General features: G+C 46.5%; 54 protein-coding genes (1 of these 54 running past the window's edge). 29 read left to right on the forward strand and 25 right to left on the reverse strand.

Annotated elements, in window-relative coordinates:
• From QUB04_RS16365 to QUB04_RS16385, 5 genes are all read right to left on the reverse strand, one after another.
• A partial coding sequence (locus QUB04_RS16365; RefSeq protein ID WP_333285856.1) for a transposase occupies positions 1-609 on the reverse strand: 609 nt, incomplete at its 3' end.
• A gap of 176 nt (positions 610-785) precedes the next feature.
• Entirely contained in the window at positions 786-1,298 is a 513-nt protein-coding gene (locus QUB04_RS16370) for a hypothetical protein (RefSeq protein ID WP_242723034.1), read from the reverse strand.
• Positions 1,299-1,414: 116 nt separating this feature from the next.
• A complete protein-coding gene (locus tag QUB04_RS16375; protein WP_333141525.1) occupies positions 1,415-1,858 on the reverse strand; it encodes a hypothetical protein in 444 nt (147 codons plus the stop codon).
• A 77-nt stretch (positions 1,859-1,935) separates the two neighbouring features.
• Positions 1,936-2,118 carry a CsbD family protein gene (locus QUB04_RS16380; RefSeq protein WP_333285858.1) on the reverse strand — a complete coding sequence of 61 codons (183 nt, stop codon included), beginning with the start codon at positions 2,116-2,118 and terminating at the stop codon, positions 1,936-1,938.
• Between the two features lie 381 nt (positions 2,119-2,499).
• Positions 2,500-2,706, reverse strand: a complete 207-nt coding sequence (locus QUB04_RS16385) for a hypothetical protein (RefSeq protein ID WP_333285860.1) — start codon at positions 2,704-2,706, stop codon at positions 2,500-2,502.
• A 208-nt stretch (positions 2,707-2,914) separates the two neighbouring features.
• On the opposite strand from QUB04_RS16385, the gene QUB04_RS16390 reads away from it, so the two are divergent.
• The 3 genes from QUB04_RS16390 to urtA all read left to right on the forward strand — a co-directional run bounded on the left by QUB04_RS16390 (position 2,915) and on the right by urtA (position 7,694).
• On the forward strand, positions 2,915-3,103 hold the full coding sequence (locus QUB04_RS16390; protein ID WP_333285862.1) for a hypothetical protein: 189 nt from the start codon (positions 2,915-2,917) through the stop codon (positions 3,101-3,103).
• 245 nt (positions 3,104-3,348) lie between these two features.
• Positions 3,349-4,614 (forward strand): transposase, encoded by a 1,266-nt coding sequence (locus QUB04_RS16395; RefSeq protein WP_333285864.1) that lies wholly within the window; start codon positions 3,349-3,351, stop codon positions 4,612-4,614.
• A gap of 155 nt (positions 4,615-4,769) precedes the next feature.
• Positions 4,770-7,694 carry an urea ABC transporter substrate-binding protein gene (gene urtA / locus QUB04_RS16400; protein WP_333285866.1) on the forward strand — a complete coding sequence of 975 codons (2,925 nt, stop codon included), beginning with the start codon at positions 4,770-4,772 and terminating at the stop codon, positions 7,692-7,694.
• Between the two features lie 352 nt (positions 7,695-8,046).
• On the opposite strand, the gene QUB04_RS16405 is transcribed toward urtA, so the two are convergent.
• Positions 8,047-8,523, reverse strand: a complete 477-nt coding sequence (locus QUB04_RS16405; RefSeq protein WP_333285868.1) for a hypothetical protein — start codon at positions 8,521-8,523, stop codon at positions 8,047-8,049.
• A 180-nt stretch (positions 8,524-8,703) separates the two neighbouring features.
• On the opposite strand from QUB04_RS16405, the gene uvrB reads away from it, so the two are divergent.
• From uvrB to QUB04_RS16425, 4 genes are read left to right on the forward strand one after another with little or no spacing between them, the layout of a single operon-like run.
• Positions 8,704-10,716 (forward strand): excinuclease ABC subunit UvrB, encoded by a 2,013-nt coding sequence (gene uvrB / locus QUB04_RS16410; protein WP_333285869.1) that lies wholly within the window; start codon positions 8,704-8,706, stop codon positions 10,714-10,716.
• Between the two features lie 16 nt (positions 10,717-10,732).
• Positions 10,733-10,966 carry a DUF433 domain-containing protein gene (locus QUB04_RS16415; RefSeq protein WP_424405108.1) on the forward strand — a complete coding sequence of 78 codons (234 nt, stop codon included), beginning with the start codon at positions 10,733-10,735 and terminating at the stop codon, positions 10,964-10,966.
• Complete coding sequence (locus tag QUB04_RS16420) at positions 10,963-11,325, forward strand: DUF5615 family PIN-like protein (protein ID WP_333141537.1); 363 nt, start codon at positions 10,963-10,965, stop codon at positions 11,323-11,325. The genes QUB04_RS16415 and QUB04_RS16420 overlap by 4 nt, the downstream gene beginning before the upstream one ends.
• Before the next feature lie 56 nt (positions 11,326-11,381).
• Complete coding sequence (locus QUB04_RS16425; RefSeq protein WP_333285872.1) at positions 11,382-11,642, forward strand: DUF4926 domain-containing protein; 261 nt, start codon at positions 11,382-11,384, stop codon at positions 11,640-11,642.
• A 214-nt stretch (positions 11,643-11,856) separates the two neighbouring features.
• Here the strand turns inward: QUB04_RS16425 and QUB04_RS16430 are convergent, their stop codons facing one another.
• From QUB04_RS16430 to QUB04_RS16440, 3 genes are all read right to left on the reverse strand, one after another.
• Positions 11,857-12,234, reverse strand: a complete 378-nt coding sequence (locus QUB04_RS16430) for a type II toxin-antitoxin system PemK/MazF family toxin (RefSeq protein ID WP_333214479.1) — start codon at positions 12,232-12,234, stop codon at positions 11,857-11,859.
• Positions 12,218-12,898, reverse strand: coding sequence for a DUF433 domain-containing protein (locus tag QUB04_RS16435; RefSeq protein ID WP_333285875.1), 681 nt, complete (start codon positions 12,896-12,898; stop codon positions 12,218-12,220). The genes QUB04_RS16430 and QUB04_RS16435 overlap by 17 nt, the downstream gene beginning before the upstream one ends.
• 87 nt (positions 12,899-12,985) lie before the next feature.
• Entirely contained in the window at positions 12,986-13,294 is a 309-nt protein-coding gene (locus tag QUB04_RS16440; protein WP_333285877.1) for a hypothetical protein, read from the reverse strand.
• A 523-nt stretch (positions 13,295-13,817) separates the two neighbouring features.
• Between QUB04_RS16440 and QUB04_RS16445 the strand changes: the two genes are divergently transcribed.
• A complete protein-coding gene (locus QUB04_RS16445; RefSeq protein WP_333285879.1) occupies positions 13,818-14,144 on the forward strand; it encodes a hypothetical protein in 327 nt (108 codons plus the stop codon).
• 122 nt (positions 14,145-14,266) lie between these two features.
• Here QUB04_RS16445 and QUB04_RS16450 read toward each other — a convergent pair whose 3' ends face one another.
• Together QUB04_RS16450 and QUB04_RS16455 are read right to left on the reverse strand one after the other, a co-directional pair.
• The gene (locus QUB04_RS16450; protein WP_333285881.1) at positions 14,267-14,788 is read right to left on the reverse strand and encodes a hypothetical protein; all 522 of its coding nucleotides are present in this window, start codon (positions 14,786-14,788) and stop codon (positions 14,267-14,269) included.
• 314 nt (positions 14,789-15,102) lie between these two features.
• Positions 15,103-17,799 (reverse strand): FHA domain-containing protein, encoded by a 2,697-nt coding sequence (locus QUB04_RS16455; RefSeq protein ID WP_333285883.1) that lies wholly within the window; start codon positions 17,797-17,799, stop codon positions 15,103-15,105.
• A gap of 188 nt (positions 17,800-17,987) precedes the next feature.
• Between QUB04_RS16455 and QUB04_RS16460 the strand changes: the two genes are divergently transcribed.
• The 3 genes from QUB04_RS16460 (at position 17,988) to QUB04_RS16470 (ending at position 22,642) form a co-directional block, all read left to right on the forward strand.
• Positions 17,988-20,348: an iron uptake porin gene (locus QUB04_RS16460; protein WP_333285885.1), complete on the forward strand. Its 2,361-nt coding sequence runs from the start codon at positions 17,988-17,990 to the stop codon at positions 20,346-20,348.
• 47 nt (positions 20,349-20,395) lie between these two features.
• On the forward strand, positions 20,396-21,142 hold the full coding sequence (locus tag QUB04_RS16465; RefSeq protein ID WP_333285887.1) for a hypothetical protein: 747 nt from the start codon (positions 20,396-20,398) through the stop codon (positions 21,140-21,142).
• Between the two features lie 216 nt (positions 21,143-21,358).
• Positions 21,359-22,642, forward strand: coding sequence for a serine protease (locus QUB04_RS16470; protein ID WP_333285889.1), 1,284 nt, complete (start codon positions 21,359-21,361; stop codon positions 22,640-22,642).
• Between the two features lie 75 nt (positions 22,643-22,717).
• On the opposite strand, the gene QUB04_RS16475 is transcribed toward QUB04_RS16470, so the two are convergent.
• Complete coding sequence (locus tag QUB04_RS16475) at positions 22,718-23,872, reverse strand: COP23 domain-containing protein (protein ID WP_333285891.1); 1,155 nt, start codon at positions 23,870-23,872, stop codon at positions 22,718-22,720.
• Between the two features lie 251 nt (positions 23,873-24,123).
• On the opposite strand from QUB04_RS16475, the gene QUB04_RS16480 reads away from it, so the two are divergent.
• The gene (locus QUB04_RS16480) at positions 24,124-26,331 is read left to right on the forward strand and encodes a tetratricopeptide repeat protein (RefSeq protein ID WP_333285892.1); all 2,208 of its coding nucleotides are present in this window, start codon (positions 24,124-24,126) and stop codon (positions 26,329-26,331) included.
• A gap of 345 nt (positions 26,332-26,676) precedes the next feature.
• Here QUB04_RS16480 and QUB04_RS16485 read toward each other — a convergent pair whose 3' ends face one another.
• From QUB04_RS16485 to QUB04_RS16495, 3 genes are all read right to left on the reverse strand, one after another.
• Positions 26,677-27,579: a serine protease gene (locus QUB04_RS16485; RefSeq protein WP_333285894.1), complete on the reverse strand. Its 903-nt coding sequence runs from the start codon at positions 27,577-27,579 to the stop codon at positions 26,677-26,679.
• A 20-nt stretch (positions 27,580-27,599) separates the two neighbouring features.
• Complete coding sequence (locus QUB04_RS16490) at positions 27,600-28,226, reverse strand: COP23 domain-containing protein (RefSeq protein ID WP_333285897.1); 627 nt, start codon at positions 28,224-28,226, stop codon at positions 27,600-27,602.
• Positions 28,227-28,687: 461 nt separating this feature from the next.
• Positions 28,688-29,725: an NADP(H)-dependent aldo-keto reductase gene (locus QUB04_RS16495; RefSeq protein ID WP_333285899.1), complete on the reverse strand. Its 1,038-nt coding sequence runs from the start codon at positions 29,723-29,725 to the stop codon at positions 28,688-28,690.
• A gap of 197 nt (positions 29,726-29,922) precedes the next feature.
• On the opposite strand from QUB04_RS16495, the gene QUB04_RS16500 reads away from it, so the two are divergent.
• From QUB04_RS16500 to QUB04_RS16520, 5 genes are all read left to right on the forward strand, one after another.
• On the forward strand, positions 29,923-31,083 hold the full coding sequence (locus QUB04_RS16500; RefSeq protein WP_333285901.1) for a DegT/DnrJ/EryC1/StrS family aminotransferase: 1,161 nt from the start codon (positions 29,923-29,925) through the stop codon (positions 31,081-31,083).
• 149 nt (positions 31,084-31,232) lie between these two features.
• Positions 31,233-32,108, forward strand: coding sequence for a cyanoexosortase B (crtB, locus tag QUB04_RS16505; RefSeq protein ID WP_333285998.1), 876 nt, complete (start codon positions 31,233-31,235; stop codon positions 32,106-32,108).
• Between the two features lie 8 nt (positions 32,109-32,116).
• Positions 32,117-32,827, forward strand: coding sequence for a cyanoexosortase B system-associated protein (locus QUB04_RS16510; protein ID WP_333285904.1), 711 nt, complete (start codon positions 32,117-32,119; stop codon positions 32,825-32,827).
• Positions 32,828-32,955: 128 nt separating this feature from the next.
• Positions 32,956-34,533: a polysaccharide biosynthesis/export family protein gene (locus QUB04_RS16515; protein WP_333285906.1), complete on the forward strand. Its 1,578-nt coding sequence runs from the start codon at positions 32,956-32,958 to the stop codon at positions 34,531-34,533.
• Between the two features lie 180 nt (positions 34,534-34,713).
• Complete coding sequence (locus QUB04_RS16520; protein WP_333285908.1) at positions 34,714-36,993, forward strand: AAA family ATPase; 2,280 nt, start codon at positions 34,714-34,716, stop codon at positions 36,991-36,993.
• Between the two features lie 470 nt (positions 36,994-37,463).
• On the opposite strand, the gene QUB04_RS16525 is transcribed toward QUB04_RS16520, so the two are convergent.
• Positions 37,464-37,754 carry a hypothetical protein gene (locus QUB04_RS16525; protein WP_333285910.1) on the reverse strand — a complete coding sequence of 97 codons (291 nt, stop codon included), beginning with the start codon at positions 37,752-37,754 and terminating at the stop codon, positions 37,464-37,466.
• Positions 37,755-38,187: 433 nt separating this feature from the next.
• Between QUB04_RS16525 and lpdA the strand changes: the two genes are divergently transcribed.
• Positions 38,188-39,624 (forward strand): dihydrolipoyl dehydrogenase, encoded by a 1,437-nt coding sequence (gene lpdA, locus QUB04_RS16530; protein WP_333285912.1) that lies wholly within the window; start codon positions 38,188-38,190, stop codon positions 39,622-39,624.
• Positions 39,625-39,773: 149 nt separating this feature from the next.
• Positions 39,774-39,908 carry a hypothetical protein gene (locus tag QUB04_RS16535; protein ID WP_333285914.1) on the forward strand — a complete coding sequence of 45 codons (135 nt, stop codon included), beginning with the start codon at positions 39,774-39,776 and terminating at the stop codon, positions 39,906-39,908.
• Positions 39,909-39,976: 68 nt separating this feature from the next.
• Here the strand turns inward: QUB04_RS16535 and QUB04_RS16540 are convergent, their stop codons facing one another.
• Together QUB04_RS16540 and QUB04_RS16545 are read right to left on the reverse strand one after the other, a co-directional pair.
• Entirely contained in the window at positions 39,977-40,417 is a 441-nt protein-coding gene (locus QUB04_RS16540; RefSeq protein WP_333285916.1) for a hypothetical protein, read from the reverse strand.
• Between the two features lie 213 nt (positions 40,418-40,630).
• Positions 40,631-41,032: a type II secretion system protein gene (locus tag QUB04_RS16545; RefSeq protein WP_333285918.1), complete on the reverse strand. Its 402-nt coding sequence runs from the start codon at positions 41,030-41,032 to the stop codon at positions 40,631-40,633.
• A 680-nt stretch (positions 41,033-41,712) separates the two neighbouring features.
• On the opposite strand from QUB04_RS16545, the gene QUB04_RS16550 reads away from it, so the two are divergent.
• Both QUB04_RS16550 and QUB04_RS16555 read left to right on the forward strand, forming a co-directional pair.
• The gene (locus QUB04_RS16550) at positions 41,713-43,215 is read left to right on the forward strand and encodes an NB-ARC domain-containing protein (protein ID WP_333285920.1); all 1,503 of its coding nucleotides are present in this window, start codon (positions 41,713-41,715) and stop codon (positions 43,213-43,215) included.
• A 28-nt stretch (positions 43,216-43,243) separates the two neighbouring features.
• Entirely contained in the window at positions 43,244-43,507 is a 264-nt protein-coding gene (locus tag QUB04_RS16555; protein ID WP_333285922.1) for a type II toxin-antitoxin system Phd/YefM family antitoxin, read from the forward strand.
• On the opposite strand, the gene QUB04_RS16560 is transcribed toward QUB04_RS16555, so the two are convergent.
• Together QUB04_RS16560 and QUB04_RS16565 are read right to left on the reverse strand one after the other, a co-directional pair.
• Positions 43,504-43,896, reverse strand: coding sequence for a XisI protein (locus QUB04_RS16560; RefSeq protein ID WP_333141586.1), 393 nt, complete (start codon positions 43,894-43,896; stop codon positions 43,504-43,506). The two genes, QUB04_RS16555 and QUB04_RS16560, sit on opposite strands and share 4 nt — an antisense overlap.
• Positions 43,881-44,300, reverse strand: coding sequence for an element excision factor XisH family protein (locus tag QUB04_RS16565; protein WP_333141588.1), 420 nt, complete (start codon positions 44,298-44,300; stop codon positions 43,881-43,883). Before QUB04_RS16565 ends, QUB04_RS16560 begins: the two co-directional genes overlap by 16 nt.
• Before the next feature lie 85 nt (positions 44,301-44,385).
• Here QUB04_RS16565 and trpC point away from each other — a divergent pair, with 85 nt between their 5' ends.
• From trpC to QUB04_RS16585, 4 genes are all read left to right on the forward strand, one after another.
• Complete coding sequence (gene trpC / locus QUB04_RS16570) at positions 44,386-45,285, forward strand: indole-3-glycerol phosphate synthase TrpC (RefSeq protein ID WP_333286000.1); 900 nt, start codon at positions 44,386-44,388, stop codon at positions 45,283-45,285.
• 349 nt (positions 45,286-45,634) lie between these two features.
• Positions 45,635-45,880 (forward strand): DUF5340 domain-containing protein, encoded by a 246-nt coding sequence (locus tag QUB04_RS16575; protein ID WP_041623669.1) that lies wholly within the window; start codon positions 45,635-45,637, stop codon positions 45,878-45,880.
• A gap of 137 nt (positions 45,881-46,017) precedes the next feature.
• Positions 46,018-47,286, forward strand: coding sequence for a transposase (locus QUB04_RS16580; protein WP_333285924.1), 1,269 nt, complete (start codon positions 46,018-46,020; stop codon positions 47,284-47,286).
• Between the two features lie 65 nt (positions 47,287-47,351).
• Positions 47,352-48,509 carry an alanine--glyoxylate aminotransferase family protein gene (locus QUB04_RS16585; protein WP_333285926.1) on the forward strand — a complete coding sequence of 386 codons (1,158 nt, stop codon included), beginning with the start codon at positions 47,352-47,354 and terminating at the stop codon, positions 48,507-48,509.
• Between the two features lie 62 nt (positions 48,510-48,571).
• Here QUB04_RS16585 and QUB04_RS16590 read toward each other — a convergent pair whose 3' ends face one another.
• From QUB04_RS16590 to nblR, 4 genes are all read right to left on the reverse strand, one after another.
• Positions 48,572-48,784, reverse strand: coding sequence for a DUF2949 domain-containing protein (locus QUB04_RS16590; RefSeq protein ID WP_333141594.1), 213 nt, complete (start codon positions 48,782-48,784; stop codon positions 48,572-48,574).
• Positions 48,785-48,899: 115 nt separating this feature from the next.
• Positions 48,900-49,112 (reverse strand): hypothetical protein, encoded by a 213-nt coding sequence (locus QUB04_RS16595; protein ID WP_333285929.1) that lies wholly within the window; start codon positions 49,110-49,112, stop codon positions 48,900-48,902.
• 493 nt (positions 49,113-49,605) lie between these two features.
• Positions 49,606-50,121 (reverse strand): DUF192 domain-containing protein, encoded by a 516-nt coding sequence (locus tag QUB04_RS16600; RefSeq protein WP_333285931.1) that lies wholly within the window; start codon positions 50,119-50,121, stop codon positions 49,606-49,608.
• Positions 50,122-50,263: 142 nt separating this feature from the next.
• Positions 50,264-50,959: a response regulator transcription factor NblR gene (gene nblR / locus QUB04_RS16605; protein ID WP_333285933.1), complete on the reverse strand. Its 696-nt coding sequence runs from the start codon at positions 50,957-50,959 to the stop codon at positions 50,264-50,266.
• 394 nt (positions 50,960-51,353) lie between these two features.
• On the opposite strand from nblR, the gene rbsK reads away from it, so the two are divergent.
• Positions 51,354-52,274, forward strand: a complete 921-nt coding sequence (gene rbsK, locus QUB04_RS16610; RefSeq protein ID WP_333285936.1) for a ribokinase — start codon at positions 51,354-51,356, stop codon at positions 52,272-52,274.
• A 469-nt stretch (positions 52,275-52,743) separates the two neighbouring features.
• Here the strand turns inward: rbsK and QUB04_RS16615 are convergent, their stop codons facing one another.
• Positions 52,744-54,021, reverse strand: a complete 1,278-nt coding sequence (locus tag QUB04_RS16615) for a ribulose bisphosphate carboxylase small subunit (protein ID WP_333285938.1) — start codon at positions 54,019-54,021, stop codon at positions 52,744-52,746.
• Positions 54,022-54,149: 128 nt separating this feature from the next.
• Between QUB04_RS16615 and QUB04_RS16620 the strand changes: the two genes are divergently transcribed.
• The 3 genes from QUB04_RS16620 to QUB04_RS16630 all read left to right on the forward strand — a co-directional run.
• Entirely contained in the window at positions 54,150-55,421 is a 1,272-nt protein-coding gene (locus QUB04_RS16620; RefSeq protein WP_333285940.1) for an aspartate aminotransferase family protein, read from the forward strand.
• Positions 55,422-56,248: 827 nt separating this feature from the next.
• Entirely contained in the window at positions 56,249-57,619 is a 1,371-nt protein-coding gene (locus QUB04_RS16625; protein ID WP_333285942.1) for an RNA-guided endonuclease TnpB family protein, read from the forward strand.
• A 40-nt stretch (positions 57,620-57,659) separates the two neighbouring features.
• On the forward strand, positions 57,660-57,671 hold the 5' portion of the coding sequence (locus tag QUB04_RS16630; protein WP_333285944.1) for a CHAT domain-containing tetratricopeptide repeat protein. 3,645 nt of this gene lie beyond the right edge of the window; the window shows 12 of its 3,657 coding nt (coding positions 1-12); it begins with the start codon at positions 57,660-57,662; the stop codon falls past the right edge of the window.

Genomic DNA, 57,671 nt, shown 5'->3' on the forward strand with positions numbered 1-57,671 from the left:
TCCCACATCTACCCCAATGGGATGACCATGTGGCATTGGATTGGGAACGCTAACATCACATTGAATATTGATGGAGGTGTACCAAATATCTGCTTTGTTGATTATTCGGACTTGCTTTACTACAAACCCCTGTGGGATTGGGCGATGCAGTTTAATTGGAATTAACCCCAATTTTGGTAAGGCAATATGTGCTCCAGTCACAGGATTATCCTTGAACTGGGGAAACAACAAAGACTTAAATTGCCCAAACTTCTTGAATCGAGGGAACCCATGCCCAACTTTTTGAAACCCATCGAGGGCTCTGTGCAATTGTTTTAGTGCCTGTTGTAACACTTGACTTGGTACTTCGCTCAAACGGGGAAATACCTTTTTAGCGCCAGGCAGCGCGTTAAGTTGTTTTACTTCGCTGGGGAAAGGAGCATTCGCAGCTATGATGTACTCATGGCTTATAGAGCATCTGTCAACCAGGCATTTCCGACTATTGCACCAATCCTTGATTTCTCGCAGCCCGTAGTTATAGGCGACGCGACAAATGTCCATCCACTCAAAAAGCGACTGTTCTTGAGCGATGTTTGGATAGATTCGATAGCGGTAATTCAAGGTTAGCATTCCAGTATTTTAACACATTTAGTGGTGAATGTGTCTCTGGTAAATATAAAGCCGTCCTACAAGGACGGGGTTTTCAACCCAATTTTTCGATAAAATATAAAAGGACGATCGCCCAGGCGATCGTCCTTTTATTTGCTGCACGTATTATCCGCTTTTAAGCTTGTCTGAATCCAAGATTATTTGCGGTTGTTGAGCCATTTAGCCGCAACTATTCCCAAAATACCAGCAACAACTGGATTTCCCAAAAACTTCATCAAACTAGGCTGTTCGGCCAGCACTTCTTGGAAAATATCCGGGTGATTGTGATAGGTGAACGAGGCCAACTTGGTAACATCGTCAGCATTCATGCGGCTGGCGTGGTGGGTAGAAAGTCCTAGCTGCTTTTCCAATTGGCGATCGTCCAATCCTCTCTTGCCCAAATGCTTGAAGAATTCGCGGGCTACATCGTCGCGTTCATTTGGCTTAATTTGGGCGATCGCCTTTTGCAATTCTGGTTCCAACTGAGCCGGCGGGAGCGAGTCGTGATTCAGGGAACGCCCGAATAATTGTTTGCGCTGAGCCGGCGAAGTTCTCTGAGCAAAATCGTCAAAGTTTTCGTAATCTTCACCCGTTGTCTCCGGCATCATTTCTCGATCGCCCTGGGCTAAATCGTTCATGATTTGACGCTTGTAATTATCGCTGCTACTCATGGTAACTCTCTTCCAATCTACACAACATTTCAGTCTTAAATTGAGATTGTTTCGCCTTCAAAAAACTGCGGAATATTAAACCGCCACGCGGCTATCATTTAAGCTTGCTAACTCGGTCAAGACTTGTATTCAATCTGATTTGATTGCTGGTCGTACTTAGCAGTCAAAATCAACTTTTTGTCAGGAGCGTAAACCAAAACACTTACATCCTGATTTGGGAAATTGCGGTGAAAACCTTGTGCTAAAGATTTCGCCAAATCTTTCACTTCTGTCGGGCGGACTTGCGGGGTAATTACAACTCCCAATTTGTTATTGTCGCGCACGTAAGCATCCTGAACCAAGCCCTGAGCCGTCTTTGTTACCCATTGACCAAAATCTTGACCTGCGGCGGTATTGCCCCGTTCTAGCTGCGCGTAATAACCCTGACTGCCACCAATTGCTACAGGTACATCAGTCGGTTTTTGGGCTGAAACGCTGGGCGCGCAGGCAGTAGTAACTGCCAGCATTAATACCAAAAGTACGCCCGCAATTATTTTGCGACTCTGCTGTAATAAACTCACCTTTTTTCCTCCGTTCAGAAAACATTTGGCATAATTGAAAGGGTCAGGTTGCTCGACCCTCTCAATTAGTATTAGGCTTAGTCTAGTTTCTTTTTGAGCTCATCTTTTACATCTTCGATGGCGTGACCAGCTTCAGCTTTTGCCTGCTTGGCTTTGCCTTCTGCTTTATCCTTCGGGTCGCCAGTAACATTGCCTAGGACTTCTTGAGCTTTGCCTGCGATGTTGTTGCCAGTTGCCTTTGCTCTATCTTCAGTGCTCATGGGTTTCTCCCTATCTGTATCTCAGACATTTTTTACTTTATAAACTCATCATAGGTAACTAGGAGCTGCGTTGCACTCTACCTCTAGGAAGAAAGAATGAAGAAAAAATGAAGAGGGAACATGGAAGATGGAAAAATAATTTTTCAATTTTAGACTGACTGCCACTTTTATACTTACTTACCGGCTTTTTTTACCGTTTCTGCAGGCTGCAATCAAGTATTTTTGTCAAAAAAAACTGCTGGAGGGTCGCCCGTGCGTCCCCGACTATTTTTTTAAACCCAAAAGAATTTATAATTTTAAATTTTTATTTAATACTGCCTTAAAAAGGCGGGTGTGGGCAAGACCGCATCTTACCCACACCCGAAAAAAAACCTATTAGTTTTAATTTACCTTGTGATGACATTCTTCATCTATTTTGTGCTGAAGTTCTTCTTTCAACTGTTCGACAGCGCGCATAGTTTGAGCATTTTCTTGTTTTTGCTGACCGAGGGCTTTTTCTGTTTCCTCGCCGAGCAATGCTTCCTTTGATTTTGGTAGCGTTACTTGATTTTCGCTGCCAGTGTGGGTCGCCTTTTCTTCAATATTCATTTGTCTTGACCCTATTGTTTGCAAAATTTCTTTTTAACCAGGCTAGTTACAAGTTAACCTTATATTTATAATAACGCCAATGACGAAGCCTTCCCTCTCCCTGAAGATAGATAGGGGCTGGGGAAGAGTTTTTAGTTTTAAAGTTAAGAGAAATTAGGGAGACTTCCATCTGCCGGAAGAAAGATATAGGAAGGGGAAAAGTGCGTGAGTGCGTGAAATTCTTGATGACTCGCAAGGCTATCCCGTGAATGAGTTGGGGAGAGGGGAGGGCGGGGGAGAGCGGGGGAGGGGGAGAATTTTGCTGTGGCGCGATCGCATTAAGTGTCGAATGTTGCTGGATGAGGCTCTTTGGACATCGGTAAAAGATGAAGAGAGAAATGGGAGGCAATTTAGCTAGCCAGACGGGAATCCCCACACGCTTGTCGCTTCGATTAGTGTGGGATGAAAGTCGCGTTTCGCTGTGGATTCCACCGTCAACCAATTCAAAACTATGTTTTGAGCGGTGGGCGGGTGGATGACGAGACAAACAAACTCTTTATTTAATGGGTCTATTTTCTCCTTTGTACTTGACAGTAAATAACGCATTCTGGTACAGTAACACTAATTGATGCGTACCGACTGCGATCCAATATTTGCCAATTAATGAGAACGGCTTACCAGTACAAACTACGTCCAACAAAACAGCAAGTCATTGAGCTAGACAGATGGCTATCCATGCTGTCTGCCCAATACAATTACCTGTTGGCTGATAGATTTAATTGGTACGAACAAAATCGCTCTCCTGTTAACGCCTGCCATCTCGTCTGTTACCTACCTGAACTGCGAGACAATCCCGATTATTGCTCGCAAAAGAAAACGTTACCTCAACTCAAGAAAACACATCCTTGGTATAGCGAAATATATTCGCAAGTCCTTCAGGATGTAGTTAAGCGAGTTAAGACAACATTTGACCGTTTCCTAAAAGGTGATAGCAGCGGAAAACGCAGCGGTAAACCTCGATTCAAAGCTCGCAGTCGCTATCGCACCTTTACTTATCCGCAAATGAAAGAGGGATGCTTGCATGGCAACTTGATTAACTTGCCGATGTTTGGGAAAGTTAAAGTTGTCTTGCACCGTCCTATCCCTGACGGGTTCAAAATCAAAACCGCATCTGTCACCAACAAAGCTGATGGTTATTACCTTACGCTCTCCCTAGAAGACAAGACAGTTCCAGAGATAAAGCCAGACTTTAATCCTCGCTCGATAACAGGTATTGACGTGGGATTGAAGGAGTTTTTGACAACATCTGAAGGCGAAACAGTCGCCCCGCCCCAATATTACCGTAAAGAACAAAAATGCTTGCGAACTATTCAAAAGCGAGTGTCACGTCGCAAAAAGGGGAGCAATAGCAGGCTTAAAGCTATTAAGCAACTGGGCAGACAACACAAGAAGGTGGCAGATAAAAGAAAAGATTTCCACTTCAAGACAGCTAATTGGCTGCTGTCAAAATATGACGTAATCGCACACGAGGATTTAAACATCAAAGGTCTAGCTCGTACAAGGTTGGCTAAATCTGTGTTGGACGCTGGGTGGTCAAGTTTTCTGTCGATACTGACAAACAAAGCCGAAAACGCGGGTTTGTTGGTTGTCCCAGTAAGTGCCCATAATACTTCACAAGATTGTTCTAATTGCGGCGAGAAAGTACCAAAAAAGCTGCATATTCGTTGGCATGACTGTCCTCACTGTGGGTGCAGTCTAGACCGTGACCATAATGCCGCAGTTAATATCAAAAATAGATCGGTGGGGCAACCCGTTCTTAAAGCTCAGTTAATGTCCTATGCAATAGCAGGAGTCACCCAGATGCCTACACCAATGGTGACAGCTTGTGTTGGTGTAGGAGTTGTCACTGCAGACTTAAGTCAGATGTAGAGCAGTTTGACGGTTAAAATCAACAGGGTGCAGCAATTCCCAAGTTTGGTGGCGATCGGCTTAAATAATCTGCTAAACAAGAGTTAGCCTCAAGGCTAACTTCCAGCAGGATCGAACTAAAATTTCTCTTATTAGTAAAAATTATCTAAAACCCTATGGGAGCAAGGAGCAGTAACCCCCTCGAAGCAGCCGGCCCGACTCGTGAGCCGATCAAAATAGGCGTGTTGCATTCGCTGACGGGCACGATGTCCATCAGCGAAATTTCAGTTAAAGATGCGACGCTGTTGGCTGTTGAGGAAATTAATGCGGCGGGAGGGGTGCTCGGACGCCCCTTGGAAGCGGTTATAGAAGATGGAGGCAGCGATTTGCAGACTTTTGCTCAAAAAGCTAAGCAATTGCTCCTAGAAGCGCAGGTGGCGGTGGTATTTGGCTGTTGGACTTCGGCGAGCCGCAAAGCTGTACAGCCGGCTTTCGAGCACGGCAGCGGGTTGCTGTTCTATCCGGTGCAGTATGAAGGGCTAGAACAGTGTCCGAATATTTTCTACACTGGTGCTGCCCCGAACCAACAGATTGTGCCTGGGGTGAATTACTTGCTGGCACAGGGGAAGCGGAAAATTTTCCTGTTGGGTTCGGATTATATCTTTCCCCGCACGGCAAATCGGATTGTGAAAGCTCAACTGGCGGCACTGGGGGGAGAGTTGGCGGGGGAAGTTTATCTGCCGCTGGGTTCGAGGGAAGTGGGCGAGGCGATCGCACATATCTTAGCAGTGAAACCCGATGCTATTCTCAACACTCTCAACGGCGATAGCAATGTGGCTTTTTTCCAAAAGTTGCGGGAAGTTGGCTTGAAACCCGATGATTTGCCGGTGATGTCGGTCAGCGTAGCAGAAGAGGAAGTGCGGGCGATCGGGCCGTCCAATATTGCCGGACATTTGGTGGTTTGGAACTATTTTCAAACGGTGGATACACCGGAAAATCGTAAATTTGTTAAGGCTTATAAAGCCCGATACGGGGAAAATCGAGTCACGGATGACCCGATCGAAGCTGCTTATTTGGGCGTTTACCTGTGGAAGCAAGCAGTAGAAAAAGCGGGTTCGACAAATGTGGTTAAAGTCAGGGCGGCTGCTAAAAATATTGAGTTTGCAGCGCCTTCGGGCAAGGTAAAAATAGATGCCCAAACGCAGCATACCTGGAAAACAGTGCGGATTGGTAAGGTGAGGTTGGACGGTCAAATTGAGGAGATTTGGAATTCCGGCGCACCGGTTGCGCCAGATCCTTTTCTCAAAGCCTATCCTTGGGCGGCGGCATTTGCTCCGAGGCAGATTTCTTTGGGAACTCGGGCTTCTTTGAGCGGGCTGTTTGTCATCTTGGTACTGATAACTTGGATGGCGGTGGGAGTCGGGTGGATGGGTTCTGTGGAGATGCAGAACTATTTGCTGACAATAGAGGCGGCCTCAGATCCGGCGGCGGTTTCTGAGGCCGCAATGGCGGTGCTGGTGCAGCAAACTCTCTTTGTGGCGAGCCGCACTCAGCACTGGCTGCTGGCAGCTTTGGTTTTGAGTTTGATCGCGGGGATAGTGGCTTTTGTGTCGGTGTCGGCAATTATTCGGAATCTCGGCTTGCTGCGGGAAACTGCCGAACAGATGGCAAGCGGTGATTTGACGGCTCGATCGCCTGTGGTTTCTAATGACGCGATCGGGGTGCTATCTTCTACTCTCAATACAATGGCTCAGCAAATTAGCAGTTTGCTCAAGGGTTTGGAGGTGCGACAGCGGCAGCTAGAAGAACGATCGGGGGAATTGGAAGTCGCTAAGAATGCTGCCGAAGCTGCCAACCGGGCGAAAAGCACTTTTTTGGCAAATATGACTCACGAGTTGCGGACGCCCTTAAATGCGATTATCGGCTACAGCGAGCTGCTGCAAGAAGAGGCTCTGGAACTCGGCGAAGAAGAGTTTGTGATGGATTTGGCAAGCATTAATATGGCAGGCAAGCAGTTGCTCAACATTATTAGTGACATCCTAGATATTTCTAAAATTGAAGCAGGAAAGATGACTCTTTTCTTGGAGACTTTTGAGGTGTTGGATTTGATCGAGCAGGTTGTCACTATTGTTCAACCGACGCTAGGGAAAAATGGCAATACTTTGATCGTCAATTGCGATCGCAATATTGGCACGATCTACTCCGATTCGTCGAAGCTGCGGCAAGCGCTGTTGAATTTGGTGAGCAATGCTGCTAAGTTTACCGATGGAGGCAAAATTACCATTAATGTTTGGAAGGAAGAAGGGGAGGTTTTGCCGATCGGCAATTCCGAAGAACTCTCGGCAGATCCTTCTCGGTGTCAACAGCCTTCGATCGTGTTTCAAGTAACCGATACCGGCATCGGCATGACTGAGGATCAGGTGTCGAGGCTGTTCGGAGCTTTCGCTCAAGCGGACGATTCTACTACCCGCAAATACGGCGGCACCGGTTTAGGGCTGACAATTAGCCGGAAATTTTGCCAGATGATGGGTGGGGACATTACGGTTGAGAGCGAGTTTGATTGCGGTTCTAGTTTTACGATCCGGTTGCCGGTTGTGGTTGCAAGCCCGAAAGAAGCGCAGGAAGATCGAGAAATCGCAGAAATGCAGGCAGAGTATTCCGAGGACTTAGAAACGAGTGTAGCGGCGACTGAGGCGAAGCAAAAAGCAGTGCGATCGCAACCGCTGGATCTGCCAGATGCTGCTACTGTGCTGGTGATTGACGACGATCCAGACGCGCGGGATTTGATGACTCGCTGCTTGTCGAAACAGGGATTTCGGGTGCGATCGTCGGCTAGCGGTCAAGGGGGGCTTCTGTTGGCTAAGGAGTTGCTGCCCGACGCGATTATTCTGGACGTGATGATGCCAAGTATGGACGGCTGGGCGGTGCTGTCGGCATTGAAAGCCGATCCGGATTTGGTTGATATTCCGGTAATTATGATAACTTTTTTGGACGACAAAAATCAGGGTTTGGAATTGGGAGCGGCGGAGTATTTGAGGAAGCCTGTGGATTACAAACGCTTTGCTGCTTTATTGAGTAAATATCAGAGTCTGGGGAAGTAGTTAGTTGACTGTTGGCTGTTGACTGTTGACTGTTGACTGTAATTATTACAGTTCTGGACGCCACAAATTGTTAGATCCGCTATTGATAAGGGTAAGGTGCGTCGCCCGGAAAAATCGGCAAGTTTCATTTCTCATCTGAGGGCGACGCACCCTACAGATTAGCATTTCACTTGAAGAGAAAACCGCTATACATCCCTCTTAATTACCAATTACCAGACGTACCTCATTAAACCCAGAAGTGCTATGGTTATTGCTTATTAGTAGCAGGTAACAAATAAGAAATAACAACAGTCAACGGTCAACTGACAACGGTCAACTGACAACGGTCAACTAACAACTAACAACTGACTACTTAATCTAAGAAGCCCATTAATGTTGAGCTATCGTCAATTTCGTTTGAGGCAATGGGGCGGTTTCCTCCCATTGTGGAGTAAACTTCATCAATGTGAAGAGTGCTGATGGCAATAGGGCGAGCACCGGACATACTGAACATTTCACTGACTTGCATGGCGCTGGAGCCGATCGGGCGATTGCCGAGTGTAGCAACCACTTCAAAGTCGCTGGATTCGACTGGGCGATTGCCTACAATGCCGTAGGTTTCGCTGAGGTGCAGGGTGCTAATGCCGATCGGGCGATTCCCCGACATCGAGACGGTCTCGCTGATGGTAAAATCGTCTGGGCCGACGGGGCGGTTGTCATGCATGAGTTGCGGCCGATAAAGTTGAATTCCTGTTGCTTTGGTATCCGTGGGTTCTGTCGGTTGGCTTTTGGAACTGCCTTTGCCGCGGCGGGCGATCGCATTGCCTTTATTTTTGGGGGTGAGACTCATAATTATTTTCCTCGCTTACTGCTGTTGATTGCTGGGTTCGGACAACTGCTTTTGTGGGCTTTCTGCTTTCTATTTGGGCCGATGATTAAAATAATATTACAAAGTCTAACTATTTTTTTAACGAAATTGCAGAATCTCTGCATTTTTGTTAAGATTTATGGGTAATAGCTACATTTTCCTATGGTAACTGCGGCAGCATCTTTTCAATTGCAAGCGCCCTTCCAGCCCACAGGCGACCAACCGCTAGCGATCGCCCAACTCGTCAAAGGCATCGAAGCTGGGGATCGATTTCAAACCTTACTCGGTGCCACAGGTACGGGCAAAACCTTCTCCATTGCCTCGGTGATTGAAAAAATCGGCAGACCCACCTTAGTTCTAGCACACAACAAAACCCTGGCAGCTCAACTGTGCAACGAACTGCGAAATTTTTTCCCGAACAATGCAGTCGAATACTTTGTCAGTTATTACGACTACTACCAACCTGAAGCATACATCGCCGTAACCGATACTTTCATTGAGAAAACGGCAGCAATTAACGACGAGATAGATATGCTGCGGCACTCCGCCACGCGATCGCTCTTTGAACGCCGCGACGTAATTGTAGTTGCTTCAATTAGCTGCATCTACGGTTTGGGAATGCCTGCAGAATACCTGAAAGCTGCTATTCCTTTGCGAGTAGGAATGGAAGTCAACCAGCGGCAAGTTTTGCGAGATTTAGTCAACGTCCAATACAGCCGCAACGATATAGATTTAGGCAGAGGCAAATTTCGCGTCAAAGGCGATGTTTTGGAAATCGGCCCCGCTTACGAAGATAGAATTATTCGCGTTGAATTCTTCGGCGACGAAATCGATGCCATTCGCTACGTTGACCCGGTAACAGGTAAAATCCTGCAAAGTTCAACGGCTTTAAATATCTATCCAGCGCGCCACTTTGTCACGGCAGAAGATAAATTAGAGGCTGCTTGCCAAGGAATAGAACTCGAATTAGAAGACCGACTGGCAGAATTTGAAAAAGAGGGTAAACTATTAGAAGCTCAGCGGTTGGAACAGCGCACGCGCTACGATTTGGAAATGCTGCGCGAGGTAGGTTACTGCAACGGAGTCGAGAATTATTCGCGGCATTTAGCAGGGAGAAATGCCGGGGAACCGCCGGAATGTTTGATTGATTATTTCCCGAAAGATTGGATGTTGGTAATAGATGAATCTCACGTCACGGTGCCGCAAATTCGGGGAATGTACAACGGCGACCAAGCGCGCAAAAAAGTATTGATTGAACACGGTTTTCGCTTGCCCAGCGCTGCAGATAACCGCCCTTTAAAAGCAGAGGAATTCTGGGCTAAAGAGAATCAGTGCATCTTTGTTTCTGCTACGCCTGGGGATTGGGAAATGGAGATATCTGAAGGCAGAGTTGCAGAGCAAGTAATTCGCCCTACCGGAGTAATAGATCCGACAATTTTCGTGCGCCCGACGGAAGGACAAATTGATGATTTGTTGGGGGAAATTAAGGAGAGAGTAACTCGGGACGAGCGAGTTTTGGTGACGACTTTAACCAAGCGGATGGCGGAAGATTTAACTGAATATTTGCAGGAAAGGGGAATTAGAGTGCGGTATTTGCACTCGGAAATCCAGTCGATTCAACGCATCGAAATTATCCAAGATTTGCAGGATGGTAAGTTTGATGTATTGATTGGCGTTAACTTGCTGCGGGAAGGTTTGGATTTGCCGGAAGTTTCGCTGGTGGTAATTTTGGATGCGGATAAAGAGGGGTTTTTGCGATCGGGACGTTCGTTGATTCAAACCATCGGAAGGGCGGCGCGGCACGTTCAGGGACAGGCTATTCTGTACGCGGATAATTTGACGGATAGTATGGTTAAGGCGATCGACGAAACGGATCGACGCCGGGGGATTCAGCTAGCGTACAATAAGATGCACGGGATTACGCCGCAGCCGATCGCGAAAAAGCGATCGAGTAATGCGATTTTGGCATTTTTGGATGTGTCGCGCAAGCTGAATTCTCAGCAGTTGGAGGAGGTTTACGAACAGGTAAACGAGTTATCTTTGGATGAGATTCCTCAGTTAATCGGGCGGTTGGAAGCGCAGATGAAGGCGGCGGCTAAGAAGTTGGAGTTTGAGGAGGCGGGTAAATTGCGCGATCGGATTAAGCATTTGCGGGATAAGCTATTGGGACATTAAGGAAGAGTGGGAGGATATGATGTTCGATCGCATTACCTTCGATCCAAAAATTATGGGAGGAAGAGCTTGCATTCGAGGAATGCGAATTACTGTTTCTTTGGTAGTGAGTTTAGTAGCAAATGGGATGAGTGTAGAGGAAATTTTGGCAGCTTATCCTTATTTGGAAGCTGAGGATATTAAAGCTAGTCTCCAGTATGCGGCATTTTTGACGAACGAGCAAATTCGTCCATTTAGCGGGACTCCAGCATGAAATTTTTGGCAGACATGGGTGTGTCTCCTGTAACGGTGCTTGCACTGCGCCAGCAGGGATATAATGCTGTACACTTAAATGAGCAAGGATTGGAGCGTTTGCCCGATTCTGAGATCCTGGAAAAAGCACGCCAAGAGCAACGAATTGTTTTAACTTTTGACCTGGATTTTGGTGAGCTTTTGGCTATCAGTTCTCAATCTCTTCCAAGTGTGATTATTTTTAGACTGCAAACCACTATTCCAGTGTTTGTTAGTGCTAGATTGCTGGCTGTTTTGTCAGAGTGCGGTGAAGATTTGGAAACAGGTGCGATTGTGACAGTGGAAGATAATCGTTATCGAGTACGGCGACTTCCTATTTAGAGTAGGAAAGTGCGATCGTATTCAGCATTTGTGCAATAAACGGTTGGGAGACAGCAATGAGCAAGTTTCAATTATTCGACCCAGTTAATTTAACCAAAGCAGTCGCCCTCGCTGATGGCGAGATTGCACCCCCAGAAACAGCCGGGGCAATTGTTGAGGTTTTCAAGAATGGTGAAGCTTATTTAGTAGAATTATTTGGCGGATGGGTTAAAGCGGAAGTTGGCGGGGATTTTGTGCCTGCAACTCAGGATGAACCGGGCGCATTTATGGAAACGATTGGTGTTGAAACAGTTGATCCGCATCAGTTGCAATTATAAGACTTACGCATGAGGTTCAGAAACCGGGTTTTTTACGAAAATACTTCGTTGCGGTGCGAAGATTCGCTAAAAACCCGGTTTCTTTGGGCTGAAGTCTGCGACTTTGCCGAGTTTTTAGAGGAAAAACAGCAAAAAGTACGCGCGTGCGAAGCTATCCCGTAGGGAATCGTATTAAGCATCTGCGCGATAAACGGTTAGGTAATGAAGGGATAATTCAAAAGCCAAACATCGCTTTTAGTCCATTTGCGATCGGCTGATACTCTTCTGCGGTTAAGTCTCCTCGGTAGCCCAAAACACGCTTTATGTCCACAGCACGTATTTGATCCAGCAACACTGTAGAGTCATAGCGTATGTTTCCCATTCCAGCCTGAAGCTGCGGATATAGCGTTGAGTTTCGTGTCGCCCAATCTCCTTGTTGTGTCGTCAAGGGAACGACTATTACCAACGAAAACCGCGTTATCCCTGTGACATTTGGCAAAGCTACAATTACGGCAGGTCGAGTGTTTTCCTGTTCGCGGCCGGGCGGAATTTGAGCCGGGAAGTTAACTAGCACTACAGCCCTCACCTGCAAAAAATTAGGTAGCTGACTCACAAATTTTCTCTACCTTTTTATTGCCAATGTCGATCGGATTTGTTTCTTGAATCCGCCATTTAGCATAGGCGATAACTTCTTTAAAGTCTGCTTCTTCAAGTTCTGGATAAGTTTGGCGTATTTCTGCTGTCGAATAGTGAGACGCCATCATTGAGATGATAGTTTCAACAGTTATGGGTAAGTTGCGAATGCAAGGTTTTCCCGCCATGAATTCTGAATCGGAGGTAATTCTAGTAAAATGCTGGATATTTTCTTTACTATTCGTTGCACTTTCATTGTCCAGAATTACTATTCCAACTCCCGGAATAAAACGCACAGGCTTTGTGCCTTCGAGGGGGTCTACATCTCCCCAATCATAGGGGGGAATTTCATTATCGACGAGGTAAAGTTGACGCCAAGGCGATTTTGCCAATGCTTCCTCGGAAATGTCAGGAAAAAATATTAGCACTTCTCCGATGCCGACTGGAAAACCATTGAGTTTGCTCAAGCCATCTATAATGGCGGCTAAGACGGATAAGTCTAGATGGCTGAGGTTTTCTGCTTTTTCGATCAGTTGGTATACGGTTTCAGGATTGAGTGTTTCGCCCACAGCTTCGACTAAGTTTTCGGGGGTGAAACCTCGACATTTCAAGTATTCGGCTAGTTGTAAGCGAATTCTACTCATGGGTTTAGTTGAGAAAGATTTTAGGGTGAAGTGCGATCGCCTTTTTCCATTATCCTATTTTATGAATAGAAAGGGCGATCGTACTTTTTACCAGCTTCCTAGTTCTTGGGATGAATCTTCCCGTTCCAAGGAGTCTGCTTTTGATGAACCATTGTTATCCCAGGAATCTGACTCGTACTCCCATCCAAGATTTTTATCTTTCCGATCCTCATCCTCAGAGTGTAAGCGTTCTAAGGTAGTCACTCTGTCTTTGAGTTTTTGCATACCGCGCTGAATGTCCGAGAGTATAAGCTCTTGACTAGGGTATGACCCATAAACCATACGGGCTATCTCCCAACCATGAGGATGATCGAGCAGCTTTTCGAGTAGCGATCGGGCGTGATTGTGTGGTATCATTGTTTTGCATAAATTAAATAACATCCAGAATCCTGAGAACGGTTTGATACATGTCAGTGCAGCCGCTTCAAGATTCAGAATTACAACAGAGCGTCCCTATTACTTGCAGGTGTTAGGGACGTTCTTTATTATAAGCACATTTCCCAGAGATTTGTCAATGCTTTGTATAATTTTTTTTGTCAACAATAGCGCCTATTAATGATTTGAGATAAAATTCTTGTGTAATAAGAAGTTTTCCACAATAATGGTAAAATTTTAGGGTGGTTATTTGCCGATATTTTGGCTGCCTTATGGACAGTAGATAAACCTCAAACGCTATCAGGGATTGAAACATGACGTAACGTAACAAGTTTGAAGATGCTTAACCTCGTTACAAATTATATAAATCCCTGTTAGGGATTGAAACACCATTAGATTTTCTTTAAATTGTCCAAATATACTTACGCTCCCCCAACTTTTATTAATCCCTAATAGGGATTGAAACTAACTGGTGAGGCATTACCTCACATTGAGATGACGGAATATGAACTATAGTAAGGTTAGTCTTATGTACGATCGCGCCTCAACCCCTCTGACTTTCCATCCTCTTCACTTCAAAAATTTCCACAACGCCCGCCAATTTTATAGATTTGTAATTCCCAGCGCTGGGAGCGATTCCTCAACCCCTCTGACTTTCCATGCTGTCCACCTGATTCGCAATCTTCTTGCTAGCAAGATTTTGGCGATCGCCCAAAACATCCTCTTTCATTGTGGTACGGGCGTCTCGCCCGTACATGATTTGTGGTACGGGCGTCTCGCCCGTACATCATCTGCGGTACGGGCGTCTCGCCCGTACATCATCTGCGGTTGAAAAATTCATTGACAACAAAAAGGTCGATCGCCTAATCCCAGCGCTGGGATTAGATTTTAAACAAGGTTAAAATATTCATTGACAACAAAAAGGTCGATCGCCCAAAACACCACCCAAACCAACTACTTGCCTAATACCACAGCATCGGTAGTGCTAGCAAAAGCCGGACGAATAAATTCCTCCTTCTCGAACAGCGTGATGTAACCTTTATCTACAGCTAGCTGCATCACTTCCTGAAGAAAACCTCTGAGCACATCTAATACGTGAGTGCGATCGAACTCAAAATGCTTTTCCCAGCAGGAAGTTCCAAACTTTCTCAAAGTACAGCTAATGCGATCGTCCCTGGGAAGCAACCTAATCATGAACCAACTCTCAGGAAAATCTATTGATATTTTTTGACCTTGCGATAGCTTAGCAATTTCCTGTGGAAAGTTATCCTCTATCATCATGGAAATATCTAAATCTAAAAATACCTCTATTTTCTCCTCACCTATTTCTATTAAAACTTTATGGTCGCATTCAAAGCAGAAACGTCGCCATCCCATTTCAAAATGAGAAAGCTCTCCCAATGGATCTTCAGGAGGCTCTGCGTATTCTAAGAAACGCTCGGCTAATTTAAAATTAAATTTTGGACTGCTATTCATCGCTGCTACTCCTATTTAATTGCCGCAGACTGACACCATCAGCTATAGATAACCACTATTGAGAGTTCCCTCAAAATTCCTTTGGATAAAAGCGCCAGTGACATTTTGAGTTATCCTTAGAGCGGGAGGGTAAACTCTACCTATAGCACGATGAAAATCAATTAAGTTGGGTTTCGTTACCTCAACCCAACCTACTAATAACAAATCCGGGTGAAACACTTTTCCGATTTCTTAGTCCCCTCTGCTAGGAATTTGTTTGTATAAAAGCGGTTTTAACCGCCTCCTTCATAAAGGGGATAATTAACTACACAGAATTAGACGATATCCTTACGCTTCTGAACCACTAAAGTGAGACCCAACAAAGCCAAATTTTGCAAGCAAAGGATAGCCCAATACTGCCTAACGTTAACCTTGAACATTGAGCCGTATTTATTATAAAAGTTCTCTAAGAGAGCTTCTCCGCCTTTAATCGTTCCCTCGTATTTCCCTTTCCACTCGCTGTAGTCTGTTTGCCAAGAGTCAATCTCCGCTTTGTAGCTATCAACTTTTTCCTGATAAGTACCGAACTCAGCGGGATTGTCCGGCGCTTTCCCAGGATCTTGTGGCTTCGCGGGTTCCGTTTGGTCAATTACAGGATCATATTTACCCTTGATTCCGGGAAACTCGCAAGTCTTGAATAGTTTTTCTCCCAGACACTCGCAGCGGTTTTTCTTTTCAGTTTGCGACAATTTATTGCGATCGTCCTTGCTTAACTGCCAGCATGGATCGTCAACAATGTTACTCCCCAGATTACTCTGGGTCAACAGCGACTCAAAAGACCATTTGGTAATGGTGATTTGGTTGACGAGGCGGCCAGGAGCCCCAAGAGCGTCGATGGATAGCATCCCGCCACCAAAGGTAATTTGCGGGACGAGAAAGATGATAGTCAGCAGCGGTGCGATATTTTGGTTCGGTGAAAGAGCTGATACAAATAGGCCCATCATCATGCCTGCGATCGAGGCGAGGAATAGGGTGACGTACATCCCTGTTAACGCTTCCGTCCCCCCTGGCAAGTCGATCGCCAAGTTTTTAAACAGCAAAAAGACAGCAGCTTGATACAAAGCCAAGAGAATGCCTACCCAAACTTTCGACAAAATGTAAGGGATGATTTGCAGCCCGATCATCCGTTCCCGGCGGTAGATGTCGTTTTCTTTGACAATTTCCCGCATGGTGGCGAGGCTGCCTACCATCACAGCAATGAGAGCTGTGACAAAGAGCATAGTAATTGCCTGACCTGCATCTCCTGTTTCGAGGCTAAATAAGTCGCGCTTCCAAGTAACAAAATCTAGCAGCCCTAGAGTAGGAGCAACGGCCAGCATTAAAAATAAACCGGCTTTGTCCTGTATTAATATTGCTAAATTTCTTTGGGACAAAATGGCAAACTCTCTGATCGCCGAAACCCGCTTAGCTCGATGAGCTAACGGTTGTTTAGCAGGGGGGGGGTGCAATTCGCCAGCGACTGCTGGTGGTCGCGATAGCTGCCGCTCTACTACATATTTTTGATAATGGGAAGACTGCAGGTAGCGCTGTTGCCAGTAGTCCGGTGACTCTTCCCGCTCTACTTTTCGGTAAATTTCATTGAATTTCTGCACGCCAAAGTAGGTAGTGGCGTCTTGTGGTGGACCGCAGTAAGCTACTCTGCCACCTGCTGCCATGAAGATTACCAAGTCGCAGAGGGTGACATTTTCGGTGGCGTGGGTGATCAGCAAGACGGTGCGGCCTTGGTCTGCCAGTTGTCGCAAGAGCTGCATGATTTCGAACTCAGTGCCGGGGTCTAGTCCAGAGGTGGCTTCATCGAGGAAGAACAAGCTGGGTTTGGTGAGCAGTTCCACGCCGATCGATACTCGCTTGAGCTGACCTCCGCTGAGGGCCTTGACTTGCACGTCTTTGCGATGAGTCAGCCCCAAATCTTCCAACACTTCTTTGACGCGCTGCTTCCGTTCCGCCGGCCGGGTGTCCGCAGGCATCCGCAGTTGGGCGGCGTAGTCGAGGGCTTGCTCAACTGTCAATTCCAGGTGGATGATGTCTTTCTGGGGAACGTAGCCGAGTTCGTTGCGGTAGGCGTTGAAGTTCTTGTACAGGTCAACCCCGTTGACAAGGACGGAGCCGCTGGTAGCGGGCCGGAAGCCGTTGAGGGCATCGAGGAGGGTGGACTTGCCACCGCCGCTGACGCCGGCTATCACCACAAATTCCCGCGCCTTAATGCTCAAGGAAATATCATTCAGCAGTTTCGTGCCTTTCCCCACAACTTTAGTCAGGTGGACAGCATCAAGCCGCAGGTTGCCTTCTTCGTTATAGGTGGCGAAAGTTTCATCGAAATTGAAGACAAAACGGCACGGGCCGATGCGGATGCTGTCATTGACTTTCAGTACCCTTTCTTCTTTAACGGCTCGGCCGTTGACATAGGTGCCGTTCGTCGAGTTCAAATCTTTGATGATGACCGAGCCGCTTTGCCGTTGCAAGCGAGCGTGGAAACGAGAAACGGATGGGTGTCCTATCGCCGTGTCGTTTTGCGAATCCCGCCCTATTGTCAGGCGATCGCGGCCGCGCATATCGATCTGGCTGACGAAGACTGTTTCATTGCCAAGCAGGTGTTTGGCGGCAACTGTGACCTGTTCATCTAAAGGTTTTTGAACTGCTACAGCTGTGGGTTCTGGAGCGTTTGCCTGAACGAGCAAGCGCAATTCGCTATTGCCAATGCTGATGGTGTCGCCGTTTGCTAGGAAGTGAGGAATGTTCGGTTGGAGCAGGATGTTGTTGACGCGAGTGCCGTCAGTGCTGCCGAGGTCTGTAATTTGATAGCGATCGCCTTTTCTACTGATTTGAGCGTGTTGGCGTGACACCAGGGGGTCATTAAGGACTAAATCGCTGTTGGTAGCACGCCCGATAGTTACGACTTCAGTATTAACTGAGTATTCCCATACAGGCTCGCTACCCTTCTGAATTTTAAAAATTGCTGGCGATACAAGCATAGAGAGCTATTTCCATTAATCTTATATCTTTTATCTCACACTGCCACTGACTTTTGTCAAAGATGTTTCTCTTCTTAACTATCCGGCGCTGTTTAAGAAAAATTAATATTTTTAATCTAAAAAGTGGTAAAAAATGTAACATACAGCTTAGCTATGGTAGCTATAACTTGTGAGTGTGAGGAGCGAGCATGAAAGCAAAATATTTATTACTGTACAGCATCTGGGGAATCCTGTTGGCATCGCCTGCGGCAATTGCCGAAACTTCTGAGGATCTACCTTCGGTAAAGTCGCAAGGCAACGCCGAAGCAGCGCCACAGCTTCTGGCTGCAAGCCAAGAGCTGCTTGCGGGCGCTGCTCCAAGCAGTTTAGAACCGCTTAGGGGCGATCGGTTCGTCAGCAAGCAAAAATCGAGCAGTCCCTCTAAATCTAAATTTGCCGATCGCGGTGTCGCCGAGGCGAGATCGGCAAACCTGATGAGCGGAGAACATATCGGCAGCGACGATCGCCCTGTCGAGTCACCGCAAATCCTTGAAGCAGGAGGGAATAGCAACCGGGCGGGAGCGCCAGCAGATCGGGCTTTAGAACCAACCGACGAGATCGAGCCAGCCCTAGAATCATTAATATTGGAGCCTAAAGTCGCTGTTACTGGCAATGACCAATTACAATTGTCTCCAACAATACCAAACACTTCATCCAATACGCCCCCTGTTACGGTTAATAACCAAGCGGATCGGGCTTTAGAAACTACCGAGAGAAATCCAGACATAGAATCAGTAATATCAGAGCCTAAAATTGCTGTTACCGACAATAACCAATTACAATTGTCTCCAACAATACCAAACACTTCATCCAATACGATCGCTATTACGGGCAATAACCAATCACAATTGTCTCCAACAATACAAAACAATTCATCCAATACGATCGCAGCAAAACCTTCGGACTCCCGGAAAAATCAACAACCAAAATTTCAAACAAGTGCAGCAGCAACAGCCATTGCTCAATCCTTAAATGATGCCCCGATCGGCACCCCGAGACCGGTCAATGAGGTAGTTCAAGAAACAGAAAACAATTCAGCCTCCAACTTAATGAGGCAAGTAACATCTGTTTCCCAACTCTCAGACGTAAAGCCAACAGACTGGGCTTTTGGCGCCCTGCAATCGCTGGTTGAGCGTTACGGCTGCATTGCGGGCTACCCCGACGGTACTTTCCGAGGCAATCGAGCACTAACTCGCTACGAATTTGCTGCTGGCTTGAATGCTTGCTTAGACCAAATTAGAACCCAAATTGGAGCCAAGAGTGCCGATTACCTCACCAAAGAAGACTTAAGCATCGTCCAACGGCTGCAAGAAGAATTTGCAACGGAACTAGCAACCCTGCGCGGCCGAGTTGACTTGCTAGAAGCGCGGACTACAGAATTAGAAGCAAATCGTTTTACCCGCACCACGACAATTTTTGGCGGAGAAGCGATCTTCGGGCTGTCTCAAGCGTGGGGTGGGAACCCTCCGGGCGAAGGCAAATCCAACCTCGCCTTCACAAACTTGGTGCGGCTGCAAACTGTCACTACCTTTACAGGAAAAGACAGGCTGCGAATCGAACTGCAATCAGGGAATTTCCGAGGCCGAGGCTTTGCCGAACCTAGCGCCCTCAACACCTTTACTTCCCTGCTATCCTTTCAGTCAGATACCGCCAACCAAATCCAGCTCTCAATGGTAGAGTACCGCTTTCCAGTCTTGAACGATCGCATTGTTCTCACCCTCCGCCCCGCAGGTTTTAACCTCAGCAGCGTCCTCACCGCCAACTCGCCCTTCTATGACAGCGGCCGAGGAGCCATTTCCCGCTTCGGAGAAGCCAACCCTATCTTAAAAATCGGCGACTTAGATACAGGCGTAGGGATGGACTGGCTGATCGGACGGCGCTTCCGCTTGCAGTTAGCTTACGGCGCGAGAAATGGTAGCAGTCCCAGCCAGGGAACGGTATTTGGCAAAGACAACTGGGTGGCCGGAGCGCAATTTTTATTCCTGTTAGGCAATAGCGCTCAAACTGGTTTGACCGCCATCTACGGTTCATCCCCCAACGGCCGCTTGGGAACCTTTACAGGAAGCGGCGCGGCTGACGCTTCTGGATTCATCAACCAGCGCTCAAATATCGGCGCTGTCGGCGGCAGTTTTCAATGGCGCGTTACCCCTCGCTTCACCTTCGCCACTTGGGGCGGTGTTATGGGCGCCTATGCCTCCAAAACTGAATCGGCCGCTGCCAGCACGACCTTTGCCGTTGCTTTAGGATTTCCTGACCTGGTTCAGCAGGGAGACTTGCTGGGGATCGTAGTCGGCCAGCCGCCCAGTTTGGTGCAGTACGAGGATTTTTCCGTATCCACTGGGTTGCCGGGAGGCAAAGATTTTTCACTGCACGTTGAAGCTTTCTACCGCTTCAACCTCAGTGATTCTGTTTCGGTCACGCCCGGTTTCTTCTTAGTGACAAACCCTGGCAATTTTGCCAGCAACAACACGATCTATATCGGCACAATCCGCACGACTTTCAGATTCTAACTGTTACTGTAGTAGTTAGCTGCTAACTCGCAAAAGAGGAAAATTTAATGGCAACTCAACAAAAAATTACGCGCATTTTAGCTGGTGGCCGCCTCTGGGTGTTGCCTGCTGCTTTTAGCTTCCTCAGTTTAAGTTGGGTAGCACCAGCAAATGCGGTCGAAACTGCACCGCCAAAGCCACCCAGCTTTTTAATTTCACAAGCAACCCAAACTAAACCTGCTGCATCTCGCCCTCGGCCGAAGCCAGCATTTTTTGAAGAAGAGAGGAGACCGAGGTTTGGGTTTGGGGACTTCCTGAACTCTGCCTTGGATGGGGTAGACAATTCCTTTTCTGGCGATGCCGTGCAAAAGTCTTCGATTACTCTGGAGCCTCTGTCGGGAGTTTTCACGACAGGCATTAATGGCACCCTCACAGTGGGTATTAATGATAATCGCCGGACAACTAGCGACCCGATAAATAATCCTGCTTTCTTGAACGGATCTTTTATCAGCACTGACGGCACTAACCTGCAATTTTCTAATGTCATTTCTGGTTCTGGTCCCCAAAGAGGAACTTTGAACGTAAATGGTACGATATTTATCAATGGCATACCAAGTCCTGTCATCGGCGTTCGGGAATACAGCGCCAGCGGTAACGAAAATAATGGTTTTGTCAGCGCAACGGTGCAGTTAGTCGATCCGAATAACCCGTCGCAAGCGATTTTTATCCAAGTGCCAGCGAGTCGAAATTCAGGCGATAGAAATACGGCAAGGGGCCCTGCTAACCTGTCAATCGGTCGCCCAATTGACCGCTAAGCGGATCGAGAAAATAGAGAAGGGAAAATGCCTTTGCAGTAGTAGCATGGGCATGATTCCCTGCTCGTCATCTAAAAAACATTTAGTTGGTAGTTTGTAGGGTGCGTCAGACGAAGTTATACAACGACTATCGAGGATGGATGGTTCTGACGCACCCTGCTTTATATGCCAGTTGCGTAAGTTTTAAATTAGCTAACTTAATGAGGAAATGTGAATATGTTGTCGATCAAACTGATGCTGGGACAACTTTTGGCTGGCCTCGTCATAGGATTGCAAGCAATGCCTGCTGTGGCGGAACTCTCCCCACAGGAAATCAATTCCATCGCCCGACAGACAACGGTACTGATCGCGCCCGGACTCACCCCGGAGTTGCGCCGGGACTTGGAGGAGAACCGCAATAACCCGTTAGAAAATAGACAAGTCTGGAACCCAGGTTCAGGGGCAATAGTAGCTCGTGAAGGCAATAAATATTACGTTTTAACAGTCGCTCACAACTTCTTGCAGAGGTACTTAGATAATCCAGAGTTCTGGCAAAACTCTGGTGGAACTCCCTTCTACGGCATCCGCACTTGGGATGGGGAAGTTCACAAAATCGAAGGTGTCAATGACGGCCGGGGTTGCCCGCTTAGAGGCATCGCCGAGGCGCGAGCGCTGATCCGATTCGGCTGTCGCGATCGCTTCCTCCCCGGTACAGAAACCGTAGATCGCAATGAGGGCCAAGATAACGTCAAAGGCATCGACTTAGCCATCATCAGTTTTACCAGCCCCAAAGACTACGCCGTTGCTTCTCTAGGAGATGCCAGGACAGTCAAAATAGGCGATCGGGTTTACATTTCCGGCTGGCCAGATCCCGAACTCGAGCAAGCTCAAGCTGGTCAAAGCGTCCGCCCGGTTTCCCGCAGGCAGAGGCGTTTAGCATGGGGTTCTGTGGGGGCGAAACTCTCGCCTGATGCCAGCAACCAAGGCTACAGCATCTTTTACACTGACTGCACTCGCGCTGGAATGAGTGGCGGGCCTGTTTTTGACAAAGACGGCCGTCTTGTCGGCAATCACGGCCTGGGCAGCAGCAACAAGCAATCCTGTGGCAGCGAGGGCAGCGCTAACAGCTTCCTGGAATCGAGGGAGCGCCCGGATGCGCCCGGACAGATGCCTGACGCCAACAGCTTGAGGCAGAGGTTTAGCGGTTCGCAGCAAGTCAATCAGGCGATCGACTTGACACAGCAGAGCAGACTGCGTTTACCCTTCAACTTGCAGATGCCTACTGCTGAGTTGATTAATAGAGGGTTGGCTGGTCAATCCGTTCAAGTCCCTTTTGGCAGCAGCGGCCGCCTCGAGTTTGACATTGCCGCCGATCGCACTTCAGGCGCATTTGACGATCCCAGCGATGTCATCCCCGACATTTACAAGGAATATTCCTCCTTTTCTGGACTGGGTAGCCGGGTGAGAGATGACCCCTCCGGCGGGTGCGGCACTATTTTGCTAGGAGAACCTTGCCCGTAAGGGAGAGAGCAGAAGGAAACTTAAAACTTCTGCTCTCTCCCTTACCTCTAAGCTTCTGTGCCAATCCCTTCCCTGCTACCAAACTAAACCGCCAGCCGGCGAGGCGTTGGGGGCAGGAGCGTCGGGACTGGCTGCAGCACCAACACCTTCAACCACCGTGCTATTGAGGAATTGCTTGAAGTCAATGTAAACAGCGCTGGGTTCGTCTTGGCTTTCATAGAGAGGGCCGCTCGCGCCAGCGCGGACGTTGAACAAGCGCTGTACCGTTTCCCCAGCATTCGACCCCGGTTTGAGGGTAAATAGTACATTAGCGCCACTACAGGGACGCCCGCTAGCCTGTACCGCGCACACCACCGCTTGCCCGTTCACGTAACCGCTGGTGATGAAGTTGAGTTGCCCGGAGTTGTAAAAATTCTGGAAGCGTGCAGAAACCTCCTGGCAGCGTTTTTCCGGGGTGAACCCTCCTGAGCTGAAATAGTCAGAGAACCAGCGGATCACAGGAACTTGGCCTCGCGCTGTGACAGCATAAGTTGTGGGCAAACCGTTAGCGCCAGAAGCGCAAATAAAGCTTGTCCGTTGTACTGGGGCGGGCAGCGTCACAACAGTTTGTTCTGGGTCGATCGGCGGGCTGCTGGAAGTCGCGCCCAGGGGAATCAGGCCCGGCGGCAGGAGTACCCTGTCAATCCTGACAATCACCCCATTTTTTGCTAGCACTGGCAATTCTCTAGCAGTAGCGTCGTTGAGAATTAGTTGAGTGGCGCTAGAGCTAGGACTAACTTTTACTGTCGTGCTGTCTAGGGTTTTGAGTTCTCCACTTAGGAGGTCGCTCTCACTGATTTCGCCAGGAATGACGTGATACCTGACAATTCTTTGCAGCAGTTCTCGGTTTTCTGGCCGCAATAATTTTTCCAACATCCCTGGCGGCAAGGCAGCAAACGCTTCCTCTGTCGGTGCGAGAATGGTAAGCTGATTATTTCCTGACAGCAGGGGCATTAAGTTAGCTTTCTGCAAGACAGCAGTAAAAGTTTTTAGATTGCGGTTTTTGCTTAGCCCCTCAACTAAAGTGGGACTATCTTGTGATTCGTAGGAAGCGCCCCGGTTGAAAAAGCGATAATATGGGTAAAACCGCTGGGCCAATGCGGCTGAGAAACTATCGAGTGCGATCGCCCCTGCGAGTCCGACAATGACTGCTAACCTGTTAACCCTGCCTGTACGCTTTAGCCTATTCATAAATATATTCTCCGTTTAATACATTAAACTTTGATAAAGCCTTGCCTGACTGTATGGCTTTAATTTCTCTCATTAATGTGCCATTAGTGGCAAATTGTGGAGTTTTTTGACAGGTTCTATCTCATATAATATCTTTAGTAGGTAATAGATGGCAAGGGGACACCAAAAGTTATCCTTGCTGCCAAAGTACACCTCTGGCGCTCTGGACTAAATGCTCAATATCCAATAGAAACTCGCTTAGGTCAAACACCATGCAGGGGACAATAGTAGGTGGACGCTACAAAATTATCAGGCGGTTGGGAGGCGGGGGCTTCGGTGAGGCTTATCTGGCTGTTGACACGCAGTTACCGGGAACCCCCCAATGCGTCGTCAAACAGCTCAAGCCTCAAACTGCCGACTTAGCCACAGCGCGGCGCCTATTTGACCGAGAAGCGACAACTCTGCACAAGTTAGGGCAAGGCCACGACCAGATACCGCGCCTGTTTGCCCACTTTGAAGAAAATGAAGAATTTTATTTGGTTGAGGAGTATTATGAAGGCGAGACGCTAGGCGAAGAAATCCAGCGTTTGCAGCGTTTCAGGGAACCGCAGGCGATCGCCCTGTTGCAAGATATCCTGTCAGTCCTTCAGTACGTCCATAGCCACAACGTTATCCACCGAGACATTAAACCGTCCAACATCATCCGGCGTAAGCGAGACGGAAACTTAGCCCTGATTGACTTTGGCGTTGTCAAACTCATTAACAGTTCCAACCGGCCAGCGCTCGATACCAACGCTCAAACTGTTGCCGTCAGCACTTATGGCTATACGCCTCCGGAACAACAAAACGGCCATCCCCGCCTGAACAGCGATATCTACGCCTTGGGCGTCACAGCAATTAAAGCTTTGACGGGAAAAGACATAAGGGATTTGCAGATTAATTTGCACAACTGGCGGGAGCAGGTGCAGGTGAGCGACGAGCTGGCAGCGATTTTGGATAAAATGGTGCGCTTGGACTTTCAGCACCGCTACCAGAGCGTTGAGGATGTGCTGGGCGACTTAGAGGCGATGGTAGGGGAATTCAACCAGCCCACGCAAATGCGGGAAACCCAGGCGCGGGAAACCCAGGCGCGGCCAACTCAGGCGAGGCAAACAGCGCTCCGCCCCGCTCCGACTCCAGCACCTGCGCCGATCGCCCCAACTAAGGGGTTTGCTTTTAAACCCTGGCACTTAGTGGCGATCGCAGGTGTCGTTACTGCTGCGTTATTGGGCGGGTGGAAGCTCTACGAACCCAATTTCTACTTGCAACAAGCTAAGCAACAGCTAGATAAATACCAACCAGAAAAAGCCTTAGACACTTTTCAGAAACTCATTGACAGCAAACCGAATGACCCCCAAGCTTGGAAGGGCAGGGGAGATGCGCTCCTAGCTCTAGCTCGGTATGAAAGATCCCTCAGTGCCTATGACAAAGCGCTGCAACTCCAGCCGAACGATGCCAAAACATTAAACAAAAAAGGCGAAACGCTTTATGAATTGCAGCGCTACCAAGAAGCGCTAGATACTCACGAGCAAGCGCTCAAAGCTGCTGATAACGACCCCGAAGCGTGGTATGGCAAAGGCAGGGCTTTCATTGGCTTGAAGCGCTACGAAGATGCTCTTACTGCCTTTGACAAAGCGCGGGAAATTAAGCCTCAGTCCCCCTCAGTTTGGTACAGCAAAGGTATCGCCTTAGAGTATTTGAATCGGCGGCCAGAAGCGCTCAAAATTTATGAGGAGGCAGTGGGAACTTACGACGAACAGCTTAAAGCGAACCCTAATAATTTGAAAGGCTGGGTCGAACGGGGTGCTGTGCTCAGCAAGTTGGGGCGATTCAACAATGTACTCGAATCGGCAGAAAAAGCGCTGAAAGTTAACCCGGACTTCTATCCGGCACAGGTACTCAAAGGCAATGCACTGCGGGTTACAGGCAAGGCAGATGAAGCGCTACAAGCTTATAACAAAGCCCTGGACATCCGCCCGGCAGATTATTTGACGCTGCACAACCGAGGAACGTTACTAGCAGAAAAAGGAGATTTTGTACAAGCTATTAAATCCTTTGATAAAGCCCTAGAAATTCGGTCAAGCTTCTCTCCGGCTTGGGTCGATCGCGGCATAGCTTTCAGCCAAAATAACCAACAAAAAGAAGCAATCGAATCTTTTGACAAAGCGCTCAGCTATGCACCAAAAGATGCTCAAGCGCTAGTTGGCAAGGGAATTTCGCTGAGTGCGCTGAACCGAAATGAGGAAGCGCTAGCTGCTTTTGAACAAGCCAAAGAAATCGATCCAAATGACCCCTTTGTTTGGGCGAACCGAGCGGCTGTTCTAGAGAATTTAAAACGGAATGACGAAGCACTAAAATCCTATGACGAAGCAATTCGGCTGAAGCCTGACTTTCAAGCGGCGATCGAGGAGCGGCAAAAGTTGCGGCAGAAAATCAACTGATATTATGTCGATTACAACTCACTGAACGATAGCTTAAAAATATCTATCTGACCCAAAGCATTCAGGATAAAAGCCCCCGGATTCATCCGTCCAGAAATAAAAAACCTGTATCCGATGAAACTTGCCGAACGTATTTATCCGTGGGATCAATGCTTTAATCTAAAATCTAAAATCTAAAATCTAAAATCGATTGACCTCTGAGTCGAATGTGCGAACCCACTCATTCAAACCAGAGGTCAAACTACAAAATCTAAGTCCAAGGCGAGAGAGGCTGCCAATTTTATAGCCAATTTAAGATACAAGAAGATACAAGAGATGAATAGCTAATTGAGCAATAATTAGCTTTCACCACAACAGTCCATTTTCTGAGGCGCTATCTCCGTACTCACCTTGCGGTTGAGGATAAGAAATTACTGGAGGTGAGAGAGAATAAGGGGTTCTTCTGGGTGTGTCGCCTGCCGATTTATGGCCTAGTTGTACAAATGTCTCAATCGGAATTGCCCAACTAGATTCGATCATTAAATCCCTTGGCAAATTCGGCTTAGAACCATCTTTAAATACATAAGGATCGCCCCACAAAGGATAGGCGTGCATTCCATTGATTCCCACAACTTCCCCCCTGCTATTGAGCAACGGCCCGCCACTCATTCCCTTTTCAACAGGATTGCTATAGCCAATCTGATACCCTCCAACTAATGCTTTTGGAGACAGAAGGGAAACAGTCCCTAACAAAAATTCAAACCCTCTTTTTTCAGAACCCTCTTGACCGGGAAACCCGGTAGCAAAGACTTCATCTCCTACTTCGACAGGTGATGAAGCTAACCGCGCTACTGAATATTCCCTCGTACTTCTGAACTGCAATAGAACTAGATCGTTGCCGTCAAAAGAGCGATTTTTGAGCAATTCACCGTGATATATTTTCCCATCAGGAGTTTGAATGCGGTGGCTTTCGCCAACAGCTAAAACATGATTGTTGGTAAGAATTGTGTAGGTCTCGCCTTGCTTTTTAATCAATATTCCTGAACCTGCACCGTATCCAGATAGGACTTTAACTGCGATCGCCCGTGCCTCATTCTTGATTTGGGCTACTGTCAGTTCTTGAGCGTTTTCTCGCCGGTCATTTACCTCAATCAAGCGCGATTCGCTGACAGGTAAGGACTGTACTGGCTGTTGAGTATACCAACAGCCAATACAGGCGATTAACAAATAGCTCAAACGCAGTTTATACCGCCAGCTATGCAAATTCATGCTGCATTCCTCGGTGATTTTCAATTAAACATGCCGCCACCACCGTTACTCGGCTCAACGTTGGGCCGAGGGCGAGTGGGAACAACGGCGGGTTGAGAATTGAGATCGGGATTAGGAGCTGAACCAGCGGTTTGAACGACGGGCGCTTGTTCGAGAAATTGTTTCAAATTGACGGTAGATGAATCGCGACTTTCAAGCAGGGGAGCGTTAGACGCACCAGTACCAATATAAAATATCTGTTGGATACGAGCGGCTGCATCTGACCCTGGTTTGAGGGTGAAAAGCAATTTTTCCGAAGTGCATGGAGGGCTGCTATTTCCTGCACAAATAGCTGGCTGGCCGTTAAGATATCCAGCGGTGAGGAAGTTCAGTTGGCCGTTGCTATGGTGCCTTTGAAAGCGACTAGATACTTCTTGGCAGCGGCGCTCTGGGCTGTATCCTGAATCAGTAAAAAAATCAGAAGTCCACTTCACCACTTGAACTGTTCCTCGCCTGGTATTGGCAAAGGTTGTTGGTATACCGTCGCTACTTACGCCACAGAAGAAGGTAGTGCCTTGAGCATAACTGGGTTGATTGAAGGCGGTGACAGTGCCGATCGCGATCGTGCCCAATGTCACCGCAGCAGTTAGTGATTGCCATTTAGTCATTTTGAGTTAACCTATTGGATTATTGGATAAAATTAATTGAACTCAAACTTTCTTTGAGTTATCTTGTAGTAATAACAGCGATTATACAACTTGCCAACAGCAATTTAGCTAACTTTGATCGGAAAAGAGAGCATGATTCCCAACTGCAGGCTATGCTAATACAGCCACTTAACTTTTCAAGTCCTCAAAGCAGCGATGCACTTGATGAATCTGGTCTAAAGTGTTGAGTTAGATCTATTTAATCTTTTCTAACATACCGCTCTGAGGAAAGTCAAGATCATCTCCGGGGAATTTGAACTAATCTTGACTTTCCCCCTTAACTGTAGACTAAAGCCCGTGGCAGATGGTCTCTCCGGCTCACGCCCTCATATCGTTTGCGGTTGCTTAAATCCTCCCTCTATCTCTTAGTCCGCGAAGGCGGACTTTGTGTGACAAGAAGCGGTTTAAACCGCCGATATATCTTACGGTGTCGGATTCGGATACTTAGCGTGCACCGCATCGATTTCCGCGATGATATGCTTATCTAAATTCACATCCAAACTACCGATATTTTCCTCCAACTGTTCGAGGCTGGTTGCACCGATAATAGTGCTAGTTACAAACCAGCGCGATCGCACATACGCCAAAGCCATCTGCGCCGGACTTATCCCATGTTTCCCCGCAATCTCAACATACGCTTTCACGGCATCATTCAGATTAGTTTTATCGTAACGCTGACCAAATCCCGCAAATAACGCCAACCTTGAATTTTCTGGAATTCCCTTCAAGTATTTACCCGTTAACAGCCCAAATCCCAAAGGACTATAAGCCATCAATCCCACATTCTTAAAGCGGCAAGTTTCTGCTAAATTTAGGTGGAATGTCCGATTGCTCAAACTGAAAGCATTCTGAATCGAAACAACTTTCGGCAAGCCGTGTTTTTCAGCCAACGTACAAAACTCGCAAACTCCCCAAGGCGTCTCGTTACTCAAACCCAAATAGCGGATTTTTCCAGCTTTAATTAAGTCAGCAAACACCTCTAACTGTTCCAAAATCGGTACTGTTTCGTGCTCTTGGGCGATGTCGTAATCCGGCGCGCCAAATAAGGGCACGTAGCGGTCTGGCCAGTGGATCTGATAGAGGTCGATGTAGTCGGTTTGCAAGCGCTTCAGGCTGTCATTCAGGGCTTTTTCGACATTTGGGCGATCGATCTGATTTTTCCCTTCCCGAATCCACTTTAATCGAGTGCTTCTGCCCGCCACTTTAGTCGCTATAATGACCTTATCCCGCTGCTGTTTCGCCAACCATTCCCCGATATATTCCTCTGTTTTCCCCTGAGTTTCCGCCTTCCCAGGGACAGGATACATTTCTGCCGTATCGATAAAGTTGATTCCTCTATCGATCGCCAAATCGAGCTGTTCGGCCGCTTCTGCAACCGTGTTCTGCTGGCCATAAGTCATCGTACCCAAACAGATTTCAGATACTGATAAATCGCTGTCGCCGAGTTTGTTGTATTCCATGATTTCGCTTGCTGGAAAATTATATGATTCTATATTACAGAAAAACCTAGATTTAATTGACAACTCCAGAAAAGTGCGCGAGGCTTACTCCTCTCTTCCTCTTTTCCTCTGCGCTCTCTGCGCCCTCTGCGGTAAAAAAAAATTAAAATATCTCCGCACCTAAATGTTAATATAAATAATTCGTATCCCTCTGATGTATGAGTAACCGCCCGCCCAAAGTTCCCTTTGTAAATCTCTCCCTGCAACACCAACCCATCCAACCCCAAATAGCAGAAGCTATGGGAAAAATAATCCAGGAAGGAGACTTTATTTTAGGCCAAGCCCTCGCCGAATTTGAAACAGCATTTGCAGCAGCTTCTGGAGTAAAATACGGCGTAGGAGTGGCTTGCGGAACAGATGCGATCGCTCTGGGACTCCAAGCTTGCGGCATTAATCCGGGCGACGAAATTATCATACCCGCTAACACTTTTATCGCCACCGCGATCGCCGTGATCCAAGCCAAAGCTATACCTATTCTTGTAGATTGTGACCCGGAAACCGCCCTGATTGACCTCACAGCAGCCGAAACAGCAGTTACCTCGAAAACTAAAGCAATTATCCCCGTACACCTCTACGGTCAAATGGTATCGCCTGGGCAGCTTTTAGATTTTGCGAAGCGCCACGATTTAATCATATTTGAAGATGCCGCCCAAGCGCACTTAGCCGAGAGAGAAGGATACCGCGCGGGCTCCATTGGTAAAGCAGCAGCATTCAGCTTTTATCCCAGCAAAAACCTTGGTTCTTTTGGCGACGGCGGGATGTTAATTACTAATGATGCAGAGCTCGCAGAAAAAATGCGAACTCTCCGCAATTACGGAGCACCCAGCAAATATTTGCACACAGAAATTGGCAGCAACAGCCGCCTCGACAATTTGCAAGCTGCCGTGCTCAATGTTAAATTGCCTTTCTTAGAAAAATGGAATCGCGATCGCACCGACGCTGCTCAACACTACAATACTTTACTAGCACCATTGAAACACAAAGGCATTGTACCGATCGCCAACCACAGCAGCAGCGGTCACATTTATCACCTCTATGTTATCCAAATTACTGAGGAAAGCTCGTTAGCGAAGCCCTCGAAGAGGATCGACCGCAACACCCTTCAGGAAAAACTCGCTCAACACGGCATTGAAACAGGTATACACTATCCCATACCTTGTCACCTGCAACCCGCCTACCAAAACTTAGGCAATCCGGGCGACTTTCCCCACGCAGAAACCCTGTGCCAACAAATTTTATCATTGCCAATGTATCCCGGATTGAGCAATACTCAGATCGAGCAAGTTGTTCGGGCGATCGTACTATCATTGAATTGCTAATTGTTCATCAAACTAATGCTGCAGGTGCTTCAAGCAGTAGGGTGCGGTTCTCAAAGCGTTTTTGTGGGGAATTAACAAATCTTTAACTGACAGTTCAAAACCCCAAAGCGTTGCGAATCCAGCGCGGCAATCTTAAAACTTCTCAAACCATGCACATCCAGCGCAAAATTCGCATTGTTTTCAAGCGATACCTCCTGGGGGAAGGTATCACGGTGCTCCTAGTGCTGCTGTACGCCCCCCTGCTAGTACACTGGTACAACGGCTGGTTGAACAAAAACATCAGCATCGAACACGAATATTTCAGCCACGGACTAATTGGTTTGCCCTACGCAGCTTATATTGCTTGGATGAACCGAAAGTGCTGGCGCAGCTTACCCAACTCACCGCATCCTTTGGGAGGCTTTTTGCTGGTACTAGCCACGCTTTTTTATCTGAGTCGCTTGAGCGATTTAGTAAATTTATCCCTGCCCGTAATGCTGGCCAGCATTTGCTTATCTTTAAAAGGAATTCCCGGCTTGCAATTGCAGGCGATGCCGCTTTTATTCGTATTTCTTGCCTCGCCCAACCACATTCCTTACCTCATAGAACCCTACGCCTTGCCGTTGCAGCAATTCATTGCTGAAGCATCAGGCTGGATATTAATTAAGGTTGGTATCAACGTGAGAGTGGAAGAAATTTATCTGTACGTAAACGAGCGCATTGTAGAAGTTGCTCCGCACTGTGCAGGCTTAAAAATGCTGTTTACCAGTCTTTACGTCAGCTTAATTCTGCTGGATTGGACGGGAGTTTGGAACTCTCGCAAAAAAAGCCTTTTGTTTTTAGTGATTACATCCATTATTAGCATCACTTCCAACATTTTTCGCAATACTTTGCTAACTTACTTTCACGGAACCGACAGAGAGGCGCTTTTTACTTGGCTACACGCCGGATGGGGCGGAGATTTGTATTCTGCTTGTATACTAGGGTTATTGGTACTTGTCCTCAACGGGATGGAAAAGTATTTCCCAAGTCAGTCTGGCAATTAATGAAACAGATGATTTCAGCACAGAAACTACTGCGGCGGTATCAATTATCTAAAATTATGGTACTGGTGTTTTTGCTGGTATTAGTTGGGGCAGTAGCAATTCCCGGCTACGTGACGGGAAGGTGGCCTTGGACAAATCCGCCAACCCTTGCCAACCTCAAGCAATTAAGAAGTGTGCGCCAAAACGGGATAAAAATTCCTGGGTGGCAGGTTATAGCCGTTCAGAATAACGTCCAAATTGGCGCTCACAGATGGTTAGTTCAAGAAATTAAAAATGATCAAACAATTGCCCTTTTATTGCTGTTGCCTCAAAATTACGCCAAAAACCAGCCCCAAGTGGAATGGCTAGATATCGATGGATTTCACCGGTGGCAAACCGATTCTCATCGCACTTTGAGGTTTACAGTTAAATTAGCACCAATACCCGGCCAGCCACCGCCTACTGTCGAGGCCCGGTTTTTCCGAAGCTGGACTCCCCAACAAACTTTTGCTGTCGTGCAGTGGTACGCTTGGCCTAACGGGGGTTCTCCAACAACCAGCCGCTGGTTTTGGGAAGACAGCATTGCTAGACTGTCGAACCGCCGCGCCTCTTGGGTTGCTGTCAGTATCATCCTTCCCATTCAACCGCAGGGCGACATTAATATAGCTCAACCATTGCTGGAATCTCTTGCCGAAAGTGTCCAGGCTAAATTAATTACAGAAACTTTTCGCTTTCAGTAAGCAGGTAGGTGCAAATAAATCAGCCTAGGGGGTGCGCGGATTTTGCCACAATCAACTGCTTTCTAGTAAATATCTGGGTTCAACCCGCCCGAAAATATCTTATTGTTTTTTCTCCTCGCTATATTTAGATGAAACTTACCAGTCAGGTCATTATTCAAAATATTACTTTTTTAAATCCTCTGAAAATGCGGCAAAAATCCACTATTAAAAATCGCCTCGCTTTTTCCTTGGCCGGTCTGTATTCAACTGCTTGGACTCTATCTTTTGCTGCTGTATTCTGGGGTTTTAATAGCAAAAATTTTTCGGAAACGGCTTTAGCTCAATCTGTTGTTCCAAGAGACGAGCGACTCGTGGCGCCACCGCCATTGCGTTTACCGCCACCGCCGCCTGCCAATTTCAACCGGGATATTAACCCAGCTTTTCGGAATCGGCCCTACCGCCTGGGCCCAGGAGACCAGATTTCTGTTCAAGTTCAGCGCTTCCCTGAGCTAGGTTTTACAGGTGCCATCAGCCCTGAAGGGGTAATTGTACTGCCACTAATCGGAACAGTAAATGTGCGCGGTCTTACTGTCGAAGAATCACAGCAGCGCCTCCGGGAGCGTTTTGGCCAATTTATCAAAAATCCTCAAGTCTCGGCTGCTTTGCTGGTTCAGCGCCCCGTAGTGGTTACGGTGACGGGGGAGGTGGCGAGACCGGGTTTTTATCCGCTGCAAACCCCCCAGCTTCCTGCGGCTCTGGCGGCTGCTGCTGGGACTAATCCTACGGCGGAACTGCGAGGGGTGCGGGTGCGGCGGACTCTGCCGTCCGGTGATGTCGCGGAGCAAGTTGTTGATATTTTGACACCGTTGCAAACTGGTATTGCTCCGCCGGATTTGCGTTTGGAAGATGGAGATGCGATCGTCGTACCGTATAAACAGGTTACGCCCGATCGCAAATCCGATCAAGATTTAGCATCGAGGTACAGCCTCGCTGCTGCTGCTGTCCCCGTCCAAGTCACTGTCACCGGAGAAGTCAGCAAACCTGGTTTTTACACGCTTCCGGCGGGTTCTGGTCGAATTTCGGCTGCTTTGGTGACTGCGGGGGGAGTCACGGGAAAAGCCGATTTGCGGGAGGTGCGAGTGCGGCGGACGCTGATGGACGGCTCGTCGGTGGAGGAACCAATCGACCTCTACACTCCCCTAGCAAACGGTAACGATTTGTTCGATTTTCCTTTGGCATCGGGAGATGTGATTGTCATCCCGGAATTGGATGCTAGTACCAAAAACCTAGACTACGATAAAGCTCTGGTTTCGCGGTCTACTCTGATTAAGCCCAGGATCTACGTTCGAGTTTTGAGTTACGCTAGTGGTGGTTTGACCTCGTTCTACGTTGAAAATGGCAGCAGGTTTTTGGATGCTCTCAACAACTTGCCTGTTAATCTTGCTGACTTGCGGAAAATAGCCCTGATTCGGTTCGACGAAAAGCAAGGTAGAACAATCAACCGTTCGATAGATGCTAAAGCTGCTTTGGAGGGTACTATTTCTCAGAACCCGATGCTCGAAGATAATGATGTGATTGTGATTGGTAGGAATTTGGTAGAGCGCATTGGTTATGTACTCAACACTTTTACTCGACCATTTCGCGATACTTTGGGATTTATTCTGTTCTTTGAGCAGTTGAGAAATGGGGTAACAGATTTGTTCGGCCCGTCACGTAATGATAGGTAGTCATACTATTTTCGATTTTTGATTTTCGATTTTCGATTTGAGATGGGGGATGACTTATGCGATATGGGTTTTAATCACCGACCGAAAGTTCTAAGGTTTTTGGGGGATTTGTAGAATTAGTCCGCAATCATTAGTTATCGTTAACAATCTAAAATCTAAAATCTAAAATCTAAAATCGTCATGACTTTATCCGTTGTTAAACGTTATTTAATTGCTTTCGACCAATACAAGTGGGTGGGACTGGCTACTCTCGCGGTGACTGTGGGCGTGTCGGGAGTAGTGGCCCTGCAGCCAAAGCCGGCGCCAGTTTACGTTGCAATAGGTACGCTGGCCTACGACAGACCGAGCGTGATTTTTTCATCTACTACTACTAAAATTCAACAGGAAGGACAAGAAATAACTAAAGATATGCTGCTGGATAAAAGGGTGGTTGAAGCAGCCGCAAAAAAACTCATCAAACCCGAAGGAAAATTAAACAAAGAAGAAGCGGAAAAAATACAAGCTTTGGCTAACAAGCTGGGAAAAGATGTGCAAGTAAAGATGCCCGGTAAGAATAATGACCCCAGCGCTTTGATTCAAGTATTGTACAAAAATGCCGATCGCCAAAAAGCAGAAGTGGTAGTAAAGACGCTGATGAACGAAATGGTGGTTCGCAGCAAAACTCTTAATACTTCTAGACTGCGTGAGACGATCGCCCAAATTAACGAGCGTTTGCCGAAAGTAACTCAGGAACTTAGAGAGACGGAAGCAAAACTTGAAGCCTACGAAAAACGAGAAGGAACTTCAATTTTAGCAGCTCAGAGCGGTGCTTTGCCGCTAGCGATTACCAGCAGCCAACAGCAGCAGCGGCAACTCCGCGTGCAGTTGGAAGGAATAGAAGCTCAAATTAACAGTTTGCAGGATCGCTTGGGATTGAATGTGGAGCAAGCTTACGTCGCTCAAGCACTCTCTGCCGATCCAATTATTGCCCAACTGCGAGTGCAATTGTTTTCGATCGAATCTCAGCTCAAAATTCTCCGCAGCGACTTGCAGGAGGAACACCCGAAAATTGTAGAATTGGTGAAACAAAAACAAGCTTTTGAGCAGCAGTTGCAGCAGCGACAATCTGAGGTACTCGGCGGTAACGGAGTGGCGGCTCCGCTCAGAAGTGCCGATCGAATTCGGGTAGACTCTTCTTTAGATCCGGCCAGACAGCAGTTAGCTCAAACTTTGATTGCTTTGCAAACGCAGCGGGATACGGTGCAACAGCAACTCCAAGGAATCGAGAAAACTGAACAAGAATTGCGTCGGGAACACGCGACAATCCCCAACAAGCAGTTAGAACAAGCCCGTTTGGCCCAGCAAGTGGCGTTCAAAAAAGCTCTCTACGACAAGATGCAGTCGGCTTTGGTAGATGCTGAGGCGGCGGTAGCTGAGACAAGGGGAAGTTTGACAATCGCCCACTTGCCGCAAACTGATGACGTTGAGTCAAATAAGAGAGGTTTGCCCGTGATGCTGGCGGTGGGAGGATTTGTGGGATTACTGCTGGGCGGGGGGTTGATATTTTTGTTGGGGATGCTCAACGGCAAGTTTTACAGTTGGGAAGAAGTGCGGGCGGCTTTGGTGGAAAAAGAGGTGCCGATACTGGCAGTTTTGCCGGAAGTGGCGGTGTTTGATTCCTACGCCGATGAAATGCCTTTGGCCCTGGAGGCAAATTCTCCCTATTTGGAATTTTACGAGCGGTTGCGTACTAATTTGCGCCGGATCGGGAACAAACCGGTGAAGGTGGTGTTGCTGACTTCGGCGGCGCCTTTGGAGGGGAAAAGTTTTAGTGCTTACAATTTGGCAATTGCATCGGCTCGATCGGGTAAACGGACTTTGCTAATTGAAGCAGATTTGCGATCGCCTTCTAACGTTGAATCTTTGAAAATTTCTGCTGATCCTTTGGCGACTGTGGAACCTTTGCACTATTACGGCAATATTAGCGAGTGCGTCCTTTTGGTTCCAGAGGTAGAGAACCTATACGTTGTGCCGAGTCCCGGCTTTTTGCGGCAAGCCTCCGCCGTACTAGAATCAAGCGAAATGCGGAGATTGTTTGAGGATGTTCGCAACCGCTTTGATTTTGTGGTTGTGGATTCTCCGGCTTTGAGCGAGTGCAACGACGCGCTGACGCTGGAACCGTACACGGACGGTATGATTTTGGTGGCGCGGCCTGGTTACACTTTGTCTAGTATGTTGTCTGAGGCTGCAGATCAGTTGCTGGAATCTGAGGAGGACGAGTCGCATAAATCTGGGCCGCGGCTGTTGGGAGCGATTATTAACGGTGCTGATATTCCGGTGAAGTTCCGCAATGATATTGATATTGATGAATGGGAGTTGCCTGTGAGTGCGATCGGCGATCGCGCGATCGAAGTGCGATCGAGGCAATTACCGCAGCACTCAAAGCCTAAAAATAAGGCTATTAATAGTAAATGGAGATAATTTATCTGGCTTGATTCTTGTACAGCAATCCTCAACGAAATATGAATATATTGTAGGCTGCGACATAAGCAGCTTAAGCTGAAAGCACTGTTAACAGCCCGTCGATTTGAGATTTTAGATTGATATCAATTCCGGTGGCATTGGAATGATTAAACCGCAGAGGACACAGAGAACACAGAGTCAGAGAACAGAGAGATGAATCATTTCTATGCTATTAGATTTGAGATTTGAGATTTGAGATTTGAGATTGATATCAATTCTGGTTGCTTTGGCCTGATTAAACCGCAGAGAACACAGAGAACACAGAGTCAGAGAACAGAGAGATGAATAATTTCTATGCTACCGAATTTGAAATTAAAAATTGACTCCACAGATTCATCTGGGAGGGTAAACATTAATCTAAAATTTTTCGCTTGTCAACAGTCAACAGTCAACAGTCAACAGTCATTACTTGAAAAAATATCATCGCACTATTGATTGGATTCCGGGCGTTTCTGGTGTTTGCTCTGGATAAACTGTTCCAAATCGGCGATCGCATCTTCAAAATCCGACAAATTAATTTTCGCAGGTCTAGTCTTCTTCGGCAAACTCGAAGATTGACTCGAAGACTTAGCCGGAGGCGGTGGAGATTTAGGTTGTGCAGCTTGACTGCTGTTCGATTCTATAGAATCGAACAATTCATCCAGGGACTCAAAAAATGATTGAGCCGAGGCCCGGCGTAAATCTTTCTGGTCGTCGTCATCCGTCATAAGCCACTCCATAGGGTCTAAAATTTGGCAACAAAGTCTGTCCGCCCCGGCGCGTGCAGATATTAGACATGAAAACCGACTAAAACAAGCAGGAGGACAGAATTTAACCGGGCGATGGGAATGCCTGTGGCTGAACTTGCTGCCCCATATAAAACCTGCCGCGGGCATTGTCAGCCTTCAAACTATATTTAACTCTACACCCGCCTACTGAGTGATTTGAGACTTGGTGCAGACCCCGCTCAAAATCCTTGACCCTGAAAAAATCTCAGTTATGGCTCTTTCGTTGTCTAATTAACCCTAGTCTAGTCGAGAATAAGGAGACAGGACTTATGCAACTATTACCGCTGTTCAAGGGTTGCGATGGGAACGCGCCAGCTCGAAAGGACGGAGAGACGGTGTTTTTTGCTTGAGTCCTAAGATTTCAAAAGCATTAGGAGATTTTAAGGTGACTCAGGGATTTGATTACGATTTAGCAATTATCGGCGCTGGCGTGGGCGGACACGGCGCGGCCATACACGCGGTTAGCTGCGGGCTGAAAGTGGCAATTATCGAAGCAGGGGACATGGGGGGGACTTGCGTCAACCGTGGCTGCATTCCCTCGAAGGCGCTCTTGGCGGCTTCCGGGCGGGTGCGAGATTTGCGGAATGCCCACCACCTGAAGACTTTGGGCATTCAGTTGGGGAGTGTGGATTTCGATCGCGGGGCGATCGCCAATCACGCTAATACTATTGTTAGCAAACTTCGCGGCGACTTGACCAACAGCCTCAAACGTTTGAACGTCGATGTCATCCAAGGTTGGGGCAAAATTGCCAGTGCTCAAAAAATTACCGTCGAAACCGATAAAGGCGAGAAAACTATTACCGCCAAGGATATTATTCTCGCTCCCGGTTCGGTTCCCTTCGTCCCCCCTGGGATAGAAATTGATGGCAAAACAGTATTTACCAGCGATGATGCTGTCAGGTTGGAATCGCTGCCGAAGTGGATTGCAATTATTGGCAGCGGTTATATCGGTTTGGAGTTTTCGGATATTTACACAGCCCTGGGCTGCGAAATTACGATGATTGAAGCTCTAGACCAATTGATGCCGACTTTTGACCCGGATATTGCTAAGTTGGCAGAACGAGTGTTAATTGCACCCCGCGATATTGAAACAAAAGTAGGTGTTTTGGCGAAGAAGATTACTCCTGGTTCGCCGGTGATTATTGAATTAGCTGATTTCAAAACTAAGGAAGTTGTCGAAGTTTTGGAAGTAGATGCTTGTTTGGTAGCAACTGGCCGAGTTCCGGTGAGCAAGAATTTGGGGTTAGAAACTGTTGGCGTGGAAACGATGCGCGGTTATATCCCAGTTAACGATAAGATGCAGGTTTTGGCGGCGGGAGAACCGGTGCAAAATTTGTGGGCGATCGGCGATGTTAATGGCAAGATGATGTTAGCGCATTCTGCGTCTGCTCAGGGAATTGCCGCGGTGGAAAATATTTGCGGCCGTGCCCGCGAAGTGGACTATTTGAGTATCCCGGCGGCGGCGTTTACTCACCCGGAAATTAGCTATGTGGGGATGACGGAACCTGCGGCGAAGGACTTAGGAAAAACAGAAGGGTTTGAGGTCGGTTCTGTCAAGAGTTATTTTAAGGGAAATTCTAAGGCTATTGCGGAGGGTGAAACCGACGGTATGGCTAAGGTGATTTACCGGAAAGATACTGGGGAGTTGTTGGGAGTTCACATTTTCGGTTTGCACGCTGCGGATTTGATTCAGGAGGCGGCAAATGCGATCGCCCAGCGCGATTCTGTGAACACTTTAGCATTCCGAGTGCACACTCACCCGACGCTTTCGGAAGTGTTGGATGAGGCTTTCAAACGGGCTGCTGGAGCGGGTAGCCATTAATCTGTAGGGGCAGTTTTATTGTTTTATATCCCCGACTTCTTCAATAAGTCGGGGATTTCAGTATTCTGTTTTAGGGCGGTGGTAGAGCAAGTTAAAGGAGATGAAAGTGCTCGCAATTGCATCTTTTAGCATTCTCCAGAACAGGCAAGATGCCTGTTCTACAAAGAGTAAGTTTTTTGTGGGTGGGCATCCGGCGCGCCCGTCAAAGGCTTATTGAGATGGGAACCGTAGAGTACCATTTGGGTGAGGCGATCGCCGTAGAGTTGCTCGAAGTGCGATCGTAATTGCATCAGTATGTTCTTAAGTTTATTGTTAATGCTCATATTTGCGGTAAATAATTGGAGGGCGCACTTTAGGCAGAATGCTCAAAATCGGGCTGAATTTTGGCAATAACAAAAGGGGATTCGATATCGATCGACCAGTTTTCATCAATCACTTTTAGATTGGTATCTAAAATCAGAGTCAGTTCGCCAATTTCATCATCCCCATCATCGCTAACCAGGTTGTTTTCGCCCGCCGATAAATCGGCTTTGAGTAAAAATTTAAGTTTAATCCAGTGAGAAGTGGAATGCTTGTTGATGATATTTGTCCCTATCGATCGACCGATTAACTCAGCACAGATGGGATGAATAAAAGCTATCTCTTCATAAAACTTATTGTTATCCCAATAACCGCGTATTTTGTCATTGCAGGATTGCAGATGTTTCTCGATTAGGTGATTCAGGGCGATCGGTGCTAAGAGTTGAGCAAGTTCATCCCAAATTTGGTGATTTGTCACAGTTACTGCATTCAAGAGATTCCATTAGGTTGTCTGCGATCGGGATTCTTTCATTATACCAATTATCCCACTCCGATTTTCTCCTACGGGCTATAGCTTCTCTTATAAATGGTTGTCAAAGCGGTAAAAATTCCCTAGGGTGTTGGAGAAAAAGAATTAGTGATACTCAAAAAAAGAGCGATCGCACCTCAACAATAGAAGGGCTATCGCTCCTATATGACAAGCACTTTAGCCACCAGATGATGCACACATAAACACCATATCGCTACCGCCTCCCTTTTCCCCAGCCATACAACAAGCTAATGTTTCATTACCGTCTTCAGGCTTTGTGGGAGAGAATATATCTACTTTGAACATATAATTGTTACTTTCCTTTGGCAATCCGAGTAGTTCTAGGGAGTCTGTAAACTGATTGTTTTCAGCATAGTAAGCTAGTTGTTTTTTTTGACAAGTATTAACGTAAGTAATCCCCTCTACTTGTTTAGCTTTCTTGATGAAATTAAACATCGTGCCCAGAGAGATAGTAGCGAGAACACCTATAATGATGATAACCACTAACAACTCTACAAGGGTGAAGCCTGAGTTTTGCTTGCGAGAAAACCGATTAAATATCCTTAATATATATTCCATTTTACCCTAATTAAACAGTCACATTAACTAGGCACAAAGACTTCCTACTGAAAGCCTATGTTCTTAGTAGAAAATCTTGGTGCCTTATGGATATTGGTGTATATCCTGCCTAACTAACAAATATAAGAATGTGAGCCACAACAAGATGACGGTACAATTACTGCCAAAACCATCGCCAACGATAACAATTTGTTTTGTAAAAGTTCTGACCCCAACCAACACCCTTGCCCCATACATTGTTATTACCATACCTCCATTGACAAAGCTGATTCCGATTGGGAGGTTGAAAGTTTCTAGACCATTGGCCCTGGGCTCGCCAATAAGCAGCATTGTCATTTTCCGAAAGTTGACCCAGCCAGGTGTCATGTCTAAACCAAGCAGCATCGGCTGGCTGAGTGTGAGAAAAAAGAACTACACTACCAACTAAGGCAGCCATCGCTATTTTACTAAATTGCGCTGGTTTTATCATCAATTATGGTCTCCTATTTAAATAATTAACCTTTGAACACTTTCTATTAATATTATTCAACTAAAGTCTTAGAAATGCAAATTACAATAGGTCAGAATAAGTAACTAATTTAGTCAGCCCAAATATCAGCCAATGTCATCTACTATTGCTAATGTCATCAAATGTCAGATATTTGTGATAATATGATATAAATCATTGACAAATCAAAGCAATGGACGTAAAAGATATATTGCAGTTTACAGATAGTCTATTTTTTGCGGAGACGGGTAAACATATAGATCGTCTGCAAGAGACAATTGTGAAAGGAACCTGGGAGGGTCAGAAATATAGCGACATTGCAGAAGAAGAACATTGTACCGAAGGTCATGTAAGAAATGTCGCATCGGAATTATGGCAAATTATCTCAAATGCTTTAGGTCAAGAAGTTAATAAGTCTAATTTTCGACGTACATTACAAAAATCTTATTTATCTATTAGTTCATCAACTTTTACAACAGAATTTACAAATGTTAGGAATGTTAATTTTTGCAATGGTAACATACAACAATCAGAAGAAGTTATGAAGAATCGATCGCCCGCAGCTCCCCAAGACACCCAACAAACCCCCAAACAACCCCATATAGACTTAAGCGACGCACCCAAAATCTTCACCTTTTACCATCGCACATCCGAACTCACCACCCTCAAACAGTGGATTCTACAAGAAAACACCCGCCTACTAGCCATACTAGGCATAGTCGGCATTGGCAAAACCGCTCTCGCCGTACACCTAGTAGAACAAATCAAACATGAATTTGATTTCATCATCTGGCGAAGTCTCGCCACATCTCCACCCCTGTCAATACTTCAAACAAATATAATTCAATTCTTCTGTAGGGGCGGTGCCCCCGTGCCCGCCCCAAATGCCGACGGCGTGCCCGCCTTCGGTAGGGGCGGTGTCCCCGTGCCCGCCCCCTCCCCAGAAGAAGGGGCAACCACGGGGGGTTTGCCCCTACTGAACTACTTGCAAAAATACCGCTGTCTGCTGATACTCGATGACGTACAAATGATAAATAGCAGCGGACAACTCGCTGGTAATTACCAACCTGGATATGAAGATTACGGCACACTCTTCAGACAGGTAGGAGAATTATCTCACAATAGTTGTTTAGTGTTGCTCAGTTCGGAAAAGCCTAGAGAAATCGCCGCATTAGAAGGCAAAAATCAGCCAATTCGCTCATTACAACTGAATGGTTTAGGTGCAGCAGCGGGGGAAATTCTCAGAGAAAAAGGTTTAACTGAAGATGCCAAATTGTCAGAACTAATTGAACAATACAGAGGCAATCCCTTGTGGTTAAAAATAGTTGCTACAATGATTCAAGATTTATTTAATGGCAGCTTATCTGATTTTTTGTCTGATGATACACTATTTTTAGGTGATTTAGAATCTTTACTGCATCAGCCATTTAATCGCTTATCAGACTCCGAAAAACAGGTAATGTCATGGCTAGCGAGTGCAATCGCGCCAGTTTCCCTCTCAAAAGTGCCAGAGAATCTGCAATTATCTCGATCGCAATTTTTGAAAGTGATGCAATCCTTGGGGCGGCGTTCATTAATTGAAAAAATCCCGGAGGGCGATCGCACATTTTTTACCCTTTGCCCGATACTAAAAGAGTATGTCAAAACCAACTATTCCCGTCCAAACATAGAAAAAGAAGCCCGATCGCCCTTATAATATCCTTAGTATTGGGAAGCCAAAAACCATGTCACTCACACAAACCCAAGTAACCTATACTGAAGCTCTGGCGAATCTTGATGAACTGTGCGAACAAGTCATCAGCGATCGCGATGCCATCATCATCACCCGCAAAGACGGCGAAAACGTAGCCTTAATTGCCGCTGACGAGTTGGCAAGCTTATTGGAGACTTTGCACCTGCTGCGATCGCCCAAAAACGCCGATCGCTTGTTAAGTGCCCTGAAACAGGCAAAAGCCAGAACTGTCAAACCTCTGCCTTACTCTACTTAGGCCGATCGCACAGCAGCAGATTCAGCAACAATTTCTTCATCTTTCTCACTCAAACCAGTTCCAAATTCAGTGTACTGCCGCACTTGAGGATGCCTAAAACCGAGTACAATATCTTCTTTAGGAACACCGGCGGCCAGTAAATCCGTCGCCACTCCTTCTTCGGTATCATCATATTGAATCCAGATTTTATCGCCGATTAAATTGATGTGGATTGGTGTGGCGTGAAGGTAATTGTCATCATTCCAACCTATATCCAAAACTAAATATCCTCCTCGTTCATCATCAAATAACAGTTGAGAATGATAGCCGTCAGGTATAGTATTGCGGTATTTAGCGTGTTCCTGAAGTATGCTTTTGATAATTTCTTGGTATCTCAATCGGGTATCCATTGAAGTATTTCCTCACTTTTTACATCAAAAACAATCAGTTTAACAATTTGATTTTTTAATAACACTTGCCCTAGTTCTATGGTAAATACGCTCTTAAAAGCAGGCTTAGAAATAGCAAGATAGAGTTTTCTATCGCTCTGCATTTCATTAAGCACTTGGTGGTAAAGAACGTACTGTCCCAAAGCCTGTTCCAAATCTTTTACATCCGATCGTCCTACAAAACTCTTGACCTCAACAACTATTTTTTGGGTGTCTTTTTCAGCATTAATTAGACGTTCTGCACCCAAGTCAGCAGATAAACGCTTGCGACCAATTTGCATGGAAAATGGATCGTGAGTAATTGTCCACCCATCCTTTTGCAAGGCACGCTTAACTGTATCGTGATAAATATCTTTAGCTGGCACGCATTAGCTCTCAGGCTAGGAGGATTTACTGTAACCATTATATAATACGTTGAAACTTGTTACGATCGCCCTTTATCCCCCTATCATGCTTCAAATCCGCCGTCGTCCCCCCAGCACATCCGTCTCCGTACTCTACCTCAGCTACCAAATCGCCGTACCCGACGCCGAACCCCAGCACATCCTCGAAGAAATCGTCTGGGAAAAAGAAGCTGAAGTGGCCCAAAAGCGCGATCGCACCCCGTTAGCCGATCTTCACAAAAAACTCCCGTTTGCACCGCCCATCCGCGACTTTCTTGCCGCCCTTAAAAACGGTAAAACCACACCCGCTATCATCGCCGAAGTTAAAAAAGCTTCCCCCAGCAAAGGCGTAATTCGCGAAGATTTCGATCCAGTGGCGATCGCCCTAGCTTACGAACAAAACGGCGCCAGTTGCATCTCCGTACTCACCGATGAAAAGTTCTTTCAAGGCAGCTTTGACAACCTCGCTAAAATCCGTGCCGCCGTCGATTTACCCTTACTTTGCAAAGAGTTTATTATCTATCCCTACCAAATTTATCTCGCCCGGATTCACGGCGCCGATGCTGTATTGTTAATCGCAGCTATTCTATCTGACAAAGACTTACAATACTTTGTGAAAATTGTCAAGACATTGGGCATGACAGCTTTAATAGAAGTTCACACTCTCGAAGAACTCGATCGAGTATTAACCCTACAAGGCGTTAACCTGATCGGCATCAACAACCGCAACCTAGCAGACTTTTCCGTCAGCCTAGAAACTACCGGTCAACTATTAGCCTCCCGCCAAACCGAAATCCAAGCAAAAGGCATCCTCATCGTCAGCGAGTCAGGAATCCACACTCCCGACGACCTAGCTAAACTTGCCAGCGCCGGAGCCGAAGCCGTCCTCATCGGCGAATCTCTGGTCAAGCAGCCCGATCCAGGTGCGGCTTTAGCCTCCCTTGCCGATCGCCCTCCCAGCCTGTGAAAGGCGAGACCGCTTGACAAACCACCCTTAATTCTGATAAAAAGTGATTAAGTAGGTAAATAATGAGAATTTCTAGCCTGCATCGACTCAAGCGCTACTGTAAAAAAGAAATAGCACTGAAAGCTATATTGCATAGAAATATTTTGCCAGAAAGCAATTAAATCTATTCTGTAAGCCTGTCGATCGCAAGATTTAGCGTGTCCAACGCACCCAGCCCCGAATATTCGATCGGCAAAGCAGGGGTTATTGTACGGTTAGAAAACAAATAAAAAATCGGGCATCTAATGTTCACCGTGATGCCTCATGCAATTGCAATGGGGTATCGGTTCGCTGAGGTATATTAGCTTTCATGGAGCCAATCCCCCTTCCTTCGTACATTCATTATGAATTGCTACTTCAATTGTTAGAACGCAAAACGATGTTTGCTGTCAGTCCACAATCGCCGCAGCAGCAACAAGTGCACCAACTTATTATTACACTGCGTAAAGCCCTTGCCATTCAAAAGCAATTAGAACAAAGCTGCGAGCGATCGAACTTAGCGGTAGAACATCGCTGGTCTCTAAATGAAATTAACCACAAGGGAGTTAAAAGTTAAAAAAGTTAGAGTAGCGACGTGACGTATCGTATTGTAAAACTTCATTGAGTTTATAAGCAATTATAAACAATAATGGTATTCTATTATTTTGAGTGTTGAACAAGGAATACGCATAGCCCAAAAAACGCAAGTCTCAAATGCAACTAACACAGAGGCACATCATTAAATCGACGTCACACCGTTTCGCCCAAATAGACGAACTAGCTTTCAAGTCCAAAAATCTCTACAATGCCGCCAATTACGTCATTCGTCAGAGCTTTATTTATGGATGGGGTTATGTCATTTATAACGAAATGAACCGATTGATGAAGTCTCACGAAGCATATAAGGCTTTGCCTGCTAAAGTAAGTCAGCAAATCTTGATGGTGCTAGACAAGAATTGGAAATCGTTTTTTGAAGCCGTTAAAGCTTACAAAGCTGACTCTTCAAAATTCACTGGTAGCCCAAAATTGCCAAAGTACAAAGATAAGACTAAAGGGCGAAACCTTCTCGTTTACACGATTCAAGCAATTAGCAGCAAACAGTTGAAGAAAGGAATCATTAAACTTTCCGGCACTGAACTTTCAATTAAAACCCAACTCAATCCCAACCAGATTTGTCAAGTTAGGCTGGTTCCGAAATGTGATTCCTATGTAATTGAGGTGATTTATGATGAAGCGGAGTCCACCCTTGGCAATGCCAACTCTGTAGCTAGTATTGATTTAGGACTGGATAATTTAGTGGCGTTAACTTCAAATCAGCCGGGATTTATCCCTTTGTTGATTAACGGGCGACCATTAAAATCGATTAACCAGTTCTACAACAAACGCAAATCCCGATTACAATCCCAGTTAAAAGGGAATCGCAAAACGTCACCCCGGATTCAGCGCTTAACTCGTTGTCGCCATCAAAAAGTTGATAATTACTTGCATCATGCTAGTCGCGTGATTGTTGACCATTTGGTAGTGAACCAAATTGGAACGCTGGTCATCGGCAAAAATGCACAGTGGAAAACCGATATCAATCTAGGTAAACAAACCAACCAAAATTTTGTCAGTATTCCTCACTCTCGATTAATTGAGATGTTAGAATACAAAGCTCGCTTGGTGGGAATCACAGTAATTGTGCAGGAAGAATCCTACACATCCCGCTCCAGTTTTCTGGGTTTAGATCCAATTCCTGTTTATGGAAAAACCGAAAAAGAGCCTGTGTTCACTGGTAAACGGATCAAGCGAGGTTTGTACAAAACATCGACCGGTCAGTTAATTAATTCTGATGTGAATGCTTCGTACAACATTCTCAGAAAAGCAATCCCAAATGCGTTCAGCAATGGGATAGGGAGCTGCGTAGTTCAGCCGAGGCGGGTCAATCCGCTCAAAGTAAAAGTGAATGGGGAGGGACCTGAAGCCTCCCATGCCTATAAATGACTATACTTTTACCAGCTATTTGATTTATTCTATATAACTCCCACAGAAAAACTTAGGACAATATCATGGACAACAAATTAATGCTGATGATTCCCGGCCCGACGCCGGTACCTGAAGCGGCATTGTTAGCGATGGCAAAACACCCGATGGGCCACCGCAGCAAGGAATTTGACGGGATTTTTGCAGAATGTACCGAAAATTTGAAATGGCTGCACCAAACTAAAAGTGACGTGCTGAGTTTAACGGTTTCTGGTACCGGCGCGATGGAAGCTGGGATAATTAATTTCTTGAGTGCGGGCGATCGAGTTTTAGTCGGCACCAACGGCAAATTTGGCGAACGCTGGGCAGAAGTTGCCGAAGCTTACGGTTTAAACGCCGAAATTATTAAAGCCGAGTGGGGCCAACCTTTAGACCCCGAAAACTTCCGCGAAAAACTCGAAGCAGATAAAGACAAGCAAATCAAAGCTGTCATCCTCACCCACTCGGAAACCTCCACCGGCGTCCTCAACGACCTCGAAACCATCAACCGCCACGTTAAAGCACACGGTGAAGCTTTAATTATGGTCGATGCTGTCACTAGCTTAGGCGCTGTCAATATTCCGATGGACGCTTGGGGCATCGATGTCATTGCTTCGGGTTCTCAGAAAGCTTACATGATTCCCCCAGGTTTGGGTTTTGTGGCCGTCAGTCCCAAAGCTTGGGAAGCTTACAAAACTGCGAAACTGCCCCGCTATTATTTGGATTTGGGCAAATATAGCAAAGACGCTGCCAAAAATACCACTCCTTTTACTCCCCCTGTCAATATGTTTTTTGCCCTGCAAGCATCGCTGCAGATGATGAAAACAGAAGGGTTGGAAAATGTTTTCGCGCGGCACAAACGCTTAATGACAACTACTCGCGCTGCTGTAAAAGCTTTAGGTTTGCCGTTGTTTGCGGCTGATGATGCCGCCAGCCCTGCGATTACTTCGGTTATGCCGCCAGCATCCGTAGATGCTCAAAAAGTGCGGACTTTGATGAGAAAGAGATTTGACATTGCTCTCGCCGACGGACAAGACCATTTGAAAGGTAAAATCTTCCGAATCGGTCATTTGGGCTTTGTGTGCGATCGCGATATTCTAGCAGCAATTTCCTCTTTAGAAGTCGTGTTGCGAGAATTGGGTCATGAAGGCTACACTCCTGGTGCCGGCGTTGCCGCTGCTGCCAAATTCTTGGCTGAATCCTAATCTCAGTTGTTAAAGGATTTTAGATTTTGGATTTTTGATACTCTCTAAAATCTAAAATCCTTTTAGTATGCTTCGGATAACCAATCAAAGATTTTATCCAACTGTTCGAGAGTGACTAAACCGTATTGCCACAGAACCATCGGCAAGGAATTCGGGTCTTTATCGCGCTGGCGCTGTTTGTCACCGCCACGTTCGGCGACAGCAATTGACGCGGGAGAAATTGCCAAATCTTCTTGTAAAAATCGAATTAATCTAGTGTATGTAGCGGGTGCCATGTGATTTCACCTCTAAGTATAGGACACCATTTTCTGATGTGAACCTGATGTTTTTGATGAGTAATAAGCCAGTTTTAAATTTGTCTTGTTACCGTCGATAGCTTTTAAAATGCTATTAGCGGTTGAACTGCCAAACGTAATGCTGAGTGCGAGCGCACAAGCTAACCTTTCCCAAAAAGTGAAAGGTTTTGCAATTTTGCTGATGTCGGCCCGATCGACTGGTAATCGCGATCGAACCTAAACTGAATACCTCGGCATCTCTGCAGCGCGAATCAGAATAAATTCTGCTACCTAAAACTACTAAACCAAGTTCAGAGTTTAACTTCATCTGCCGAAATGCAGAATCCGCAAAACTACTTCGGCAAAATTAGTTAGATATTTCGATCAAACCTGAAACTACTACCAGAAGTTAAGTTTGCCAATTACCGCCAATTAACTTGGCTCGTAGCATATTACTTTAGATAGGTTTAGTAGATTTAGCTCGATCGCCAGAACTTCCAGAGAATTTCTTTTCGTGTTGCTACACCTTGAGGCTGAGTATCGTCTCTCAGGATTGGTAACGAGTCGCTGACTCGTCTGATACCTGCGACCAACAATCTACAGCTTCCGGAAACAAGCTCAAGTCCTGACTGACTGAGATCGACATCGTAGCAAATCTTCCGGTGTTTGTACTGAATCTTACATTAATATTCTAATAGATTTTATCAATTTTTGTAAAGTTTCTAAATTTTCTTGGGTATTCCGCAGGCAGGGGGCTCTCTGGGCGATGGAAACCGGGGGATGGTGTCTTTTTGCCGGTTTTACTGAAACAGTCCGAAGTTTTACTGGAAAAACTCGATTTCAATACGATCGCCCTTTTTGACACCGAGTTCAGCAGCTCGCCCGCCCCGGAGTTCAATAACTCGATCGACAACTGTATCGGGCCCGTAGGTAGGACAAGGATCTTCAGTACAAGGAGGTGCAGAAACTTGTATTGCCTCAACCACCCCATCTCGCAGAAAAATCATATCCAGAGAAATCTTGCAATTTTTCATCCAAAAATTGACCCGCCGCGCCGGTTTAAACTCAAACAGCATTCCTCTGTCATCCGGCAAAGAAGTTCTGTACATTAAACCCATAGCCTGCTGTTCCGGTGTTTTCGCGACTTCGAGTTCGATTGGGCGATCGCCTATCCGAGCTCTAGCAGAAACAGGCAGCACTTGACCCGATGTAGTCGCCGTAGGAGACTCAGCCGCCAAAATACCAGTAGCACCAGCATTCGCGATCGGTAAAGTCGGCGAACATCCCAGCAAAAATATACTTACTCCAATACCGAGCAAATTAGTTAAATAATTCATAATGATTTTAGATTTTAGATTTTAGATTGGGCATAGGGCATGGGGCATGGGGCATGGGGCATGGGGCATGGGCATTGTTGACTAATGACCACTGACAACTGACTAATGACTAATGACTGATGACTGATGACTAATGACTTCTTCAAGCTTCCCGCATCACATAGCCAACACCGCGCACCGTCTGAATCAAGCGCTTTTCGCCCTCATCTTCAATCTTGAGCCGCAGATAGCGGATATAAACCTCAATTACATTCGACTCACCCAAAAAGTCGTAACCCCAAACATTTTCCAGAATTTGTTCCCGAGTCAAAACCTCGCGGGGATGTTCCATCAAATACTTTAGCAGCTCATATTCTTTCATCGTCAGGTCGATCGCCCGTCCATTGCGTAAGGCCCGCCTAGAGGCCAAATCCAAAACTAAATCGCCAAACCTCAATTGTTCGTTGCTGGTGTTATCCGGCTGCAAATACAAGCGCACCAACTGCAAAAACTCCTCAGTGCGGTAAGGTTTGAGAAAATAATCGTCCGCCCCAGCTTCCAGACAAGCTACGCGATCGTCCACTGTATCACGACCGACCAATAGCAGCACCGGCGCCCGATTGCCAATACTTCTGAGGTAAGAACACAGTGACAGCCCCGACTCAGGGCCAAGTATTCGATCGATTACAATCAAAGCTGGCTGCAAATCATGAGCTAAATGTTGGCCCGTGGCGGTATTAGAAGCCACTACCGGTTCGTAGCCGGAGGATTTTAAGTCGAGACTCAAGTGTCCGGCGAGAACTTCGTCTGTTTCAACTAGCAGGACACAGGGATTGCGATCGAGAGTAATTGCAGCCATTGAATTGACCTGTGGAGACCATAACTGTTCTAGCACGTCTTAAGGAAGAGAGGGAGAGTGGGAGAGGCAGGGCTATTTCATTATCGGTAGGGGCCGTGCCCCCGTGCCGGCCCTGTTGATCTGATCTGCCGAAATCGTCTAGGTCGGGGTAGGCACGGGGGCACTACCCCTACAGAATTCATGTTTTTGGTGAGAATGAAACAGCCCAGGAGGGAGAGGGGGAGAATGGGAGAGTGGGAGAATTACCAATTACCAATTATCAATTAAACTATTTGGCATTTAAATTGAAACTTGATCGCCCCGCGCTATCCTGCCCGCCCCACAAGAGTTTAAGTAAAAAGTAGCTTACAAATTAAATGCGTTACAGCTTATCAATTAACAAATTGAATAATTTATGACCATTATCGTATTCGGCAGTATCAACATCGACCTAGCAGCAAAAACTCCCCGGTTGCCACAGCCAGGGGAAACTATCATCGGTAGCAATTTTTTCACAGCCGGTGGCGGCAAAGGAGCAAATCAAGCAGTTGCCGCCGCCCGTCTGGGCACTTCCACCCACATCATCGGCCGCGTCGGCAACGATAAATTTGCTGAGGAATTATTGACAAATTTACAATCTTATGGTTTAAGTACAGACAATGTATTAATAGACCAAAACACTCATTCAGGGGTGGCAATTATCGCCGTAGACGAGACAGGTCAAAATAATATTATTGTGATTCCGGGCGCGAATAACAATGTTGGTGAAGCAGATATAGAACGTCTCAAAAAACTTTTAACAGGAGCTACATCTTTGCTGTTACAGTTAGAAATTCCCCTGGAAGTTGTCCAAAAAGCTGCGAAAGCTGCTCGTCAAGCGGGGGTGCGAGTTATTCTCGATCCAGCACCGGCTAGGGCGGATTTGCCGATCGAACTTTATCCGCTAATTGACATTATCACGCCGAATGAAGTGGAAGCGGGCCAGTTAGTCGGTTTTCGGGTGAATGACACGGAAACAGCGATTGTAGCTGCCAAACACTTGCAGGAGCGTGGTGTCAAGAATGTTATTGTCAAATTGGGCGATCGCGGGGCTGTTGCTGTTACGGCGGATGAAACCTTTTTTGTACCGGCTTTTGCTGTGGAGGCGATCGACACTGTGGCTGCGGGCGATGCTTTTAACGGCGGGTTAGCCTCCGCATTAGATGCCGGTCTGTCCTTGTCAGAGGCGGTGCGGTGGGGCGCAGCAGCGGGCGCTCTGTGCACAACTAAAGTGGGTGCTCAAGGTGCTATGCCCGATCGGGCAACTTTTGATAAATTTTTGCAGAATTTAATTTAAATTTGTAAGGTGCGCCGCAGAGCACCCTACTTTAACTTGTAAAGCTAATTCGCCGCTGGTTTGCATCATCTCTATCTGTCCAGTAGTTTAGGGCAAGATAAAGAAGATATTGCCTGTAGGGACACAACAGTGTTGATTGGTTTCAACTTAACATTAAACCGATAGTCCGACAGTCCGACAGGGGTTTCAACCCCTGCCTCAAAGCTAAAGTCCTCTCAAGAGGACTGAGAATAAAAATTTTTAAACTCATTATATCATGTCCGATCGATTAACCATAATATCCCGGTCGGGGCGGGTTTTTGAGATGGTCAATTATTGGCAGGTATTGTTGGTGAACCCGCCCCTACAAAAATCGCGATCGCTCGATCGGACATGATATGAGAATAAAACTTTTTAAACTCATTAGTCCTCATAGCGAGGACTTTAGCTATTAGACAGGGAATTCATTCCCTGGCGGACTGCTTTAACTTTAACCATTCGGCCGCTGAATAATTGTTTCAACTACCCGTCGCTTGACTTTTGGATCGATACCAATCAGCCGGACGTATTCGCCGCCGTGTTCCGCCAAACAAGTTTCTAAAGATGCAACCACATCTTTTTCCTGTGCAGTTTTAATCGTCGCGCAACTTTGCCAAGAACCAGTTTTAAATCGGCGATTATCTGCATATTCCATGCCAATTTTGCAGCCTCTTGCTAACAACTGCTTTACTTGTTCCAATACCTCGGAACTCAGCCGCGCCGCATGACCGTTACCCGCTTCAGAACTTGGCTCAACGTAAGCCTTATAATATTTGGATGACGGGTCGTTTAATTCACTTTGCGTGGGCGCAGCAGCAGGAGGATTGGGGTTTCCTTGAACGTTAAACAGCCGCGATTGGTTGTATTCATCTACTAAGCGCATTTCCTTAATCCGCTTTTGTTGGCCCACCATCAAACTGCCCATTTCTAATAAATGAGCGAGGCTGAAATTCGGGTTATGGAAATCTGGGGCTGCTTCCAAACTGTTTACCAAACGCTTGGAAACTCTCTCGATTCCTACTTTATGAATGAATTCGCGGATTTGTTCGTCATAAATGCGCGATCGCAAAGCACTAAAAAAGTCGATCGCCTGATCTGCAAAATTATCGACTAACGCCACAATATCGGTTTTTGACAATTTGTCCGACTCAAAAATTCCCCCAACAATGCCAATTTTATCATCGCGGCTGGGTTCCCAATAAAACTTTTCCATCCGCCCGTCGCGAATCAGGGGCGCGTAAAGCGTAGAAAAATCATTTCCCGTGACAATAATTGGCACTCGGTGCAGCGGCGTGCTGTCATAACTTCCTGGTAACTGCACATTAGTTGGATTATCAGCAATATTCATCAGAGTGGCATTGACCATCTGAGTATTGACAGTATATTGAGTAGTCGTATCAAACCTGCCAGCACCAGCATCCAAATCGTTAATAAAGATGGCGCACATCTCACCCCGCACCCTAATTTGCTCCGCAGCTTCCCGGTAGCGCAAGCGAATTAAACGCGCCGGATCTCCTGCATCCGGGCTTTCTAATTCCCCACCAGATATCATCACCGGTTCAAAGCCCATCCGCCGAAAAACCAGTTCGGTTTGAAAAGTTTTGCCTTCTCCTTTGCGGCCGTGAATTCCTAAAATTAGGGGGACTCTTACTCCGGGCAAATTTAAAAAGTTTTTAGTGACGTGCACCGCAACTTTATCGAGAAAGTTAGGAGAAATGTAATAACTCATCAGTAGATTTGTGAGGGATTAATTGTTGTTACTGTTATGATTTTATGACAAAACTAACAGCCTGCACCGCTAACCTGGATTTTTACCGTACAATCGAGGTCTGCATATTATGTATTAAGGAGCGATTCGTGAGTCCAGAAACCTTATTAAAAGAACCAAGCGTGCAAGCCGAAGCCAGTCTCTTCAGTTCTGAGAGCTTCGACAGCTATGTAATGACAACTTACGGGCGTTTTGCGATCGCCCTAGAACGAGGCCTCGGCTGCCGCGTTTGGGATACCGAGGGCCGCGAATATCTCGATTTTGTCGCGGGTATTGCTACCTGCACTCTGGGACACGCCCACCCGGCAATGATTGCAGCGGTAACTCAGCAAATTCAGACCCTGCACCATGTTTCTAACCTTTATTACATCCCCGTACAGGGCGAGCTGGCGAAGTGGCTTGTAGACCATTCTTGCGGGGACAGAGCCTTCTTTTGCAACTCCGGCGCGGAAGCTAATGAAGCGGCAATTAAACTCGCCCGCAAGTACGCCCACGAAAAATTAAATATCTCGAATCCGACAATCATTACCGCCGTTGCTAGTTTCCACGGGCGGACTTTGGCGACAATTACGGCCACGGGACAGCCTAAATATCAGAAGGGTTTTAGTCCCTTGGTGCCGGGATTTCACTATGTGCCCTACAACGATATTAGTGCGATCGAAACGGCGATCGAGCAACTCGACAAAGACGAACGCCAAGTAGCTGCAATTATGCTGGAAGCGCTGCAAGGCGAAGGCGGAGTTCGCCCCGGAGATATCGCCTACTTCCAGCGCATTCGGGAAATTTGCGACGAAAAAGGCATTTTGCTCATTCTCGACGAAGTGCAAGTCGGGATGGGACGCAGCGGCAAATACTGGGGCTACGAAAACCTCGGCATTGAACCGGATATCTTTACGTCTGCGAAAGGATTGGGCGGCGGTATCCCGATCGGCGCTATGCTGTGCAAATCTGCCTGTGATGTATTTGAACCGGGAAGTCACGCCAGCACTTTCGGCGGCAATCCTTTTGCTTGCGCTGTCGCTTTGTGCGTTTGCCAAACTTTAGAAGGGGAAAACCTTCTAGAAAACGTGCAGCAGCGCGGGGAACAGTTGAAAGCAGGCCTCAACAAGTTGGCGGCCACATATCCGCATTTAATTGCCGAAGTGCGCGGCTGGGGTTTGATTGTCGGGATGGAATTGCAAGCTGACATCGAACTTACATCCGCTGATATCGTCAAATCTGCCATCGCTGCAGGAGTTTTGTTGGTTCCTGCAGGGCCGAAAGTGCTGAGGTTTGTCCCGCCGCTGATTGTCACTGCTGCTGAAGTCGATCGAGCTCTGCAGGCAGTGGAGTCAGCGTTGCGCTCTCAAGCGGTACAGTAAAATCTACTGAGTTGATTTTTGTTAGCTGTAGCGCTGAAAGTCGCGCCATATCCTAGATAACTCACTTAGTCCAAGACACACTCTTCCTCAGAAACCGGGTTTCTTTCGAGATTTCTCGTTACCAAACCCCATAGTTTCCCAGAAACCCGGTTTCTTAGGATCGTCAATTAAATAATTTCCCTTTTTTCTTGTGGGATGGGCGTCCCGCCCGCCCAGAAAGGACGGGCGGGACGCCCATCCCACAACAAACAGGAAAAGTGGATTTTATTTAATTCTCATTCCTTAGCCTAAGTCCGATCGGGGTAAAAGTAAACCCGTCCCGCTGCAAGTCTGTGGGGGCGGGTTTGTCAATTTTAGAAAGGCCTGTGAAACCCGCCCCCACAGGGTGACGGCGCCTTTAACCGGGATTTTACTCAAGAGCCACGCGCAAAATCATACTATTAGCGATCGTAGGTGCTAGTTTCGCTATCTGCGTATCTGTTGGTACTGGTGAATCCTGGTTTAACTATTTCGCGCCCTTCCCACTAAACCGAGTACCGTTATAAGCTGTTCGGCATTTAAAGGGCTTGCGTAAGGTGCGTCAGCATCTAAGGTTTTCCGTTTCAGCGTAAGGGTTATAGCTGACGCACCCTACTAGCCTCGTTACTGGTTTAAATGCTCCACAGCTTAGTGGGAAGGGCAGGTGAGGACGATTGCATCCTCAAGTATTTTTGCGTATCGCTTTCAAGAGAGAAAATATGTAATCTTCGTCACAAAATTTTTTCGTAATGCTTTGTTCATCAACTGTATATTGTGAGAGAATAGAAGAACCAAGGAGGTGATGTTGATTGCTACACAAGGCTATCCAAGTTCGTTTGTATCCTACCCAAAATCAACAAATACAAGTAGCTTCAAATTTTGGGTGTGCGCGTTGGTGGTCTAATTATGGTCTAAATAAATCAATTGAAGTTTATAAAAAAACTGGTAAAGGACTTGGCTGCTCTGGGCTAAACAAACTTTTACCTACTCTCAAAAAAATCGATAAAAGTCGATGGTTAGGTGAGTTTTATAGCAAAATTTTGCAGTTTACTACGCTCAAGTTAACCACTGCCTATAAATCTGTTCTTGATGGATTTGCTGGGTTTTATAAGTTTCCATTTCCCGATAAAAAACAGTCATTTCAGTATCCTGAAAACGTTAATTTTGTAGAGGGGACTAGGATTTTCCGGTATAGGGAAATAAGTCAACCCAAAATAAATAGATATAGATTAAGTGAGGGTAAAATTCATAATTCAATTATTAGTAAAAAATATTCAGGGAAATATAGCAATCCTAAATCAGTTGTAAAAATATGTAGGGTTAGTGCTACCCCTACTCCCCGTGCCTACCCCAGCCAAGGCGGGGCAACCGGGCGTGGGTTTTGCCCCTACAAGAATTACACAAATCATTTAGGATTGCTATATCTTGCATCTATACTGACTGAAATTAAAGCTGAGAACCAGACAACAAAAAAAGGTAGGATTGCGGGCAGTGATTTAGGATTGAAATACTTTGCTATTGTCCCCGATAATGAAAAAGTATCTAAATATGACTTTAATGCTAAGCATTTGGCCAAGCACGAGAAGAACTTGAAGCGCAAGCAGCAAAAGTTAACAGACTTGCAGAAAAGAAGTAATTCTGAATACAAATATAGAAAAGCTGTGACCAAGGTATGCGAACGGTTGAGAAATTCGTGGCAAGACTTTCTTCTTCATAAACTTAGTTATAAGTTGGTCAGCGATCGCCTCGCGGTCATAGTAGAAAAATTTCATTTCTGGGACATAATTCGCAATTCCAAGTTGGCGAAAGCAATATCAGAGGAGGTTTGGGAAAGTTTTACCAACTTCTTAGCCTACAAGTGGGAACGCAAAAGCGGAAACTTAGTCGAGATTGATAGAGGGGTTTCCCGTTCCAAACTCTGTTCTAATTGTTTCCATCAAATGACGGAGATGCCATTAGATATGAGGGAATGGACTTGTCCTAACTGTGCTACCGATCGCGATCGGGAGGGGAACGCAGCGATAAAGATGAAAGCAGAAGGTATCAAAATACTAAAGGCGGAAGGTTCAGCCGTTTCTGCTTTAGGATGCGAGGTAAGACCAAAGCTGGGACGAAAGTCTCCGCTTTGGTACTCGCCTATGAGTACAGAAGCCCCTACTATATTCGGTACTACGATTTAGGGGTGGGTAGTTCACTTGGTTGCAGGGAAGCAGCGCTCCTATGGTTAATAGT

This window comes from Microcoleus sp. D2_18a_B4 (assembly GCF_036702475.1).
Lineage (GTDB): Bacteria > Cyanobacteriota > Cyanobacteriia > Cyanobacteriales > Microcoleaceae > Microcoleus.

Bases quoted from the DNA above. Each gene is read 5' to 3' on its own strand.
- QUB04_RS16475 (WP_333285891.1), bottom strand. From the start codon at position 23,872: ATGAATAGGCTAAAGCGTACAGGCAGGGTTAACAGGTTAGCAGTCATT.
- QUB04_RS16420 (WP_333141537.1), top strand. From the start codon at position 10,963: ATGAAATTTTTGGCAGACATGGGTGTGTCTCCTGTAACGGTGCTTGCA.
- QUB04_RS16510 (WP_333285904.1), top strand. From the start codon at position 32,117: ATGATTTCAGCACAGAAACTACTGCGGCGGTATCAATTATCTAAAATT.
- QUB04_RS16615 (WP_333285938.1), bottom strand. From the start codon at position 54,021: ATGAGTTATTACATTTCTCCTAACTTTCTCGATAAAGTTGCGGTGCAC.
- QUB04_RS16470 (WP_333285889.1), top strand. From the start codon at position 21,359: ATGTTGTCGATCAAACTGATGCTGGGACAACTTTTGGCTGGCCTCGTC.
- QUB04_RS16395 (WP_333285864.1), top strand. From the start codon at position 3,349: ATGAGAACGGCTTACCAGTACAAACTACGTCCAACAAAACAGCAAGTC.
- QUB04_RS16550 (WP_333285920.1), top strand. From the start codon at position 41,713: ATGGACGTAAAAGATATATTGCAGTTTACAGATAGTCTATTTTTTGCG.
- QUB04_RS16485 (WP_333285894.1), bottom strand. From the start codon at position 27,579: ATGAATTTGCATAGCTGGCGGTATAAACTGCGTTTGAGCTATTTGTTA.
- rbsK (WP_333285936.1), top strand. From the start codon at position 51,354: ATGACCATTATCGTATTCGGCAGTATCAACATCGACCTAGCAGCAAAA.
- QUB04_RS16525 (WP_333285910.1), bottom strand. From the start codon at position 37,754: ATGGAGTGGCTTATGACGGATGACGACGACCAGAAAGATTTACGCCGG.
- QUB04_RS16385 (WP_333285860.1), bottom strand. From the start codon at position 2,706: ATGAATATTGAAGAAAAGGCGACCCACACTGGCAGCGAAAATCAAGTA.
- QUB04_RS16495 (WP_333285899.1), bottom strand. From the start codon at position 29,725: ATGGAATACAACAAACTCGGCGACAGCGATTTATCAGTATCTGAAATC.
- QUB04_RS16480 (WP_333285892.1), top strand. From the start codon at position 24,124: ATGCAGGGGACAATAGTAGGTGGACGCTACAAAATTATCAGGCGGTTG.
- QUB04_RS16595 (WP_333285929.1), bottom strand. From the start codon at position 49,112: ATGAAGTTAAACTCTGAACTTGGTTTAGTAGTTTTAGGTAGCAGAATT.
- QUB04_RS16465 (WP_333285887.1), top strand. From the start codon at position 20,396: ATGGCAACTCAACAAAAAATTACGCGCATTTTAGCTGGTGGCCGCCTC.
- QUB04_RS16600 (WP_333285931.1), bottom strand. From the start codon at position 50,121: ATGAATTATTTAACTAATTTGCTCGGTATTGGAGTAAGTATATTTTTG.
- QUB04_RS16370 (WP_242723034.1), bottom strand. From the start codon at position 1,298: ATGAGTAGCAGCGATAATTACAAGCGTCAAATCATGAACGATTTAGCC.
- QUB04_RS16490 (WP_333285897.1), bottom strand. From the start codon at position 28,226: ATGACTAAATGGCAATCACTAACTGCTGCGGTGACATTGGGCACGATC.
- QUB04_RS16535 (WP_333285914.1), top strand. From the start codon at position 39,774: ATGCCTGTTCTACAAAGAGTAAGTTTTTTGTGGGTGGGCATCCGGCGC.
- QUB04_RS16425 (WP_333285872.1), top strand. From the start codon at position 11,382: ATGAGCAAGTTTCAATTATTCGACCCAGTTAATTTAACCAAAGCAGTC.
- QUB04_RS16500 (WP_333285901.1), top strand. From the start codon at position 29,923: ATGAGTAACCGCCCGCCCAAAGTTCCCTTTGTAAATCTCTCCCTGCAA.
- crtB (WP_333285998.1), top strand. From the start codon at position 31,233: ATGCACATCCAGCGCAAAATTCGCATTGTTTTCAAGCGATACCTCCTG.
- QUB04_RS16545 (WP_333285918.1), bottom strand. From the start codon at position 41,032: ATGGAATATATATTAAGGATATTTAATCGGTTTTCTCGCAAGCAAAAC.
- QUB04_RS16380 (WP_333285858.1), bottom strand. From the start codon at position 2,118: ATGAGCACTGAAGATAGAGCAAAGGCAACTGGCAACAACATCGCAGGC.
- QUB04_RS16590 (WP_333141594.1), bottom strand. From the start codon at position 48,784: ATGGCACCCGCTACATACACTAGATTAATTCGATTTTTACAAGAAGAT.
- QUB04_RS16575 (WP_041623669.1), top strand. From the start codon at position 45,635: ATGGAGCCAATCCCCCTTCCTTCGTACATTCATTATGAATTGCTACTT.
- nblR (WP_333285933.1), bottom strand. From the start codon at position 50,959: ATGGCTGCAATTACTCTCGATCGCAATCCCTGTGTCCTGCTAGTTGAA.
- QUB04_RS16440 (WP_333285877.1), bottom strand. From the start codon at position 13,294: ATGATACCACACAATCACGCCCGATCGCTACTCGAAAAGCTGCTCGAT.
- QUB04_RS16450 (WP_333285881.1), bottom strand. From the start codon at position 14,788: ATGAATAGCAGTCCAAAATTTAATTTTAAATTAGCCGAGCGTTTCTTA.
- QUB04_RS16415 (WP_424405108.1), top strand. From the start codon at position 10,733: ATGATGTTCGATCGCATTACCTTCGATCCAAAAATTATGGGAGGAAGA.
- QUB04_RS16405 (WP_333285868.1), bottom strand. From the start codon at position 8,523: ATGAGTCTCACCCCCAAAAATAAAGGCAATGCGATCGCCCGCCGCGGC.
- QUB04_RS16455 (WP_333285883.1), bottom strand. From the start codon at position 17,799: ATGCTTGTATCGCCAGCAATTTTTAAAATTCAGAAGGGTAGCGAGCCT.
- QUB04_RS16460 (WP_333285885.1), top strand. From the start codon at position 17,988: ATGAAAGCAAAATATTTATTACTGTACAGCATCTGGGGAATCCTGTTG.
- QUB04_RS16560 (WP_333141586.1), bottom strand. From the start codon at position 43,896: ATGGATACCCGATTGAGATACCAAGAAATTATCAAAAGCATACTTCAG.
- QUB04_RS16555 (WP_333285922.1), top strand. From the start codon at position 43,244: ATGTCACTCACACAAACCCAAGTAACCTATACTGAAGCTCTGGCGAAT.
- QUB04_RS16445 (WP_333285879.1), top strand. From the start codon at position 13,818: ATGAACTATAGTAAGGTTAGTCTTATGTACGATCGCGCCTCAACCCCT.
- uvrB (WP_333285869.1), top strand. From the start codon at position 8,704: ATGGTAACTGCGGCAGCATCTTTTCAATTGCAAGCGCCCTTCCAGCCC.
- QUB04_RS16520 (WP_333285908.1), top strand. From the start codon at position 34,714: ATGACTTTATCCGTTGTTAAACGTTATTTAATTGCTTTCGACCAATAC.
- QUB04_RS16585 (WP_333285926.1), top strand. From the start codon at position 47,352: ATGGACAACAAATTAATGCTGATGATTCCCGGCCCGACGCCGGTACCT.
- QUB04_RS16580 (WP_333285924.1), top strand. From the start codon at position 46,018: ATGCAACTAACACAGAGGCACATCATTAAATCGACGTCACACCGTTTC.
- QUB04_RS16435 (WP_333285875.1), bottom strand. From the start codon at position 12,898: ATGAGTAGAATTCGCTTACAACTAGCCGAATACTTGAAATGTCGAGGT.
- urtA (WP_333285866.1), top strand. From the start codon at position 4,770: ATGGGAGCAAGGAGCAGTAACCCCCTCGAAGCAGCCGGCCCGACTCGT.
- trpC (WP_333286000.1), top strand. From the start codon at position 44,386: ATGCTTCAAATCCGCCGTCGTCCCCCCAGCACATCCGTCTCCGTACTC.
- QUB04_RS16515 (WP_333285906.1), top strand. From the start codon at position 32,956: ATGAAACTTACCAGTCAGGTCATTATTCAAAATATTACTTTTTTAAAT.